This window comes from Ancylobacter aquaticus (assembly GCF_004339465.1).
Classification (GTDB): Bacteria; Pseudomonadota; Alphaproteobacteria; order Rhizobiales; family Xanthobacteraceae; genus Ancylobacter; species Ancylobacter aquaticus.
The window spans coordinates 461,374-517,270 of the sequence record NZ_SMFY01000003.1 but is presented as its reverse complement, the minus strand read 5'-3'; the positions used below and the strand labels follow the sequence as shown (position 1 = coordinate 517,270).

The following is a 55,897-nucleotide window of genomic DNA, read 5'->3' as shown; positions in this document are numbered from 1 at the left end:
GGAAATGGTCGAGCCGGGCCAGCGCGAGGTCGGCGGAATCGGCCGGCAGCTCGCGCTGCTTGTCGCCAGGGGTCAGGATGTCGGCGCAGCGCAGCGCCGCCGCGCGGCCGAACACCACAAGGTCGGTCAGCGAGTTGGAGCCGAGCCGGTTGGCGCCGTGGATGGACACGCAGGCGCACTCGCCCACCGCCATCAGCCCGGGCACCACATGGTCGGGGTTGCCGTCCTTCTTGGTCACCACCTCACCGTGGAAGTTCGTCGGGATGCCGCCCATGTTATAATGCACCGTCGGCAGCACCGGGATCGGCTCCTTGGTCACGTCGACGCCGGCGAAGATCTTGGCGCTCTCGGAAATGCCCGGCAGGCGCTCATGCAGGATCGCCGGGTCGAGATGGTCGAGATGCAGGTAGATGTGGTCCTTGTTTTTGCCCACGCCCCGTCCCTCGCGGATCTCCATGGTCATGGAGCGGGAGACGACGTCGCGCGAGGCGAGGTCCTTGGCGGAAGGGGCGTAGCGCTCCATGAAGCGCTCGCCTTCGGCATTGGTGAGATAGCCGCCCTCGCCGCGCGCGCCCTCGGTGATCAGGCAGCCCGAGCCATAGATGCCGGTGGGGTGGAACTGCACGAACTCCATGTCCTGCAGCGGCAGGCCGGCACGCAGCACCATGGCGTTGCCATCGCCCGTGCAGGTATGGGCGCTGGTGGCGGAGAAATAGGCGCGGCCATAGCCGCCGGTGGCAAGGATCACGGTCTGCGCGCGAAAACGGTGCAGCGTGCCGTCATCCATCTTCAGCGCGACGAGGCCGCAGCAGCGGCCTTCCTCGTCCATGATCAGGTCGAGGGCGAAATACTCGATGAAAAATTCGGCCGAATGCTTCAGCGCCGCGCCGTAGAGCGTGTGCAGGATGGCGTGGCCGGTGCGGTCGGCGGCGGCGCAGGTGCGCTGCGCCGGGGTCTTGCCATAGTCCACCGTCATGCCGCCGAAGGGGCGCTGGTAGATGCGGCCCTCCTCGGTGCGCGAGAACGGCACGCCCCAGTGCTCCAGCTCGTAGACGGCGGCGGGCGCGTGGCGCACCAGATATTCAATGGCGTCCTGGTCGCCCAGCCAGTCCGACCCCTTCACGGTGTCGTACATGTGAAAGCGCCAGTCGTCGGCGCCCATATTTCCCAGCGAGGCGGCGATGCCGCCCTGCGCCGCCACGGTGTGCGAGCGGGTCGGGAACACCTTGGTCACGCAGGCGGTGCGCAGCCCGGCTTCCGAACAGCCGACCACCGCGCGAAGGCCCGCGCCGCCGGCGCCCACCACCACCACGTCATAGGTGTGGTCGGTGATCGGGTAGGCGGATGTGAACGACGCACCATTGGCGGCGCCAGTGGCGGAAGTGGTTCCGGCCATGGGGTCAGCCTCCGAAACTGATCTTGAGGACGGCGAAGGCACCGGCGCTGCCGACCGCAATGGTGAAGAACGTATTGGCGATCAGCGCGAGCACCTTCATTCCTTCCGCAGGCAGATAATCCTCGATCACCACCTGCATGCCGATCCGCATGTGGAAGCAGACCGAGAAGATCAGCAGCAGCAGCACGATGGCCACCAGTGGATGGCCGAGAATGGCGAGGGTCTGCGCCTGCCCCTGTCCCGCCGCCCATATTACGATCGGCAGGGCGATCAGGATCAGCAAAAGATTGGCGAGCGCGGTCACGCGCTGCAGCCAGAAATGGCCGGTGCCGGAGCGCGCGGAGCCGAGGCCGGCGACGCGCCGGCGCGGGGTGCGCATGGAAGAACCCGGGGACACGCTCATGGGTCAGCCCTTCACCAGCCAGATGACGATCCACAGCACAGCGGTCAGCGCGATCGACCCGCCGATGGTCAGCTTGGCGAACAGTTCGCGCGGCCCAGGGCCAAAGCCCGCGCCGGTGTCCCAGACGAAATGGCGTATGCCGCCGATGGCGTGGTGGATCAGCGCCCAGCTGTAGCCGACCAGCACCAGAAGGCCGAACCAGCTGCCGTAAATCCCGTTCACCAGGGAAAAGGCCCGCTCGGAACTGGCGGCGGCGAGCAGCCAGACCACCAGCAGCGGCGTGCCGAAATACAGCGCCATGCCGGTGATGCGATGGACGATGGACATCATCATCGTCAGCATCGGACGGTAGATTTGCAGATGTGGGGAAAGGGGCCGCTCGGCCGCTCCTGCCATGTCGGTGTCCCAGATCACTCAGGAATGTGGTGTGTGCGTAACCGAAACGATTGCAGTTCGCAATCATTCCAAAGGTGGCGTCTATCGTTCCTCCCGCCGCGCTCCGCTTTCGGGTTGCGCTGCAGCAAGGGCACCCTAGCGCATCGCACCGGCCCAGCGCACCCCCCTTTTCGGACCCGGCAGCGGGCCGGCAAGCCCCGCGAAAGCCGGCGCTGACGGGCTGTTAACCATCTTTGCCTTTTAATTGACTGAAATCCGCCGTCAGTAGGGGCGCGCGGAACCCGCGCATTCGAGGTCGCGTTGTCCATGCTTTTTGCGAAACCCAGCTGCCTGCTTGGCGCAATACTGACGCTGCTCGTCGCCCTCACGGGCCCGGCCGCCTCCCCGGCAGCTGCGCAGTCGCGGGATTCGCTCCGCACCCTCGTCTCCGGCGGCCTCACCCGCGAATACATCCTGCACCTGCCGAAGAATGCCCCGCCCGGCCCGCGGCCGGTGGTGATCGCCCTGCACGGCGCGCTTCAGCCGGCCGGCATGATGCAGCGCTATCTCGATCTCGACGCGGTGGCCGACCGCGAGGGCTTCGTCGTCGCCTATCCCAAGGGGCTCAACCTTTTGTGGAACGACGGCCGCAGCTCCATCGCCGGCTTCATCCCGCTGCTGCACAAGCGCGACGATGGCCGCTTCGTCCTCGATGTGCTGGAGGCGCTGGAAGCCGAGGGCATCGCCGATTCCTCCCGCGCCTATCTCATGGGCTTCTCCAATGGCGGCTTCCTCACCGCCTTCATCGCCTGCCGCTACGCCGAGCGCTTCCAGGCCTATGCGACACTGATGATGACGGTGCCGAAGGACTATGCGGAAAGCTGCCGGCCCTCAAAGCCGGTGCCGATCCTGCTGATGAACGGCACCTATGATCCCATCGTGCCAATGTTCGGCCGCCCCACCCCCGGCGCCCGGCTGATGTCCGCCAATGATTCCGCCGCGCTGTTCGCCCGGCTCGACGGCTGTGCCGCGCCCGAGCGCACCAGCGCCCCGCATGCCCGCATCACCCGCTGGAACGACTGCGCCCCCGGCGGCGCGGTCGCCTATTACGAGGTCGCCGGCGGCCACCAGCCGCCCTCGCAGTCGACCGATGCGGTGGACGCGCTCGCCTCCGTGCTGCTCGGGCCGCGCCGCAGCGGGCTCGATGCGCCGGAGGAGATATGGACGTTCTTCAAGCGGTTCGGCGGCGCCCCTGCGGTCGAAATCGCCGGCCGGGCACCCGCCGCCCCCGCGTCCAGCACCGGCGCCTCCGCCTCGACCGCGCTCTCGCTGACGCCTGTCCCGGATCCCCGCGCGATCCGGCGCGAGCCGGCCACGCTGGCCAATGCCTGGGAGGGCATCGTGCCGGAGATCAACGGCACGGACGCCAGCGCCCCCGCGCCCACCGCCTTTGCCGCCCAGGACCCCGCCCCCTCGCTCACCCGGCCGATCGCGCCCGGCGCGCCGCTGCCGTTGCAGGCCGGCTTCGTGCGCGCGGGCTTCGTGCAGCCGGGTATGGTGCAGGGGATGGGGACCGCTCCGCCGACCCTGCTGGCGCAGGTGCCGTTGCCCCCGCCCTCCCCGCTGCGCGCACGCGCCGCCAGCGCCCAATAGGGCAGTACCGCGCGCCCGCTCGGCGGGCGTCCGGTGTCCCTTCCCAAGCGCCCTCCCGAGCCTGCTCCCACTTGGCCATCGCCATCCTTTCGCCGTGAGCCGGCTCTACATCGGCCCCCGCCCGTCGGCGGTCCTGTCGATTCGCCGGCGCGGCGGGTTGACGGGCGCGGTTGACGGCGGCATCGTCGCCTCCCATCCGCGCTGGGGGTATTTTAAAACCTCCGACGCCATCGCGTCCGGCGGACGCCACAGGAAACAGACGTGCCGGAGCCGGTCGCCGACCGCGCGGCGAGCATGTCGGGAAAAGGCGGGGAAAGCCTGTTGGAGACGAGGCGCGGACTGGCAAGCGTGAGGCGCTCCCACCTCGCGGCGTTCGATCTCGGCGACGAGCCCCCGCTCGGCGTCGACGGTGACGCCGAGGAGCCGATCAACCGCCGCCGCATCTCCATTCGCTGGCTCATGGCCACGCTGCTCACCGGCATTTGCGGCGCCGCCCTCATGGGTGGGGCGGTCTATGCCGCGCTCGATGGCGAATACCGCTTCGCCCAGTCGCCGGAAACCGTGCGTTCCGCCCTGCGCGGCGCGCTGGCCGCCGGCGAGCGCCCGTCCAATGTCGCCCGCAAGGGCGACCGCATGTCGATCCTCTCCGAAAGTTTCAGCGCCAAGCAGACGCTGCGCCTCTCCACCACCGTCAAGGATGGCGACCGCGAGGTCATCCGGGTCCGCGCCGTCACCAAGGTGGCGACCAATCTTGCCCAGGGCGTCACCTCCGCCTCGGTCGACGTGCCGCGGTTCAACCCGGCCAAGCTGATCGCCGAATCGACCAGCGATGAGACCGAAGCGGTGCAGGCCGAGCCCACCGGCGACCTCACCATCGTCCTGCGCGACATCGGCGCCCTCGCCCCGAGCACGAAGTTCGCCGCCGAGCTGCCGATGGAAGACGTGCTGATGAAGGTGCGCGAGACCGCCGAGTTCAGTTTTCCCACCGCCGACGCCCGCGCCCCGGCCTTGCCGGGCCTGGGGATGATGGCCTATGCGCCCTCCGGTTCCGCCGATCCGCTGAACGCGCTGCAGCAGCCCGACAACATGTCGGCGGTCGACAAATCGGCCGACGACGCCTCCGGCGGCAATGACTGGTCCGAGCGCACCGTGGTGGCCAAGGCCGGCGACACTGTCGCCTCCGTGCTTATCGATCTCGGCGTGCCGGAAGTTGCCGCCAACGGCGCCGCCCGCGCCTTCGGCACGCGCGAGCTGGCCGGCAAGCTCGCCCCCGGCCTGCGGCTCAAGGTGCTGCTCGACAACGCCACCGAGGGCGCGATGCCGCTGCGCGTGGCGGTGTTCGGCGAGAGCGGCCATCAGGGCACGGTGGCACTTTCCGACAGCGGCACCTTCCTGCCGGTGCAGGAGGCCAGCGACACCCAGGTCGCCGATCTCGCGCCCGAGGATGGCGACGAGGAAGCCGGCGGCGGGCGGATCACCCTCTATGACAGCATCTGGGAGACCGCGCTGCGCCACGAGGTGCCCCGCCCGGTCATCGAGAGCATGATCCGCGTCTATTCCTTCGACGTCGACTTCCAGCGCCGCGTGCGCGCCGGCGATTCCTTCGAGGTGCTGTTCGAGCCGGACGAGGCGGGCGGCGCCGGCGGCGTGCTCTATGCCGGCCTCACCGTCGGCGGCGAGGAGCGGCGCTACTACCGCTACCAGACGCCCGACGACAGCCTCGTCGACTTCTATGACGATGGCGGCAAGAGCGCGAAGAAGTTCCTGGTGCGCAAGCCGCTCTCCGGCGGCCAGCTGCGCTCCGGCTTCGGCATGCGCCGCCACCCGATCCTCGGCTACAGCCGCCTGCATTCCGGCGTCGACTGGTCCGACCGCACCGGCACCCCGATCTATGCCGCCGGCAATGGCGTGATCAAGAAAGCCGCCTGGACCTCCGGCTATGGCCGCCGCATCGAGATCCAGCACTCCAATGGCTACGTCACCACCTATTCCCACCAGTCCAGCTTCGCCAAGGGCATCCGCGAGGGGGTGCGCGTACGCCAAGGCCAGCTCATCGGCTATATCGGCTCCACCGGCCTCTCCACCGGCGCGCATCTGCATTACGAGGTGCTGGTGAACGGGCGCTTTGTCGACCCGATGCGTATCCGCCTGCCGCGCGGGCGGGCGCTGGACGGGCGCATTCTGGCCAGCTTCGAGAAGGAGCGCGCCAATATCGACGCACTTCTCAACCACAGCAACGCCCCGCGCGTGGCCGCCAGCGCTGCCAGCGCTGCCGAGACCAACTGATGCTCGACGGTCCGCGCCTCGCCCCGCAGGCCGGCGGCCCCGCCACCGCGCTGGTCGTGCTGCTGCACGGCTATGGCGCCGACGGTCGCGACCTGATCGACCTCGGCGAGTACTGGGCGCCGCTGCTCCCGCACGCCACCTTCGTCTCGCCCCATGCCCCCGAGCCGCTCGCCGTCGCCCCGGTCGGCCGGCAATGGTTCGGCTATACCGAGCGGGACGACCGCGAACGCTGGGCCGGGGTCCAGCGCGCGCAAGCCGCGCTTGACGCTTTCCTCGACGCCGAACTCGCCCGGCTGAACCTGCCGGGTTCGCGCCTCGCTCTGGTCGGCTTCAGCCAGGGCACGATGATGGCGCTGCACACCGGCCTGCGCCGTACGGTCGCGCCCGCCGGCATCGTCGGCTTCTCCGGCATCCATGTCCTGCCGCCCGAGCGGGGCATGGCGGAATTCGACGCCGAGATCGTCGCCCGCCCGCCCGTGCTGCTGATCCATGGCGACCTCGACCAGGTGATCCCGCCCATGGCGCTGCCGCGCGCGGTGGAAAGCCTGCAGCGGCAGGGCATCGCAGTGCGCGCGCACCTGTCCAACGGGCTCGCCCATGGCATCGACGCCACCGGCCTCGCGCTTGCCGGCAGCTTCCTGACAGAGGTGCTGGCCTGAAGCCTGCCGCACTGCGGCGAATTGCCGGCCGGCGCTTCACAAGACTGACACGCTCCCTATAGAGTATCGCCGTGCGTCACGCGGCGCCGACTCAAGCGGCCGTGCTGACGCTCCTGACAGGGAGCGAGCGTTGACGGCGACTTTGTCTCCGGGTGCCTGGCCTGCCCTCGTGCTCAACGCCGATTACCGGCCGCTGAGCTATTACCCCTTGTCGGTCTGGGCGTGGCAGGACGCGATCAAGGCGGTGTTCCTCGACCGGGTGAATATCGTCGAATATTATGAGCGGCAGGTCTCCAGCGCGACCTTCCAGATGCGGCTGCCGAGCGTCGTCTCGCTGAAGACCTTCATCCGCCCCTCGCGCCAGCCCGCCTTCACCCGCTTCAACGTTTTCCTGCGCGACCGCTTCACCTGCCAATACTGCGATTCGCGCGAGGACCTGACCTTCGATCACGTCATCCCGCGCTCGCGCGGCGGCCAGACGACGTGGGAGAACGTCGTCGCCGCCTGCTCGCCCTGCAATCTGCGCAAGGGCAGCCAGATGCCTGAAGCCGCGCACATGCTGCCGCGACAGAAGCCCTACCAGCCCAACGTGTTCGACCTGCACCAGAACGGCCGCCACTTCCCGCCGAACTACCTGCACGACAGCTGGATGGACTATCTCTACTGGGACACCGAGCTGGACCCGTGAGCGGAAAAATCGTCATCCCGGAAGGACCGCAGGCCCTGTCCGGGATCGCGTGCAGGAACGCTCACGCCTTTGCCGTCGCGCCCCACATCGCCACCACCACCAGCGCGCTGGCGATGAAAGCGTTATAGCCGGCGAGCGACAGGCCGAGCAGGCGCCACGGCGCCTCGTCGCAGCGCACCACCCGCGCGCCCTGGAGCTGGCCCAGCAGGTCGCCCCCGCCAAGCGCCGGCCCGGCGCCGGAACAGGTGTCCGGCCCGGCCCAAAAGCCCCATTCCACGCCGGCATGATAGACCGCGAGGAAGGCGCCCAGCGCCATCAGCATGCCGCAGAGCCCCAGCGCGACCCGCGCCGGCCCTTCCTTGCCGAGGAGCGCGAACACGCCGCCAATCAGTGCCACCGGCACGGCGATGTAATAGGGAATGCGCTGTTCGAGGCAGAGCGGGCATGGCGCCAGCCCCACCACCAGTTGGAAATACCACGCCCCGGCCAGCGCCCCGGCGCTGGCGAAGGCCACCACCAGCGCCGCCGTCACCTGGCGATTGCGCACCGCCCGGCGAGCGGCGGGCGAGGGGGCGGCGGCGTGTGGGGCGACAGGCGTGGACATCATTGGCGGGCACCGATCTCGAAACAATCGCGCCAGTACTAGCCGCTTGGCCCGCCGGCGCAAATGGGGCCGAACATCACGTCTGCCCGAGGCCGGCGCACGGCAGCCAACGCCTCACCCTGCCCGTCATGCCAAGGCGCGAACCTCCCGCCAGTCCCGAAGCATGTCCCGCGCCTCACGCCAGCGCGAAGCGCAACGCCCGCGCCATCGCGGAGGGCAGGATCGAGGCATGGTCCTCCCCCGCCATAAGCTCGGGCATGTCCCGCGCCTCACGCCAGCGCGAAGCGCAACGCCCGCGCCATCGCGGAGGGCAGGATCGAGGCATGGTCCTCCCCCGCCATAAGCTCGAAGCGCACCTCCGCCGCCGGGCCGAACGCCGCCGCGGCCCGGTCGGCAAAGCCCCGCGCCCGGTCGACCATCGCCCGCCGCGCCCGCCGCGCCGCCATCTCGCCCGCCTCCGGCCGCAAGGCCTGCCAGGGGGCGAGCGCCTGCTCCCACTCGCCGACGAGCATGGACAGGCGCGGCGGCCGTTTCCGCGCCAGCGCGAGGCCCTCGACAAGCCGCGCCTCGTCCCACCAGATCGAAGGGCTTACCGCGACATAGGAGCGGAAGGCGGCGCTGTTGCGCGTCATCACATCGAGCGTGAACCAGCCGGCCAGCGAATGGCCGAACAGCGTCTGCCGCGCCGGGTCGAGCGGAAACCGCGCCGCGAGATGCGGCTTCAGCACCTGCTCTATGAAGGCAAGGAAGGCGTCGCGCCCGCCGGTCGGCCGGGCACTGTCCTCCGCCCCTGGCCCGGCCGTGTAGTCGACATGCCGCCGCACCCTCGCATCGTCGCCCTCAGGATACCCGATACCGACCAGCATCATCGGCGCGATGCCGGTCGCCTGCGGGCGCACCGCGCCGCGCCGCAGCACCTCGGCAAAGGTGGCAAAGCCGGCATTGGCGTCGAGCATGAACAGGGCGGGAAAGCCGGCGGCCGGCGCCTCGCCCTGCGGCCGGGCAAGAAAGATCCGCCACGGCACCCCGCCGCCGGGCGGGGCGAGGTCGAACCATTCGGCGTCGGGCAGTGTGACGGGGTTCATCGAAAACGCCGCAGGAGAAGGGAGGACAAGGGGGCGCCGGGAAACCCCGACCCTCCCCTCTTGCCCCAACAGGCCCCCGGCGCCAAGCCCGCCGGCATCCCCGAGCGGGAAGACAAGGATGCCCGGACCAGACCAGGGCATGACGGCGAGGGAGGCGAAGAGGCGGGAGGCGCAGGATGGGGAGGCAAAGGACGGCTCCCCTTCCCCCTCTCCCCGTCGGGGACGGGGCCGCCAGCGGCGGGAGCCTGGGTCCTTCGAGGCTCGGCTGTTCCGAGCATCTTAGGATGACGGGGAAGAAGAAGGACGCTGCCGGCGCCTCGCTACCCGCGCTGCGCGCTGCTCTTCACCTCTCCTCGACGGGGAGGTGAGGAGCAGCGCCCGGAGAGTCCTCGATAGGCTGTCCGGAAGGACAATACGGCAGGGCGCTGCTCGCTTTAGCGAAGTACCGACCAGTGATATGGCTTGTGTATGGACGTCTTCGATTGGTTGACCGGCTGGTATCAGGCCCAATGCGATGGCGATTGGGAGCACAGCTACGGTGTGCGTATCGACACCCTCGACAACCCAGGCTGGACGTTGACCGTCGACCTTTCCGGAACCGACTGCGACGGCCAGACACTCAATCGAATCCAGCATAATTACCATCACCCGACTGACTGGTGGACCTGCTGGACAGAAGACAACCTGTTTCGGGGGGCCGGCGGCCCGCTGCATCTTCGTTCGCTGGTGGAAGCGTTCCGCGCCTTTGCGATTGATAGCCCTCCGAAGGACCGCCCCACACTGGAACCGTTCCAGAAATTTCTGTGACCTGGCAGGAACTTGACCCGCCTTTGCGGCTCATGCAGAACCCAGTGCTGCCCCATGCCGGTCGGAGATCGTATGCGCCCGCCCTCTGCCCCAGCCGGTCCCCAAGCCGAGGTCCGCCACGCCTCCCATGCCGGCGAGCGCGCGGCTTATGCCCGGCTGGTGCGCCGTCGCATCCTCCTCGTTGCCGGGCTCGGCGCGCTGATGCTGGTGGCGCTGCTGTTCGACATCGCGACGGGCCCCTCCAACCTTCCCCTTGCCGATGTCGTGTCCGGCCTGCTGAACCCCTCCGGCCTCGACGCCCCCTCCCGCGTCATCATCTGGGAAGTGCGCCTGCCTTATGCGCTGATGGCGGTGCTGGTGGGGACGGCGCTGGCGCTGGCCGGGGCAGAGATGCAGACCATTCTCAACAACCCGCTGGCCAGCCCGTTCACCCTCGGCGTGTCTTCCGCCGCCTCCTTCGGCGCGGCGCTGGCGCTGGTGCTGGGGGTGAGCCTGCCGCTGATCCCGGCCGACTGGAACCTGCCGGCCTTCGCCTTCATCTTCGCCCTTGGCTCGGTGCTGATGCTGCAGGCCATGGCCAATCTGCGCGGCACCGGGGTGGAAACGCTGGTGCTGTTCGGCATCGCGCTGGTCTTCACCTTCAACGCGCTGGTGGCGCTGGTGCAGTATGTCGCGAGCCAGGAGGCGCTGCAGCAGCTGGTGTTCTGGAGCATGGGCAGCCTCTCGCGCGCCAGCTGGGACAAGCTCGGCGTGCTGGCGCTCGTCATCCTTGCCGTCGTGCCGTTTTCGCTCAAAGCCTCCTGGCGAATGACGGCGCTGCGCCTTGGCGAGGACCGGGCGCGCTCCTTCGGCATCTCGGTCAGGCAACTGCGCTTTTTTTCGCTGCTGCGGGTGAGCCTGCTGGCCGCCACCTCGGTCGCCTTTGTCGGCACCATCGGCTTCATCGGGCTGGTGGCCCCGCACATTGCCCGCCTCCTGGTCGGCGAGGACCACCGCTTCTTCCTGCCGGCCTCGATGCTGGCGGGTGCCGTCATCATGTCGCTCGCCTCGGTCGGGTCGAAGCTCATTGTGCCCGGCGCCCTCCTGCCGGTCGGCATCGTCACCGCGCTGGTCGGCGTGCCCTTCTTCATGGTGCTGATCTTCGCCCGGCGGGAGCGGCTGTGATGGCGCCGCTTCTCACCCTCGACGGCCTGTCCGTGTTCTATGGACGGCGGCCGATCATCGAGAATCTGAGCCTGACGCCGATTACCGGCGGCGGCGTCACGGCGCTTATCGGCCCGAACGCGGCCGGCAAGACCACGCTGCTGCGCGCGCTCGCCGGGCTGGTGCCGGCGAAAGGATCGATCCGGCTGGTTGGCATGGCAAGCCCTGCCCACCCCCTCGAACTCACCGGCCTGCCCGTTTCGCAGCATGCGCGGCACGTCACCTACATGCCGCAGGCGCTGCCCCAGCGCGTGGCGCTCACCGTGTTCGAGGCGACGCTCTCGGCGCTGATGTCGGCCCGCAGCGACGTCGTGCTTTCCACATCCGAGGCGCAGGCGCGCGCGCTGGAAACGCTCGAACGGCTTGGAATCCTCGATCTTTCCCGGCGCGGGCTCGATGAGCTCTCCGGCGGCCAGCGCCAGCTCGCCAGCCTCGCCCAGTCGCTGGTGCGCGAGCCCACCGTACTTTTGCTGGACGAGCCGACCAGCGCGCTCGACATCCACCACCAGATGCGGGTGATGCAGCTGGTGGCGGAACTGGCCCGCGAGCGCTCCATCATCGTGGTGATCGTGCTGCACGACATCGCCCAGGCCGCCCGCTATTGCCAGCGAATCGTCGTTCTGGAACATGGCGTCGTTGCCGCCGATGGCCTGCCGGAACAGGCCATCACCCCGCAGATGCTGGCGCGTGTCTACAAGGTCGAGGCCCGTGTCGAGCCCTGCTCGCAGGGCTTCCTGCAGGTCATCGTCGATCGGGCGGCCTAGAGCATTTTGGAGCGAAGTGGGTCCCGGTCCGCGTGAAGGAAATGCCTTAAAACAGAAACCTGGAGCACGTCCGGTGAACCGACTTTCACCGGACGTGCTCCAGTCACCCCCGCAGCGTGGCGCCGCCATCGACATAGAGATCGGCCATGGTGACATGGCCGGCGCGGTCGGAGAGCAAAAACAGCACGGCGTCGGCGACATCGTCCGGGTTCGCCAGTTTTCCCAAGGGGATCCCGGCCTTGAAGGTTTCCGGCGTGCCGGCGATCACCCGGGCCGCGCCGTGCTCGTCCGCCCACATGCCGGTCTGCATCGGGGTTAGTGTCGAGCCGGGGGCGACGATGTTGCAGCGTATGCCGTGCGGCGCCAGTTCCAGCCCGAGGCAGCGGGTGAACATGGTCGCCGCCGCCTTGGAGGCGGCATAGGCCGCCATGGCGTGGCGCGGAATGCCGGCGGCATTGGACGACACCACCACCATCGCCCCGCGCTGTCGCGGCTGCATCACCCGCGCCACCGCCCGTGCCACCCGGAACACGCCGGTCGCGTTGATATCCAGCACCCGCTCCCACTCGGCGTCGGAAAGGCTCACCACCGGCTCATAGGACAGCACCCCCGCCACATGGGCGAGCAGGTCGATGGGGCCGATCTCCCGCTCGATCCACGCCACCAGCGCGTCCACCGCCTCGGTGGAGCGCACGTCGAGCGAGGCCGGAACGACGGCGGCGCCCAGCTCTTCCGCCAGCGCCTCCGGCCCCACCGCCTCGCGGTCGGTGGCGACGACGCGCACGCCCTCCGCCGCGAGCTGGCGCACAAGCGCCATGCCGATGCCGCCGGCCGCGCCCGTCACCAGCGCGACCTTGCCGTTCAACCCGCTGTCGCGCATGTCGCTGCCTCCCTTTTCTCCGCCGCCACCAACGCCTTCCCCAGCACGGGGGCGATCGCCTGCACCGCCTCCGGCCCGGTGAGATGGGCATGCAGGCTCGGCACCTCGATCACCTCGACCGCCGCCGCATAGGGCGCCCACATGGCGGGCGAGAGGTCACGCCCCGCATGGTCCAGCGCGGCACGGAAATGCAGGACCGGCCCTTCATAGCGGCGGTGGAAATGCCCGCGCACCAGCCGGTTGTTGCCCGCCACCACCCGCACGACGCCGTCCAGCGCCGCGTCCGGCAGCTGCCCGAGCGGGCTGTCGGAGGCGCGCAGGAAGGCGAGCACACTGGCGCGGTTCAGCGCCAGCGCCGGCAGCCGGTCGGGGTCATGGCCGGCGATTGCGAGCAGCGCCTTCAGCGCACCCGCTTCGCCCGGGTCCGGCTCGCCGCGCCAGACATCGCAGGGGTAGGAATCGAGCATCGCCACGATCCCCACCTTCTGGCCGGTATCGGCGAGCCGCACCGCCATCGCCTGGGCGAGGATGCCGCCGACCGACCAGCCGAGCAGATGATAGGGCCCCTCGGGACGGACAGCGCGCAGCCGCGCGACATAGTCCGCCGCCAGCGCCTCCAGACTTTCCGGCGGCGGCACGCCCGGCGCCAGTGCCGGTGCCTGCACGCCATAGACCGTGCGGCGCGGGGCGAGCGCCCGCGCCAGCCGCCCATAGCACCAGGAAATACCGCCGGCGGGATGGATGACGAACAGCGGCGGCAGGTCAGGCGCGCCCTCAACCAGAGCGATGAGCGGCGCGAGGCCGAGATCCTCCGCCGGCGCTTCGGCTTCCAGCAGGCGAGCGAAGCCTTCCACGGTCGGCCGGGCGAACAGCGCGCCGAGGCCGGGATCGCGCCCGAAAGCCTCGCGCACGCGCAGCAGCAGCGCGACGGCACTGAGCGAATCCCCGCCCAGCGCGAAAAAATCATCCTCCGCCATCGCCGGTGCGTCGAGCTGCAGCTGCGCGGCGAACAGCTCTGCCACCTTCCGCTCGGCCGGCGTGACCGGCGCACGGTTGCCGGAACCGGCAAAATCCGGCGCCGGCAGCGCATTGCGGTCGAGCTTGCCATTGGCGTTCACCGGCAGCTCGTCCAGCGCGAGGATCGCCGCCGGCACCATGTGGTCCGGCACGCGGGCGGCAATCCCGGCCTTCAGCGTGGAAAGGTCGGCGCCCGGTTCGGCCACGACATAGGCAATGAGGCGGGTCGCGCCCCGGTCCTCGCGCGCGAGGACGGCGCACTGGCGCACGAGGCCGCTGTCCATCGCCGCCGCCTCGATCTCGCCAAGCTCGATCCGCAGCCCGCGTATCTTCACCTGATGGTCGGAGCGGCCGAGAAACACCACCGCCCCGTCCGGCCGCCACAGAGCGAGATCGCCTGTGGCATAGATCCGCTCGCCCGGCCGGAACGGGTCGGGAAGAAAGCGCTCCGTGGTGAGGTCGTCGCGGCCGAGATAGCCGCGCGCCAGCTGCACGCCGCCGAGGAACAGGTGCCCCGGCACGTCGGGGGGCTGCGGCCGGCCCCGCGCGTCGAGCACATAGAGCCGCGTGTTCCACACCGGGAAGCCGATCGGCACAGGGCGCGAGGTATCATCCGCGCCGGCCGGCCAATAGCTCACATCCACCGCCGCCTCGGTCGGCCCATAGAGATTGTGCAGTTCGGCGCGGAGCGTGCGGTGGAATCGGTCGCGCAGGTCCGCCGGCAATTCCTCGCCGGAGCAGAACACGCGGGCCAGCGCGAGCCCCTGCGCCGCCGGCTCGGCGAGAAAGGCCGCCAGCATCGAGGGCACGAAATGCGCGGTCGTTATCGCCTCCTCGGCAATGATCCGCGCCAGCGCCAGCGGGTCACGGTGGGCGTCGGGCGGGGCGATGACAAGGCAGGCGCCTGATATCAGCGGCAGGAAGAACTCCCACACCGAGACGTCGAAGGTCGCCGGCGTCTTCTGCAAAATGCGGTCGGTGGGGGTGAAGCCGTACTGCGCCCGCATCCAAACCAGCCGGTTGACGATGGCGCGATGCTCGATCACCACGCCCTTCGGCTCGCCGGTGGAACCGGAGGTGTAGATCACATAGGCCGCATCCTCCGGTGCCGGGCCGGCGAGCGGCGTGCCGGCGGGCGCGTCGGGCCAGCTATCGGGCGCCGCCACCTCCGCCTTGCCGGCGAAACGGGGACTGTCCCCGGCCAACGCCAGCACAAGGCGCGGCTGCGCCGAGGCCAGAATTCGGGCGAGCCGCGCATCCGGCTGCGCAAGATCCAGCGGGAGATAGGCGAGCCCCGCCCGCAGCACCGCGACCAGCGCCACCACCAGATCGAAGGAACGCGGCAGCGCCACCGCGACGATGCCGCCCTCGCCCGCCGCCACAAGGCGTTCCGCCAGCGCCCGGCTACGGGCGTCGAGCGTCGCATAGTCCATCGTCTGGCCGGCGAAGCGCAGCGCTGGCGCCTGCGGCGTCGCCCGCATCTGCGCCTCGATCAGCGCCGCCAGCGTCGTGTCCGGCACGGCGTGGTCGGTGGCGTTGAGCGTGAGCAGGTGCCGGTGCGCCTCCTCCGGCGTTGCCGTCGCCACATCGGCAAGGCTCCCGGCCGCGCTTGCCGCCGCGATGAAATGCGCGAGCCGGGCCGTGTGCGCCTCGACGGTTTCAACGGCGTAGAGGTCCGGGTTGGCGTCCACCTCCAGCCGCAGCCCGTCGGTGCCGTGCAGGCGGAAGGTGAAGGTGATGTCCTCCACCGGCCCGGTCGACAGCACCTCCAGCCGGTTGGTCAGCCCGTCAAAGCGCGGCGTCTCGTCGAAGGGCAGCAGATTGATCAGCGGCCCGTGCAGCCGCCTCTGGCCGCCGACCCGCCTGAGATCGCGGCGCAGCTGCTCGGAGCGGTAGCGCCCGTGCCGGCGGGCGCGGGTGAGGCTCTTCGCCACCGCGCCGAGATAGGTGTCGAGATCGCCGTCCCCCGCCACGTCGACGCGCAGCGGCAGCACGTTCATCAGCATCGCCGGCACCCGCGCCGCGGCGCTACCCAGCCGCGCCATGAACGGCACGCCGACGATCACCTCGGGCGTGCCGGTGTGCCGCCCGACATAGGCGGCGGCCAGCGCCGTCACCACGTCCGGCCACGGGATCGCCGTGCGCTCGGCTGTTTCCCGCAGGCGCGCGAAGGCGGCGGCGTCGATTTCCACCGCGCGGCGGTGAAAAGTCGCCGCGCTCGCCGGAATTCCGGGCGCAAGGCTCGCCACGTCGGGGGCGTCGGCGAACAGCGCGCGCCAATAGGCGCCGTCCGTCGCGCGCTTGTCAGAGGCGCGATAGGTCGCGTCTTCGGCGAAGGCGACGCTGATTCCGGGTAATGCCGGCCCCGGCGCGGTGCCGCGCCGGCGGGCATTGTAAAGCTCCGCCACGCGCTGGGTGAGCAGGATCATCCCGTAGCCGTCTATGGCGAGATGGTGGATGCGCTGCTGCCAGATGTGCCGCTCCTGCCCCAGCACGAACAGCCGCTCGGCGGCGAGGGGGTCGCGCGCCGGGTCGATCGGGGTCGCCATGTCGCGGGCGATCGCGGCCTGCGCGGCCGCCAGCGGGTCCGTCTTCCGCGAGAGGTCGATCACCTCCAGCACCGGGCGATGCGCCGGGTCGATCACCTGCATCGGCCCGCCGGGCGTGTCGATCAGGCGCAGCGCCAGCGCGTCGGCCTCCCCCACCGCCTGCGCCAGCGCGACCGCGAAAGCCTCGCGGTCGAGCGGCCCGGTCATGTCGATGGACTGGCCGGTATTGAACAGCGGATTCGAGGGGTCGAGCCGTTGCGCGTACCACAGGCCCGATTGCGCCTCGGTGAGCGGATGCGCCGCGTCCATCGGATCAGCCACGCATGCTTTGGCGCGCCTCGACCAGCGCCCACCAGCTGTCCAGCGTCGGGCTCTCGGCGAATTCGGCGAAGTCGAGCGCCAACCCGCCTTCGCTCCATTTCAGCACCAGATTCATCGCCCGCATGGAATCGAGGCCGAGGTCGATGAGGCTGTCGCCGCCGCCGATCTCCTCGGGGTCCTCATGCAGCATTTTCGCGATGTCGGCCCGCATCGTCGCGCGCGTCACCGGCGCGGCTTGGGTGACGATACGGCGGATGTCTCCGGGCTCGATCGCCATCACAGCGCCTCCAGAATGCGCGCGGTCATCACAGGCACGCCGCATGTGTCGGCGACATAGGAAAGGGCGAGGTCGTGCTTCACGCGGGAGAAATCCGCCAGCGCGTCGGCTACCATGAACGGCTCGATGTCGCGCATGAAGGCATCGGCCGCCGTCAGTGTGCAGCCGATATGGGCGTAGACACCCGTGATGATGAGCTGGTCTCGCCCGCGCGCGCGAAGCAGCGTCTCAAGATTCGAGCGCTGGAAGGCGCTGTAGCGGTGCTTCACCAGCACCTTGTCGCCCGGCTGCGGCGCCAGCGCGGCAAGGATCGGCTGATGCTCGGCCGCGCCGCTCATGCCGGGGCCCCACAAATCTGCCTGCAGCCCCCGGTCGCGCCGGTCCTGGTCGCCCTCCTGCGCGGTGTAGAACACCGGCACGCCCGCCTTGCGCGCGGCCTGCGCCAGCGCGGCGATATTGGCGACGACAGGGGCGAGCGGGGAGGCATCGGGCGCGAAGGGGCGCAGGAAATAGTTCTGCATGTCGTGGACCAGCAGCGCCGCGCGGTCGCGCTCCAGTTTCCACGGCGCGCGAGGCGCCGGGAGATCATTCGCGCCCGGCAGCGCATAGGGGGCAATCGTCGGCAGCCCTTTCGCGCTCATTCAGCCCTCCATTTGCGCGAGAAAACGCCGGCGCAGACTGGCGCGCAGCTCCTTGCGCGACACCTTGCCGACCGCCGTGGTCTCGAAGGCATCGACGAACACGATCTGGTCCGGCACCTTGAAGTCGGCCAGTCCGCGACTGCGCATCCACGCTTTCAGTGCCGCCGCCTTGGGCCTCTCGCCCTGCGCGATGATGAAGGCGCAGGAACGCTCCCCGAGGAAATCGTCGGGCAGCGAGACCACGGCGGCGTCGAACACGCTGGCGTGGCCGAGCAGATGATCCTCGATCTCCTCGGCGGAAATCTTCTCGCCCGCGCGGTTGATATGGTCGCCCGCCCGCCCCTGCACCACGAGGTAGCCCTCGGCCGTGCGCTTCACCACGTCGCCGGTGCGGTAGAAGCCGTCGGGCGTGAAGGCGCGGGCATTGGCGCCGTCATTGGCGTGATAGGCGCGGATCGTGTAGGGCCCGCGCGTCAGCAAATTGCCCGCCTCGCCCTCCGGCACCGGCACGCCCTCATCGTCGAGGATCAGCACCTCGTCATCCGGGCTGATCGGCCGCCCCTGCGTGGTGACGATGACCTCCTCGGGGTCGTCGAGCCTCGTGTAGTTCACCAGCCCCTCGGCCATGCCGAACACCTGCTGCAGCGTACAGCCCAGCACGGGGCGCACCCGGCGGGCGGATTCGGGCAGGAACTTCGCCCCTCCCACCTGCAGCACCTGCAGCGAGGAGAGGTCGTGCGGCGTCGTCGGCGCCGCCTGCAGCCACAGCAGCGCCAACGGCGGCACCAGCCCGGTCATCGTCACGCCCTCGCGGGCGATCAGCGGAAAGGCCGCTTCTGGGCTCGGCGAAGGCGCGAGCACCACGCGCGAACCCGCATAAAGCGCACCGAAAACGCCGGGCGAACTCATGGGAAAATTATGCGCCACCGGCAACGCCGCGAGATAGACGCTCGAAGCGTCGAGCCCGCAGATCTCGGCACTGGCGCGGAACGAATAGATGTAGTCGTCATGGGTGCGCGGGATCAGCTTTGAGAGACCCGTCGAGCCCCCGGAGATCTGCAGGAAGGCCACCTCGGAGGGGTCGGCATCCCCCGGAAGCGTGGCCGCATCGCCGTCGGGCAGCGCGTCGAGCGCGACGAACGGCCCCGCCTCGCCCACCACCACGACATGGGCAAGCTCCGGCACCTCGCCGCGCACCTCTTCCGCCAGCGCGCGGTAGTCGAAGCCGTCATGCCGGTCCGCGACGATGTAGCCGCGCGCCTGCGCCGTGCGGGCGAAGTGGACGATCTCGACGCTGCGATGCGCCGGCAGCGCATAGACCGGGATCAGCCGGGCGCGGAACAGGCCGAACACCACGGAGAGGAATTCGGGAATGTTGGGCAACTGCACCACCACCCGGTCACCCGGGCGCAACCCCAGCGCCAGCAGCCCGCGCGCGAGGCGTTCGGCGCGCGCCTCCAGCTCGGCAAAGCTCCAGCGCCTCTCGCCGCCGACCACGGCGAGGCGGTCCGGCATCGCGGCGGCGCGCGCGCGCAGGAAAGAGGTGAAGGTCTCTCCCCGCCAATAGCCCTCTTCGCGGTAGCGCGCGGCGAATTCGGCCGGCCAGATCTGTTCGAGCGGTCTCACGCCGTCTCCTCCTCCAACGCCCGGCCCTGTTCGTCGATGCCGAGCGCGGTGAGCAGGGCGGCGAACTTGGCCGAGGTCTCCTCGCCCTCCGCCGCCGGGTCGGAACCGGCGACGATGCCGGCGCCGGCATAGAGCCGTGCCTCGCGCCCGGCAAGCTCGGCGCAGCGGATCGCCACGTGCCAGTCGCCATCGCCGGAAGCGTCGCACCAGCCGACGGCGCCGGCATAGAAGCCGCGCTCATAACCCTCCAGTTCGGCGATGGCGCGGGCGGCCGGCAGGCGGGGGGTGCCGCAGACGGCTGGGGTGGGGTGCAGCAGCAGCGCGAGGTCGAGCGCGGAAAGCGAATCGTCGCGCAGCCGCCCGGCAATCGGCGTGCCGAGGTGCCACATGCTGGCGGTCGACGTCAGTTCCGGCTCGCTGGGCGCGGCGAGTTCCGCGCAGTGCGGCGCCAGCTGGTCGAGAATGGCCTCCACCACCTCGCGATGCTCGCGCCGGTCTTTTTCGGAACCGAGCAGCGCCTGCGCCGCCGCGCGGTCGGCCCCGGCGTCGCGGGCCCGGCGCGACGAACCCGCCAGCGGGTGCGAGGTGACGGCCATTCCGCGCTTCGACACCAGCCGTTCCGGCGTCGCCCCCACCAGCGCACGCGGCGCCCCAGGAGACGGCAGAGGCACGCAGAAGGCAACAACGCTCTCATCCCGCGCCAGTGCGCGCAGAAGCGCCGTCGCGTCGAGCGGGCGGTCGGCGGTGATCTTCAGGCTGCGCGAGAGAACGATCTTGCGCAGTCCCTCCCCGCCTTGCGCCATCCGCGCCAGCGCCCCGGCGACAGCGGCCTCGTAGGCGGCCAGCGTCGGCTCCGGCGCCACCTGCCAGCGCGGCGAGCGGAGGGTTCCGGCCCGGCCCGGCGAGGGCGAGGCGGCGGCAAGGTCGACAAGGCCGGGACGACGCGAAAGTGCGGCCGGACGATAGAGATGAGGTGGCGCGTCCGCGCGGAACGGCAGCGCCCCGACCACGAGGTCCGGCCCCTCCCCTTCCGCCAGCAGAAGCCGCACCCGCTCGCCGAGCGATCCGGGCCCCTCGGCAATGCACCCGAGCACGCCCCGCGCCACCAGCGTCTCGTCGGCGCCGGCGAGCACGAAAGCCATGTCGGCCGCCGGCGCGAACGAGGGCGACGCGCCGGCAGCGAACCCGGCGGCCCTCGCCGCCTCGTCCGCCACCGCCATCGCCGCGCCCGCACGCCGACGCATCGCTCCGTGGGAAGCCGTCATGACGGCGGGGCTCCGGCGCTGCGGCTCAGGGCTTGATCAGGGTGACGGTGTCACCATAGGGGTCGACCATCGGCACCGGGCGCGCGCGGGGCGCCTCCGCAGCGGGACCACCCGTCGGCTGGGCGCCCGGGGCAGCGGCGGCACCCGCGGGCGGCGTCGCGGGACGCGGCGGGCGGCCGGCAGACTTCAGCTTGTTCGAGACATAGGCATTGCCCGTCGCGACATCCACCGCCACGGTCTGCGGCATCGAGCCGGTGACGACATTGGCAACCGGCTCCAGGGTCTTGGTGTCGACCAGCGAGGTGAAGCCGGCCTGGCGGTTGGTGACATAGAGCAGGCTGCGCTGTGGGTCGATCGCGAGGCTGAGCGCGCCGGCGCCGGTGGGGATTTCCTTGATGATCTTGCCATCCTTGGCGTCAAGCACCGTGACCTCGCCGGAACCCTGGTTGGCCACGAACACCTGGTCGCCGGAGGCGTCATAGGCGAGGTTGATCGCCCCTTCGCCGCCCGAGGGGAAGCTCGTCACCTTCTTGCTGGCGAGGTCGACAACATGAACCTCGTTGCTCTCCATGGCGGAGAGGAAGAGGCGCTTGCCCTTGGCGTCCAGCGAGATGCCGGTCACGGAGCCCGGCAGATTGTCGATCGTGTCGACGATTTCCTTCTTGGCACCGTCGACAATCCACACCGAGGAGGGCGTGTCGCGCCGGCCGGTCACGGTGACATAGGCGCGGTTGGCCGCCTCATCGACCACGACCTCGCGCACATGCGCCTTCTCGCCCTTGGCGATCTTGGCGACCACCTTGCCGGTGGCGAGGTCGATCACCGCCAGCGAGCCGTCGCGGGTCTGGGTGCCGTAGAGCGTCTTCGTGGTGTTGTTGACGCCGAGGCCGAACACCGGGTCGTCGCCGAGCGCGATGGTCTCCTTGGTCTCCAGCGTTGCCGGGTCAAGCGCGTAGATGAAGGTCTCGGTCGCCCCGCGGCCGCCGGCGGCGGCGACATAGACGCGGTTCATCGGCGCGCTGAAAACCAGTTCGTACAGTCCCGCGCCGGGCTTCACCGATGTCACGAATTCCGGGTCGGCCAGCGCCGCCCCGGCGAGGCCGACCAGCGCGACAGAAGCTAAAGTGACGCGGGCAAGGGCGGCCCGGGCGAGGGCGCGGGATCGCAGGCTGGGCCGGGCAAAGGTCGCGTCGATCGGCATGACGTGTCTCCGTTGAGTGATGTCGGGATATCCGGGACGGTGGTCGCCCCCGGCGGGCGCCCCGTCAGTCGAGGCTGATCCAGTTGGGCCCCTCGACCGGCACGGCGAGGAAGCGCTCATTGACCTGCGCCACCGTGCCCTCGACATCGAGCGCGCCGAAGCGGCGGGGGTGGATCCACTTGGCCAGGATCTCGACGGTGATCAGGTCGAGAGGCGAGTTGAGAAGCTGGTGCGAGAGCCCGTGGACGCGGCGGTCGCGCACCGCCGCGAAGCCGGAGAAGCCCGGCCGCTCCAGCAGCCGCGCCAGCCTCTCGCGCGCCGTCGCGGCGCTGTATTCCGGTCCGATCAGCAGGCCGGCGGTGCCCTCCATGTGGCTGCCGCCGGTAGCGATGTAGACCTGCGGGTCCTGCGCGACCACATATTCGAGGTTGAGCTTGCCGAAGGCGCGCGGGATCACCGCCGCGCCGATATTGGTGCCGCCCACCGCCTCGATGATGTCGCCGACATTGCCGCGACCGGGCGAATTGCAGCAATCCGCCGTCATCGCCGCATGCGGCTCCAGAAACACGCGCGGCCGCTCGGCCTCGGTCAGCCCGGCAAGCTTTTCGCGCACGGCGTCGAGATGGGCGCGGCGGAAGGCAAGAAACTCCTGCGCCTTCGCCGAGCCCCCGGTGGCTGCGCCGAGCAGGGTGAGGCTCGGTTCCAGATTGACCAGCGGATGGGTGAAGAAGTCGATCACCACCACCGGAATGCCGGCCGCCTCGATGCGGGCGCGCTCCTCTGGCGAAGGCTGGGCGCCGAGCGAGAACACGGCGAGATCGGGCTGCGCCGCCACCACCTGCTCCACCGATACGGCACCGGCGGAACTCGCCACCTTGGCGAGAGCGTCGATGGCGGGGAACCTCGCCCGGTAGGCGTCATAGGTGCGCGTGCCGATCCGGTTGATGTCGCGCGGCCACGCGGCCAGCACGCTGACCGGATCGCGATGAATGAGCGCCAGCGCGATGAGGAACCGCCCGTCGTCGATCAGCAGCCGTTTCGCCGGCGCCGCCAGCGTCACCTCGCGCCCGGTGACGTCCTGCAGCACGATCTGCGCCTGCGCCGCCACCGGAACCGCGAGGGCGAAAAAGACAAGCGCCCATGCCGCCAGCCATCCCGCCCGGAGGCGGCACGTGGCGGCAGTGTTGGCGCGGGTGGGGGAAAACATGAGCGGAAAATACCGGCGGGGGACGCTATTGATGAAGCCTAATCCCTCCGGGACACCCGGCATGTCAACTAAACAATTTGTAATTGCTTGTTTTTAATTAGTCTAATTTATATCATCTTTCGTCATCCGGACTGTTTTACTTATCGTAAAGCCTCTTGTCTTGACGCGGCGTCATCACAACGCCGTTGCCAGCAGCCCGTGCTCCTGTGTCGTTGAGGTGACGCAGAAGGCTGGCACTGTTCCTTCCCTTTGGAACCACGAGCCGCGACGGTCCTCGAAAAAGGGGACGTCATTGGCTAAAGGGGTAGTAGGCTCCTGACGGGCGGCAGGAGCCTCGCCGCCAACCGGATTGAGAGCACCCATGCGCGTCGCGATGATCGGTACAGGTTATGTCGGCCTGGTTTCCGGCACCTGCTTTTCCGACTTCGGCCACGACGTCACCTGCGTCGACAAGGACATCTCCAAGATCGAGCGGCTCAGGGCGGGCGTCATGCCGATCTTCGAGCCCGGCCTCGACGATCTGGTCGCGCGCAATGTGGCCGACGGCAGGCTGCGCTTCACCACCGACCTCGCGGCGGCGGTCGCCGACGCGGAGGTGGTGTTCATCGCCGTAGGTACGCCCTCGCGGCGCGGCGATGGCCATGCCGACCTGTCCTATGTCCACGCCGCCGCCCGCGAGATCGCCCGCGCCGCCGAGGGCTTCACTGTCGTCGTCACCAAGTCGACCGTGCCTGTTGGCACCGGCGCCGGCCTTGAACAGATCATGCGGGAGGAAGTGCCGACGGCGGATATCTCCGTCGTCTCCAATCCCGAATTCCTGCGCGAGGGCGCGGCGATCGAGGACTTCAAGCGCCCGGACCGCATCGTGGTCGGCACCGCCGATCCGCGCGCCCGCGAGGTGATGGCGGCGCTCTATCGCCCGCTCTCGCTCAATGCGGCGCCCGTGCTGTTCACCGATCGGGCCAATGCCGAGCTGATCAAATACGCCAGCAACGCCTTTCTCGCGGTCAAGATCACCTTCATCAACGAAATGGCGGATCTCTGCGAGAAGGTCGGCGGCGACGTGCAGGAAGTGGCGCGCGGCATCGGCCTCGACCGCCGCATCGGGCCGAAATTCCTGCATGCCGGCCCCGGCTATGGCGGCTCCTGCTTTCCCAAGGATACCCTCGCTCTGATCCGCACCGCGCAGGAGGCCGGCACGCCACTGCGCCTGGTGGAGACCGTGACGACGCTGAACGAGACCCGCAAGGCCGCGATGGGCCGCCGGGTGCTGGAGGCCATGACGGTGTCCCCACGCGGGGCCACCGTCGCCGTGCTCGGCCTCACCTTCAAGCCCAATACCGACGACATGCGCGACAGCCCCGCCATCAACATCATCCAGTCGCTGGTCGACCGGGGGGTGAAGATCCGCGCCTATGATCCGGTCGGCATGGAGGAGGCGCGCAAGGTTCTCCCCGAGGGTGTCCATTACGCGACCGGCGCCTATGAATGCGCCGAGGGCGCGGATTGCCTGGTCATCGTCACCGAATGGGACGCCTTCCGCGCCCTCGATCTCGACCGGCTGAAGACGCAGCTGCGCAGCCCCATCGTGGTCGATCTGCGCAACATCTATCCGCCGGAAGACCTGGTGCGCCGGGGCTTCGCCTATGTCGGCATCGGCCGGGGCGATCTCTCCATCGGCTGAGGCCCGCCGGCGGAACAGGGCCCCCTCCCCCGCGTTCACCTCTCGATCGGCAACCCGGTAGGGCGACCAACGGCCGCGCTCATTTCCCGCGAGCAACAGCGTCGCGATGGGCATTGGCGTGGGCGTGGGCGTGGGCGTCGGGATGGCAATGAGGGGAGAGACGGGCATGGGCACGGGCGACAGACGGGCGATATGGGGCGCGGCGCTGACCGGCGCGGTGATCGGCGCCTATGCCGGCGCGGCCCTCCGCCCGAGGCGCCAAGGCCCGACCCCTAACGGCCCGACCCCTAACGGCCCGACCCCTCACGACCCGGCCCCTGACGGCGCGCATGCCAGCGCTGCCGCCGCGCGGCTGGAGAGGGCACGCGGGCGCACCGCCACCAATCCAGCGCAGATTCCCCGTCGCGGCTGGCGCGACATCCTCCTGCGCACGGCCAAGAACTTCTTTGCCGATCGGGTGCTCGGGCTCGCCGCCGGCGTCACCTTCTACACGCTCCTCGCCACCTTCCCCGCTCTGGCGGCCATCATCTCGCTCTACGGGCTGTTCCTGGATCCCTCGACCATCCAGGGCCAGCTGGAAGCGGCCTCCTGGGTCCTGCCGTCGGGCGCCATCGAGGTGATGCGCGACCAGATCGCGCGGCTCACGGCGACCGGGACGTCCGGCCTCGGATGGCGGTTCGTGTTCAGCCTGGGGGTGGCGCTCTGGAGCGCCAACGCGGCCACCAAAGCGATGATAGAGGCCCTCAACATCGCCTACCAGGAGGACGAGCGGCGGTCCTTCTTCCACTTTACCCTGGTCACGCTGGGCTTCACCCTCTGCGCGGTGCTGTTCGCGGTCCTCGCGCTGGCGAGCGTGGTGGTGCTGCCGCTGGTGCTGAACGTGCTCGACATTCCCGGCGGCACCGAGCGGATGATCTCGCTTCTGCGATGGCCGGCGCTGGCCGTGGTCGTGGCCTTCCTGATCACCGTCGTCTACCGCTTCGGCCCCTCGCGCGAGCGTCCGAAATGGCGGTGGGTGAGCATGGGCAGCGCCCTTGCCGCGCTGCTGTGGCTGGCGACCTCGGCCGGATTCTCCTGGTATGTGAGCCACTTCGCGTCCTATGAGCAAACCTATGGTTCGCTCGGCGCGGTCATCGGCTTCATGGTGTGGATCTGGCTGTCCATGACGGTGCTTCTGCTCGGCGCGGAGCTGAACGCGGAGATCGAGCACCAGACCGCGCGCGACACCACCACCGGGGCACCGTTGCCGATGGGCCTGCGGGGCGCGCGGGTGGCCGACACGATCGGCGCGGCGCAACCCTGATCGACGGGTCCGCGCGGCTCACAGGACGATCAGGCGATCCGGCAGTTCATTGGCGTCGCCGGGGGTGGGCGGCACATGCCGGGCGAGAATGTGCCCGGCTGCCGCCACGCCCTGCACCAGCCCGTCGCCCAGCCGCCCCTCGCGCGCCTCGGACAGCACGGCGGCGCACACGCCCTCCCAAGCCTCAGGTCCCACCTTGGCGTGGATCGCCTCGTCGGCGACCACTTCCACCAGATGCTCGGCCGGCGCCACCAGGATCAGCACCCCGGTGCGGTCGCTGGTGCGATGCACGCCGAGCGCGAGGAACTGGTCGACAGCGGCGGCCCGGCCGGCTTCCTCGCGGGCAAAGCGGGGCACGGTGCGCGCGCCGAGCGGGGTGAAGATCAGCACCGCGCCGGCCACCATGAAAGCGCAGGCCTGAATCGACAGCAGCATCGGCGTGTCCAGCGCGGTCAGCAAAGCGAGCGGCCAGGGCAGCACCAGCGCCAGCAGCGCCGCCCACATCAGCCCGTAAAAGCCATGGTTCACCAGCGGCCGCGTCAGCACCACGACACGGATCTCGCCTCCCGTCGCCGCTTCCGCCTGCGCGATGGCGGCGGCAACGGCCGCATGCTCCTGTTCGTTCAAGCTCTCGCCCATCACCAGCTTCCCGATGCCCCGCCGCCGCCGGACGAGCCGCCGCCGCCGGAGAATCCGCCGCCACCGCTACCGCCGGACCATCTGCCGCCACCCCGGCGCGACCAGTCCCAGCCGGCCGCGCCGCCCGTGAGCGCACCGGCGCCGCGCCGCCCGCGCATGCGCAGATGGCCGGAACGCGCCTGCCGATAGAACACGAAGCCCCAGAAAGCGATCATCAGCACGATGAAGACGATGTGCCCCCAGTCGTCGCCGCTCATTTCCGGCTCGGCCGCGAGGCGGGCGCGTTCCTTCGCCTCCTCGGGGTCGAGATTGAGCACCTCGATCACCGCCTCGGCGCCCTTCTCGATTCCGCCGGCGAAATCGCCGCCGCGGAAATCCGGGAGAACAGCGGTCTGGATGATGGTGCTCGCCACCGCATCGGGCAGCACGCCTTCCAGCCCGTAGCCGGTCTCGATCCGCACCCGCCGCTCATTGGGCGCGACCAGCAGCAGCACGCCATTGTCCTTGTCGCCCTGCCCCAGCTTCCAGAAGCGGAACAGCCGGTTGGCATAGTCCTCCACCGAGGTGCCCTCCAGCGAAGGCACGGTGGCGACGACGAACTGGTCGGTGGTGCGGGCCTCCTGCGCGGCGAGCCTGGCCTCCAGCGCCGCGCGGGCCTCGGGGGTCAGCACCTGCGCGCCGTCCACCACCCGTCCCGTGAGCGCGGGAAAAGTCATCTCCGCCCGCGCCGGTGCGAGCCCGAAAACAGCAAGGGCGATCAGCCCCGCCAGCATCGCGAGCGCGACAGCGCGGGCACCGCGTCCGGGGAGAATCAACGCCCGCACGGTCAGTTGAACTTCACCTGAGGCGCCTTCATCTGCTCCTCGGCGATGGTGAAGGTCTCCATCGGTTTCATGCTGCGGTAGAGCGTGTTGGCCCAGAGCACGCCGGGGAAGGTACGCAGCTCGGTGTTATAGACGCGCACCGCCTCGATATAATCGCGCCGCGCCACGGCGATGCGGTTCTCCGTGCCTTCGATCTGCGCCTGCAGCGCCAGAAAATTCTGGTTCGCCTTCAGGTCCGGATAGGCCTCGGAAATGGCGATCAGCCGGCCCAGCGCGCCTGAAAGCTGCTGCTGCGCCTGCTGGAACTGCCGGAACTGCTCGGGATCGGTGATGGTGGAGGCATCGACCTTGATCGAGGTCGCCTGCGCCCGCGCTTCCGTCACCTGCGTCAGCACCTCGCTCTCGTGCTGGGCGTAGCCCTTCACGGTCTCGACGAGGTTGGGGATCAGCTCGGCGCGGCGCTGATACTGATTCAGCACGTCGCTCCAGGCGGCCTTCGCCTTTTCCTCATTGGTGGGAATGTTGTTGACCCCGCAGCCGGCGAGGCCGGTGGCGAGGACCACCAGCAGCAGCGGCGCGAGAAGGCGGCGGGAGAGCCCCGACAGGCGGGAGAGGTTCGGCATGACGGGCCCTTTCAGCAGCACGGCCGCACAGGCGGCACGCTGATTATAGAGCGGAGCGGTGCAGAGTTCACCCACTCCCGCAAGGCCGTCGGCCGAGAACCTGCGCGCTCACGTCTTGCCGCTGTCCCGCTCGCCCAGCACGTTGAAGGCGAACATCATGGAAACGGCAAAGCCCAGCAAGAGAAGCGCGGAGACGAGGGGAATGGGAAGAAAGCCGAGAGCGCTCATGGCGGCACGTCCAGTCAGAGAGGCGCTTGATATAGGCGCGCCAGCCCGCTTTGGGATGAGGCTCATCCATGCGGGCAAGCCATTGATGAATTGCAAAAATGACGGCGCCGCGGCGCTTTTTTCGCCGATTTGCGACGCCCCCCAAAAATTGGCGCGTGGGCCGACCGCACCGTTGGGATCCCGCATGTCGCGACCCGGCCGGCCCGCCCAGCATTGAGCGGGCGGAGCCACGCTCAGGGCGTCGCCAGCTTGAGCTCGCGCAGTTCCTCCGCCGTGAAATAGAACATCTCTTGCGGCGGGGTCTCCATGGCGCTGATCCAGACCCGGGGGTCGACCCCCATGCTGACCAGATGGCGCTGGGCCTCGGCGGAAACGCGCTGGGCCTGCGCCATGCCTTCGGCGCCGTCGAGGCGCGCCATTCCCGGCTGATGCGCGGCGAATACCTGATGCACGCCGATGGCCGCTCCCGGCTGTGCCGTCCGCTTGACGCCGGCCGCGAAAATGAGCGGGCAGGAGGAGGCGCAGAGCGCCTTTGCCTCGACGCGGGTGTCGAGCTTTCGCTCGCGGATCAGCCGCCCCATGGACAACGCATCGGCAACCGAGCCGCCGGGCGAACTCAGCACCACCGCCTTCACATAGCTGCCGCGCTTCTCAAGTTCGGCCTTGAAGCGCTCGGCCGTGCCGGGGGTGATGGTGCCCTTGGCCTCCAGCCGGCCATCGGCCAGCAGGTCGATCGTCATTGCCTGCCGCAGTTCGGAATCGGGCGGACGGTCGGGGCGGTCCTCGCCCGGCGGCGCTATGTCGGGGCGCGCGGAAGGCAGATAGGGCACGGCCGGGGCTTGGGCAGGCGCGGCGGGGTCGGCATTCGGCAGGGAGGCCGGCGCCGGCTCGCGCTCCTGGAAGTCCCACACCACCACCAGCACCGTCAGCACCACGAGGGCGCGGAAAACCAGCGTCAGCAGCGTCTCGTCCGGCCGGTCCCCGAGAGCCCGGCGCCACAGGGGGCGCCTCGGCGCGGGGGAGGATGGGCCCGTGGCGGCGTCCAAAGGCTCAGTCCTTCTTGATCCGGTTGGCGGGCAGGGTCGTGACTGTCGCGGCGGGCGTCACATCCGCCGCCGTCTGCCCCGCCCCGGCCCCGGCCAGCGTCGCCTCGAATGCCTCCACTTCCTCGGCGGTCCGCCGCTCCTCGCCCACCTGCCGGGCCAGCCGCAGCGCGGTGATCAGCTGGGCGGCCGACATCGTCTCCGCCTCCGCAGGCTGCTCCTCGCGCCGGATCGCGGCGTGCACCACGCACAGGATCAGCACCAGCACGGCCGGCAGCAGGTCGATGGAGATGGCGCCGGCCCAGCTCGGCAGAAAATCACCGGCATAGCGCACCACCGCCTCGGCAGTGGAGAGCGGCTGGAAGCGGGCGGGCTCGACGGTGCCGGTGCCGATGATCTTGTCGGCCGCCAGCGAGAGCGCGCTGGCCTGCGCCTGCACCGCCTTCTCGACGCTGCCGACAACGGTGGTCTGGCGCCCCGCGAGGTCCGCCGTGCGGCCATCGGCGGCGGGGGCGATGAAGCCGGTGACGAGATCGTCGGCCGCCCGCCGCACCGCCGGCGCCATGGAAGTTTGCTCCAGCGAGGCGATGGTGCCGATCAGCGCCAGTGCCTCGGCACCGAATGCGTCCGAACGGGCCTTGATGTTGCCCTGTCCGGAGACGAATTCGCGCATGCGGGCGATCTGCGCGCTGCCTTCGGCATAGAACGCCCGCGCGCGCTCCCCGCTGGCCGCGACTTCCCGGGCGAGGTCGTCAAGCTGGCTCGACATCTGGCTCAGCAGTTGAACCACCGTGCCCGAACCGCCGGTGCCGGTGAGGGCGCCCCCGCGTTCCGCATCGGCCAGGCGCGCGAAGCGGGTGGAGGCCAGCTGGATGTCGGGCAGAAGGCTCTGCGCGCCCAGCGCCCGGTTGTGCGCCGTGTCGAGGTCGCGGGTGTAGTTCTGCACCGTCACGGCAAGGTGCTGCTCGATCGCCGCCGACCCCGCCAGCGCGGCAGCGTTCAGCCAGGACGACATGGCGATGATCATCAGCGAGCCGAGCAGCATGGCGGCGGCGAGCCAGACGCGGCTCACGACGTCCCGCACATGAGGCAGGAAGCGCAGCAGGAACGACCAGAAGGCGTAGATCGCGATCGAGACCGCGGTCGAATAGATGATCGCGGCAAACACCGTCGTGACGGGCGAGCCGTCAAGCAGTTCGCGGACGCCGAGATAGGTATAGACACCCGACGCCAGCGCCAGCACGGCAAGCGTGAGGCGCATGGTAACGTCGAGCCCGGACACGCCGTCGCGCAGAGCCGAAGCCATTCAGGGAAACCTTCGTGGAAAACCGTCTTGATGTTGCCGCGCTTTACGCCGGCAATGTGACGCAAGGCGAAGCAGGGTCCCGCCCTGTATCACAGGTCCGTTATGCCTGCCGGCAACACGCCCCCTTTCCACCCCACCCGGGCGGGTGGGAAGCGGAAGGCGGCCCAATCGAACCAAGCCATGCCTATGAACGTTCCAGTTGCGTCACCCGGCATCTCTGGCCGTAGCTATGGCTGCGGGCGACGGTCGGAAAAGCGGCGGGCTGCCGGGAAGGCATAAGTCGGTATGGATGTGACATTTTTCGACGACAAGGAGGAGTTTCCGGGCCTCTGCCCGGTGTGCAAGCAGCACGGCGCCACCGCGCGTCTCCGCGTCGAAGGCGTCCGCTACCTTGGCGCGCCCCTGGAGATGGCCGAGTGCCTCCACTGCCGCACGCTCTACGCCTCCTCGCAAAGCCCTGTCGTCGGCTACGATTTCCCGGGTTTCGAGGAAAATTACTGGCTGAACCATGTCCAGTCCGGCGCCGGCATATCGGCGATGCTGGAGCCCCTGCTGGCTGTCGCGGGCGGGAAAGGCGGCCGGCTTCTGGATATCGGCTGCGGCTTCGGGTTCGTCGGGCATTTCTGGGAAACGTCCGGCTATGGAAGCGCGGTCGGTCTGGAGACGAGCCTTTACGGCAAGATCGGCCGCGAGAAGCTCGGCACCACCATTTACCCTTCCTACTACGCGGCGACGCCGCAGATTGCCGGCGAAAAATTCGACTTCGTCTACTCCAGCGAGGTGATCGAGCACGTTCCCGATCCCGCCGCTTTCATCGCCGAGATTTCACAGGCACTGAGCGACGAGGGCATCCTGATCCTGACGACGCCCTGCGCGGACGCCGTGGTCCCGGGCGCGTCCCCTCCGGAAGTGATCGCCATCCTGTCCCCCGGGTTGCACTATTTCGTCACCCGCGAAGAGGCCTTGCGCGCCCTGCTGCACGATCAAGGCTTCGCCCATGTTCATATCGCGAACAGCGGCACGCGCCTTTTTGCGTGGGCATCCCATGTTCCCCTGCCCGAGATTTCGTCCGGCTTCACCCATTGGGAAGCCTATTACGATTATCTCGACAAACTCAGCCGCAACGCCGACCCCCATGTCGCGGGCGGCGCGCTGTATCGCCTGGTCAAGGACGCCGTGAACCGGGGTCAGCTTGACCGCGCCTCGGCCGCGCTGGACCGATGGGTGCCGCTCGCGCGCTCCACCTATGGCATCGACTTTCTCGCGCCCCGGGCCATCGAGCAGCGTTTCCTGGCCGCAACCGGGCCTGCCAACGACGCATTTCCGTCCTGGCTGGGATGCGGCCTGTTGTTCTACGCGCACACAGCCTCGCAACTGGGTGGACATCCGCGCCTGCTTGCCGATGTCGTGCGTTCCGCCATCGTGATCATGCAAAGCGAGATCGCGAAATTCGCGCAGTTCGCCCGGGAGCCGACGCATTTCCTTCCCCTCGCCAAGCAGCTTCTGGACGAGCTCGACCACGCGGAACTCCCGCGTCCGGCATCGGATGTGAGGCCGCAATTCGTGCGGGCCCCAACCGCCAGCCTGCGCGGCCGGACCGTCGCCCTGCTCTGCGGCTACGCACCCGATGGCCTGCCCAGTCCGGCACTGCTGGCGCTCTGCAAGGCGATCGCGCGCAAGGGTGTCGAGACGCATGTCTGTCTGGCGGTGCAGGCGCCGGTCGCTCAGCTCGCCGTCGCCGGGCTGGAGGACGCACGGACGATCGCGTTCCGCATGAACGACAGCTATGATTTCGGGATATGGGCGGCGCAACTTGGCGTGCTTCCGGACGTATGGAACGCCGAGCGGATCATTTTTGCCAATGACAGCGTGATTCTGGTCAATGATGCCGCCTTTGACGACCTCATGGACGCGATGAGCCGCGATCCTTCCGAGTTTATTGCCCTGACCGACAGCATAACGCCCGTTCCTCATGCCCAGAGCTACTTTTTCCAGCTGCGTGGAGAAGCGCTGAACGATTGGCGAACCCGCAGTTTCTGGGCAGGCCTTCCCTCCGCCCTGGACAAGCAGGAAGTGATCGACACCTGTGAGCTTGTGCTCACAGACCTGATCGGCAAGAACGTCAATCTTCGTCGGAATGTTATTTTCAGTCTGGAGAAAACATTCCCGAATTCCGCGAATGACGATTTGCCAACGGGCAATATCCCCCATTTTTTCTGGGAACGACTTCTGCTGAAAGGCATGCCCTTCATCAAGGCGGAACTGCTCCATAGCAACCCGATGAATGTGCGGATCGACCATTGGCGACACGTCGTGCGGGGTGTCGGCGGCAACGTCAAACTCGCGACCAGGCACCTGAAGGAACTGGACCGGACACGCGGTGTCCCCTCTCTCCCGGCGCCGCCGCGGCGCCGACCCGTGAAGGACATGCGCAACTTCCTGCTGGGCCTTCTTCTGGGAACAGCGCGGCTGGAGCGAATGCGCGAGTGGAATCGAGGCCGGCGGGCGCGACGCCGGCAACGACGCCTGGCCGAAAAGGATTAAAGCCGCTTGAGGCTGGAGACGGCCTTCGCCCGCGCGGCCGGTATCGCGCGTCCGTTTCCGGCACATGCGACATGCCGCCTCTCACGTCACGCCCCATCTTCACCCCGAACCGTCAGCCCGATAACATCCGCCGCCATGCGCGCCCTGCTCGATCTCCTCGATTTTCACCTTCAGCCCAGCATGATTTTCGCCCTTATCGGCGTCATCATCCTGATAACGGTGGCCATCATCGCCTTCTGGGGCTTTGACGAATGAGCACGTTCTGCTCGGCCCAGGCCGAGCGACACGGCAAAACCATCGGGAAACGCCCATCGGCGGGACGCGACAGGATGAAAGACGCTTACCTCGACCGTCGATAAGGCCCGGGGATGATGCCGCCCGGCGTGTCGGGCGAGTGGAAGGAGATAGCTCTGCGGTACATCGATTTCAGTTCGTGGCACGGCCTGCTCGTGACGCTGCTCGGCCTGGCTCTTTTCGCCCTGGTCGGCGTCGGCATTCGTCTTCTGGTGATGCTCACCTTCCAGCAGCGGCGCGAGCGGATGAACCGCCAGATCAACGAGCGGCTTCGCACGCTGATTGCCGCCTACAAGGTCCTGGGCGGGTCTTTCACCGGCGACCTCACGGTCGATCCCCGGCATCTGCGGGATGTTCGCAAACAGCCCGCGCCCGAGGGTAGTGAGGGCACCGACGACGTGCCGGCGACCGCCGTCGACGAAGGGTCGGCAATCGCCTCCGGCGAAGGGTCTGATCGCCGGCGGCGCATCCGCGATGCCGTCGAAGCGGCCCTTTCCGACATCATCCTGCTCGGCACCGAGGAACATGTCCGGCTGGCAGAGCGGGCGGCGCGCGAGTTGATAGCGGGTCGACCCGTCCACCTTCACGATCTGGTCGTCGCGCTGCGCAATTTCATCCGCGAGGCGCTGGACCTTGCCCCCATCCCTGCGGACCTCGCCATTCCCAACCAGGGGCCCACACGCCCCGGATCGCCCGGCGGGCGCGGCAACGCCGAGCGGGGGGCGAATACGCGGGGCGGTGGCGGTGGCGGGGCCGGCATGGCAATGGGTGGCGGCGCGGGGATGGGGCTGGGCGTCGGCGGCGCGTCATCCGACGACGCATCGCCTCGAAGCACCGAGACCAGGTGATCGACGGCCGGGCATGATGCTGCCACTTGGCCCTGCGCCTTGGGCCCCGACCCGCCGCAGCCGGCACGGGAGTACGCTTCGACGCGATACGGCCAGCGGCGGAATATGTGCGCCGAATGCCTGCGGCCGAATGCTTGTGGAAACGCTGCGCGACGGCGTGTACTCGTGAAGAGTGTGCTCGCCGAAGGCCGACCGCACCACACCTGATGGGAGCCGGCCTGCATGCCGTTCAGCGACGAAAACCATCCCTTGTGGGAAGTGAAGAGCCTGAAGCGCGCCCTTCACGCGGCGGGCGTCGCCTTGTGGGCGTGGACGCTTGAAACCGATGCCTTTGCGATGGACGAGCAGGCTTTCATCCTGTGGGGCCTGCCGCCGACAGACAAGGTGACATTCGAGGACCTGTCCTCGCGCATTCACCCGGCGGACCGGGACAGGGTCCGCGCGGCCTTCACGGCGACCCGCGCTTTGGTCGGCGCCTACGAGATCGACTTCCGCATCCTGCTCGATCAGGAGATCCGATGGATTTCCGCGCGTGGCCTCGGCAATGATGAGGGGGTGCATCGCGGCCAGATGTCGGGCGTGTTCCTTGATGTGACGGGGCGCAAGCAGGCGGAAGAGGGCCACGAGCTGCTCGCCGGCGAGATGAGCCACCGGGTGAAGAACCTTCTGGCCATCGCCGCCGGTCTCACCAGCCTCACTTCCCGCTCGGCCACCTCGGTCGAGGAGATGGCACGCGAACTCATCCAGCGCCTGACGGCGCTCGGCCGGGCGCACGACCTTGTCCGGCCTCTGGACGCGAGCCAGGGAAAGGCCGCCCTTCTGGGCGACCTGATCGCCGTCCTGCTGGCGCCCTATGATGATTCAGGAGCGTTCAGCGGGCGTGTCCGTGTTGCCGTGCCGCGCATGGGCATCGGCGAACAGTCCGCCACAACCCTTGCCCTCGCCATACACGAACTGGCGACCAACTCGCTCAAATACGGCGCCCTGTCGGTGGCATCGGGGATGCTGGATATCTCGGGCAGTTCCACCGACGACGAGGTCTGCATGGTGTGGACCGAACGCGGCGGGCCTGCCGTGGAGTCCAAGGGAAGGGAAGGCTACGGGACACGGCTGCTGAAGCGCAGCGTGGCCGGCCAGCTCGGCGGTTCCATCGAGACCGACTGGTCGGACGACGGAATCATCGTGACCCTGAAGATGAACGCCCACAATCTGGCGACCTGACGGGCCGGGCGCACGGCGGGCGGCATCGCACGCTGGTCAGCGAGCCCGCTAGCCGCGCTGGTCCGCGTTCCGCTCGTCGGCGAACATGACCATGAACCCGCCGATGATGCCGACGACAAAGGCGGCGGCGCCGATTCCGGTAAACGCCGGGTGCAGGCCGTGCTCCAGCCACGTCACGGCCAGCAGGCCCGCAACCGAGACGGTGACGCCGATACCGCTGAATATCGTTCGGGGCTTCATCCATTCCTCCGGGCCAGCACGGTGCGCGCGCTACCTTGGCCGCCCGCCCGCTTCCCCGCAACCCTTCCCCGGCCACGCGGCGCCCAGTCGTGGGCAGATCGCGGGGTGAGCGCCGAAGCGCTCAAAACTTGATCAACAAATTCAACGAATAAGTGAGAGGCCTGGTGGAGCCGAGCGGGATCGAACCGCTGACCTCTGCAGTGCGATTGCAGCGCTCTCCCATCTGAGCTACGGCCCCAAGCCTCAGGCTGCGCCTTGTACGTTCGCCGCCCCCGCGCTGTCAAGGCGGCTCGTCACGGTTGCCGCACAGTGCTGTGAATCAGGGTTGCCGCAATGCAGCGGCAGCATTAAGCATCGTGGCGGACGGCGCTTTGGCGACCGATCCGGTCCGGTCGAAAAACCGGATCGGCGGGCGGTCTCCAACGCGACGAGAGAGTCCGCGCCGCGCTCCCGCCCCTGCTTCGAGGCTGCCGATGTATTCGCTTCTCTGGCTGTTCGACACGCTGATCACGCTCTATGTCTGGATTCTCATCGCCTCGGCCATCCTGTCCTGGCTGGTGGTGTTCAACGTGGTCAACGCGCAAAATCCCATCGTGCGCAGTGTCGGCGAATTCCTCTGGCGCGTGACGGAGCCGGTGCTGGCGCCGCTGCGGCGCGTGCTGCCCAATCTCGGCGGCATCGACATCTCGCCGGTGATCCTGATCGTCTTGCTCTATTTCATCCGCAATCTGGTGTTCGAGCTCGTCGCCGGCGCGTGAGCGACGCGCCGGGCAGCGCCCTGCCCTGGACGCTCGCCGCCGATGGCGTTGTCGTGACGGTGCGCGCCACCCCGCGTGGCGGGCGCGACGCCATTGACGGCATCGTCGCGCTCGGCGACGGGCGCTCCGCCCTGAAGGCCCGCGTCAGCGTCGCCGCCGAGGATGGCAAGGCCAATGCGGCGTTGGCGAAGCTGCTGGCCAAAGCCGCCGGCATCGCCCCCTCGCGTGTGGAACTGCTGTCGGGCGCCACGGGCCGCACCAAGAGCTTCCGCCTCAGCGGCGACCCGCAGGACATTGCCGCCCGGCTGGCGGGTTTCGAGGACAGTGACGCACACGGCTAAGAGCGCCAGAAGCGGGGTGCCGGCAGGTGCCCGCCCTGGCGTCAGGCATCCGCCCGTCAGGCGTTCCAGCCGAAGGCCAGCTTTTCCAGCGCGCGGCCACCGAAGGTTTCGGTGGAACGGGCGACGCCGAGCCCGCCCATGGCGCGGTAGAAACCCAGAGCCGGCTCATTGGCGGCCAGCGCCCACACCGCCAGCCCGTCAAAGCCAGCACTCGCCAGTTCCTTGCGGGCATCGCCGAACAGGCGGCGGCCGAAGCCCAGCCCCTGATATTCCGGCCGGAGGTAAAGCTCGTAGATTTCGCCCTCGAAGGGCAGGCCGCGTGCGCGGTTTCGCCCGACATTGGCATAGCCGGCCACCGCGTCGCCGAAGGTCAACACGATGACGCGCGAGCCGCGCTTGAGCGCGGTCTGCCACCACAGGGGGCCGCGCCGCAGGATCATTTTTTCCAGCTCGGCGCCGGGAATAAGGCCGCGATAGGCAAACCGCCATGCCGAATCATGGATATCGGCAATGTCGCCTGCATCGGCCGGCCGAGCCCGGCGTGTCTCGACGAGAAGCGTGCTCATGGCCCGATGGGAGCAAATGCGCTCGGCGGGATCAAGGGCTTTCCGCACCGATGCCAGCATCGTTCCACCGGGGCGTGGCGCCGACGCCACGTTCGCACCCGCGCAACCCGGCGCTCGCGCGGGCCGTCGCCGACCTGCGCGCGTCACATCGCCGCCGCGCCGAAAGGCGCGTGCGGCGGCATTATCGAAAGGGAGACGGCCACCGCGCAGGCGCGGTGGCGGCAGAACTCCGGGACGTCAGACGCCCTCGGACTCCTTGCGGCGCTCTTCGCGCTTGCGCTCGTTCGGGTCGAGCCAGCGCTTGCGGATGCGGATCGACTTCGGCGTCACCTCGACCAGCTCGTCGTCCTGAATCCAGGCCAGCGAACGCTCCAGCGTCATGCGGATCGGCGGGGTGAGGCGCACCGCCTCGTCCTTCGAGGTGGTGCGGATGTTGGTGAGCTTCTTGCCCTTGAGAACGTTCACTTCGAGGTCGTTCTCGCGGTTGTGCTCGCCCACGATCATGCCCTGATAGACCTTCCAGCCGGGCTCGATCATCATCGGGCCGCGATCTTCGAGGTTCCACAGCGCATAGGCCACCGCCTCGCCGGCCTCGTTGGAGATCAGCACGCCGTTGCGGCGGCCGGGAATCTCGCCGCGATGCGGCTGATAGGCGTGGAACAGCCGGTTCATGATGGCGGTGCCGCGCGTGTCGGTCATCAGCTCGCCCTGATAGCCGATAAGGCCACGGGTCGGTGCATAGAACACGAGGCGCTGGCGGCTGCCGCCCGAGGGCTTCATCTCCACCATTTCGGCCCGGCGCTCGGACATCTTCTGCACGACGACGCCGGAATATTCCTCGTCGACGTCGATCAGCACTTCCTCGACCGGCTCAAGGATCTCGCCGGTCGTCTCGTCCTTGGAGAACACCACGCGCGGACGCGACACGGCGATCTCGAAGCCCTCGCGGCGCATGGTCTCGATCAGCACGGAAAGCTGGAGTTCGCCGCGGCCGGAAACGAAGAACGAATCCTTGTCGGAGGATTCCTCGATCTTCAGCGCCACATTGCCTTCCGCCTCGCGCAGCAGGCGGTCGCGGATGACGCGGCTGGTCACCTTGTCGCCCTCGGTGCCGGCGAGCGGCGAATCGTTGACGATGAAGGACATGGTAACGGTCGGCGGGTCGATCGGCTGCGCCTTCAGCGGCTCGGTCACTTCGAGCGCGCAGAAGGTGTCGGCCACCGTTCCCTTGGAAAGGCCGGCAATGGCGATGATGTCGCCCTGCACGCCCTCTTCGATCGGCTGGCGCTCGATGCCGCGGAAGGCAAGAATCTTGGAGACGCGACCCTGCTCGACCAGCGAGCCGTCCTGCGCCAGAACCTTGATCGACTGGTTCGGCTTGATCGAGCCGGAGGTGATGCGCCCGGTGATCATGCGACCGAGGAAGGGGTTGGCTTCCAGCAGCGTGCCGATCATGCTGAACGGGCCATCATCGACGGTCGGCTCGGGCACATGCTTGAGCACGAGGTCGAACAGCGGCGCCATGCCCTGGTCCTGCGGGCCTTCGGCGCTCGCGGCCATCCAGCCATTGCGGCCGGAACCGTAGAGGATGGGGAAGTCGAGCTGGTCGTCATTGGCGTCCAGCGCCGCGAACAGGTCGAAAACCTCGTTGATGACTTCCTGCGAGCGCGCGTCCTGGCGGTCGACCTTGTTGATCGCCACGATGGGGCGCAGGCCTACCTTGAGCGCTTTGCCGACCACGAACTTGGTCTGCGGCATCGGGCCTTCGGCGGCGTCGACCAGCACGATGGCGCCGTCGACCATGTTGAGGATGCGCTCGACCTCGCCGCCGAAATCGGCATGGCCGGGGGTGTCGACGATGTTGATCCGGGTATCCTTCCAGACCACCGAGGTGGCCTTGGCGAGGATGGTGATGCCGCGCTCCTTTTCGAGATCGTTCGAATCCATCACACGCTCGGCGACGCGCTGGTTCTCACGATAGGAGCCGGACTGCTTCAGCAGTTCGTCCACCAGCGTGGTCTTGCCGTGGTCGACGTGGGCGATGATGGCGATGTTGCGCAGCTTCATATGAAAACACCAAAAAGCGGGCCCGAACGGTTCCGGACCCGCATGAATTTTGCGGCGCACTATACTCAGAACGCCCGCGAGATCAACGCCGGAAGGCACGAACAGCCCGCGAAGGCGCGAAAAAGCGCCGCCAAAACGCCCCGGCGGACGCTCCGCGAGAGCGCCTAGTGGTCCCGGCGCAGTTCCCACAGGCGGCGGATCTGCGCCGGTTTGAGGATCGCTCCCTCCGAGGTGCGCAGCCACGCTACCTCGCGATTGGCCGGCGACTGGGTCATGGCAAAGGCGACGGCATCGTCCACCGAGCCGAACTCATAGGCCTGCGGCCACGGGTCGGGGGCGTCGACCGCGTGGGAAGGCGGCCAGTATTGCAGCCGGACGGGCTCGTGATCGGGGGTCATGAACCTTCTCCTCGGCGCGCCAGGGATCGACAGGACGCCGCGCCCGCGCGCGCTGAAAGACAAGTCGCGACGTTTTTGGCAACGCGCTGGCGAATGGCAGGTTCCCTTGCGCCTGCGCCCGTCACCGCCCTCGGCGACGACTCCCCTTACCGGATGAAACGGCGCGAGGCCGCGCCCGCCCTTGAAGCGCCCCGCCGCATCGCCCACTTTGTAAGGGTCGCGACGCCTGGAGGGGTCGCGATGCGAGGAGTGGGTGATGGATCAGACTGACGGCAAGCAACGCAATCCCGAATATACCGAGAGCGAAATCGACGAAAGCGTCGAGGAAAGCTTCCCCGCCAGCGACCCACCGGCCTTCAGCGGCATCACCGGCGACGAGGTGAAGCCCTCCGACGCCGCCCCGGAGCCCACCGAGAAAGACGTCGACGAGGCGCTGGAAGAAACCTTCCCCGCCAGCGACCCGCCGGCCTTCGGCGGCATCACCGGCGACGTCGAACCCTCCGATGGCGGCGTGCCGGGCGGAACCAAGGTCATCCCGCCCGCCTAGCCCCGGCGCCTCGCCTGCCCTCACCGGGCAGGACTCTCCGGCCTCACACCGGCCGCGAGGGCGCGCTGCGCTTGGCCCATGGCCCGAAGCGTGCGTCCGGCTGGGCGGCGCGCAGCATCATCATCTCGCCGACATTCTCCGGCGAGAGCAGGCCGACCAGCCGCCCGGCCCCATCCACCACTCCCACGACAGGCGCGCCCTTCTGGGTAAGCAGCGCGAGCGCGCGGTCGAGCGGGGTGCGGGTGCCCACGGTGGGCACGTCCGCCTGCATCGCCTCCAGCACCGAGCCGCCCGGCCCCTGCGCCTGCAGCGCGCGGATCATCGCGTCGCGGGTGAGCACGCCGCGCAGGTGCTCGGCGCCGTCGACGATGGGGAATTCCTTCTGCGTGGTGCGGATCAGCGCTTCCGCCGCGTCGCCCACGCTCGCGGTCGGGCCCAGCGTCTCGAACTGGGTGATCATCGCGTCCTCCACCAGCAGCCCCTGCGCCACCTGCTTCATCTGCACCTGCCCCGCCTCGCCGGAGGCGGCGAGGAAGACGAAGACGGCGATGATGATGAGCATCGGGTTGCCGAAAATGCCGAGCACGCCGAGGCCGATGGCAAGGCCCTGGCCGATGGAGGCCGCCATCTGCGTCGCCTGCGCGTGGCTCATCTTCATCGCCAGCAGCGCCCGCAGCACCCGCCCGCCATCCATGGGAAAGGCGGGAATGAGGTTGAACACCACGAGGAAGATGTTCGCCGCCGCGAGCTTCGCCAGCAGGCTCACCTGCGGGTTCTCGATGGCCTCGATATGCTCCATCCCGACATTACCGCCGAGAAACACCAGCAGCACCGCCGCGATCGCCACATTCACCGCCGGCCCGGCCAGCGCCACCACCAGCTCCTCCGACGGCTTTTCCGGGATGCGCTCCAGCCGGGCGATGCCGCCGAACGGCCACAGCGTGACCTCCGGCGTCTTCACCCCGTAGCGCCGCGCCGCGAAGATGTGACCGAACTCGTGCAGCAGCACGCACAGGAACAGCAGCGCCACGAACGCCACCCCTTCCCACGCCGCCCCCGCACCGCCGCGCTGGTAATAGGCGACCCAGATCCAGACGAGGAACAACAGGAAAGTGACGTGGATACGCACCGCGGTGCCGTAGACATATCCGACGGTAAGCGACCAGGGCATGGGGTTCTCCTTGAGGTGCGTTCGCTACCATAGCGCCACCGCCGCCGCATGACAGCGCAAGAGCACGCCGGGCGGGGAATCGTCGGCACCTCCGGCAAGGAACCACCGCCGTGCCTCCGGGTTCTCCCCTCGAACCCGAGGAGACATTTCACATGGACGACAACACCACGGCCCAGGCCGTCGACCGCGTGTGGGACATGATGGCGGACATGCGGATCTGCATGCTCGTCACCCGCGAGGGCGAAACCCTGCGCGCCCGCCCGATGGACGCCCACCCCTCCCGCGAGGAAGGCTGCATCTGGTTTCTTTCCGACCGTCGTGGCCACAAGGACGACGAGCTTCAGCGCGACCCGCAGGCCGCTCTCACCTTCGCCAAGCCCGGCGACAATAATTACCTCTCCGTGTCCGGCCAGGCGGAGGTCTCGAACGATCGCGCCAAGATCGACGAACTGTGGAGCGATATGAACAAGGCGTTCTGGCCGGAAGGCAAGACCGATCCGAACATCTGCGTCCTGCGCTTCATGCCCGAACAGGCGGAATACTGGGACGGCCCGTCGTCCTCCATCGGCGTGCTGTTCAAGATGATGACCGCCCGCCTTTCCGGCACGCCGACCGATCTCGGCGACAACCGCAAGGTCCCGCTGGACTGAGCGGCTCTCCGGGCTCAGGCCGCCCGCGCCTGCTCCCGCGCCGCTTTCATGTCGCGTACCGGGCTGGCACCGAACAGCCTTCCATATTCGCGGGTGAACTGCGGCACGCTCTCATAGCCGACGGCAAAGGCGGCGCTGCTGGCGGAAGCGCCCTGCGCCGACATCAGACGCCGCGCCTCTATCAGCCGCAGCTGCTTCTGGAACTGCAGCGGCGAGAGCGACGTCACGCTGCGAAAATGCTGGTGGAAGGTGGAGGGGCTCATGCCCGCCGCCGCCGCCAACCGGCTCACCGGCAGCGGCTTGGCGAAATTGTCGCGCAGCAAGGCCACCGCCCGGGCGATGCGCTGGGCGTGGCCGTCCGGCCAGCCGAGCCGGCGAATGGCCGCGCCATGCTGCCCCGCCAGCAGCCAGTAATGCATCTCGCGGATCAGCGGGGCCTGCAGCACTGGCAGCGCGGCCGGACGATCGAGCAATTCGAGCAGCCGCAACGCCGCCGCCGCCACCTCGCCGTCGGTGCGGTCGACGCGCACCGGCGCGGCATCGCCCGCCAGCGCCGGCCCCATTTCCAGCACCAGTTCGGCAATGACCGCGAGATCCAGCTCGAGCACCAGCGAGACATAGGGCGCGACGTGGCTGGCTTTGGTGATCTGGCTCACGATCGGCACATCCGCCGTGATGAGCAGCGACTCTCCGGCGTGAAGCTGAAAATCCCGTGCGCCCATCGTCACCTGCTTGGCCCCCTGCACCACCAGGCAGACCAGCGGCCGCGCAATGGCGTGGGTGATGCCCGAGGGCGCCGGCACCCGAAAGAACATGACGCCGGGGATCGGCGTTGCCGCGATCCCGTTGGCATCGGCGTGCAGCCGGCCATGCCGGTCCATGATGTCGAGCAGCGTTGTCATGCCGCCATCCTACCCCAACGCCGGGCAAGCGGAAGCGCCTTCGGAGATTCAGGCAAGAACTCGCGGCTATCCGGCAACCCCGGGCGGGCGGGCCGCGCCATATTTGGCTCACCCCAATGACAGGAGACGGACCCATGACCATCACCCTCATCACCGGCGGCAGCCGTGGCCTTGGCCGCAACACCGCGCTCAGCGTTGCCCGTCGCGGCGGCGATGTCGTGCTGACCTATAACAGCCGAGCCGAGGACGCGCAGGCCGTCGTCGCCGAAATCGAGGCGCTGGGCCGCAAGGCCGTGGCGCTCCAGCTCGACACCGGCAAGGTCTCGGGCTTCCCCGCCTTCACGGAAAAACTGCGCGCGACGCTTTCCGACGTGTGGGGCCGCGACACGGTCGATCATCTCGTCAACAATGCCGGCCATGGCGATTATGCCTCGATTGCCGAGACCACCGAGGCGCAGTTCGACCGGCTGGTCGACGTGCATCTGAAGGGCGTGTTCTTCCTCACCCAGGCGCTACTGCCGTTGATCGCCGATGGCGGGCGCATCGTCAATTTCTCCTCGGGCCTCACCCGCTTCGCCTATCCCGGATATGCCGCCTATTCCGCGATGAAGGGCGCGGTGGAAGTGCTCACCCGCTACTTGGCGAAGGAACTCGGCCCGCGCGGCATCGCCGTCAACACGGTGGCGCCCGGCGCCATCGAGACCGATTTCGGCGGCGGCGCGGTGCGCGACAATCCCGAGATCAACAAGCACATCGCCGGCATCACCGCGCTCGGCCGCGTCGGCGTGGCGGACGATATCGGCCCGATGGTGGCCAGCCTGCTCTCGCCCGATAATCGCTGGGTCACGGCCCAACGCATCGAGGTGTCGGGCGGCCAGGCGATCTGAGGGCAGAGACTACGGCTCAGCGGACATGAGGGGCAGTATCGAACAGGCGCCTAAGCTGCTCCGCGCCATCCCACGCGTCGGGCCGTTCGGTCTCCCTTCCGCGCCAGAGCCGTTCGCGGCACCATGAAGCTCGATAGCTCCTCAGGGATCCCAGTATCGTTTCTTCAGCATCCGCTGACGCCAGCGGTTCGTCGTCGTAACCGGGCTCCCAGAGGCAGCAGGGGCAAATGGCCATGCCTGCTAGACCATGACTCTCATCGTAAGCGGGCCCGTATGAATACCCCGGGTAGCCGCACGCCGGGCATACCCAGCGCCCCAGCGCATCGCTGATGTTGAACTGGAGAGCAGAGATCATTACCCGGAATCCAGAACAGCGCTCATCCTAAGATCATGCCCGGATGACCTCCGGGCATGACAACGTTCGATGAACTCAGCCCCCGACCTTGCGGTCGCGGCTGCCCAGCGTGCGCAGGCGCAGGGCGTTCAGCTTGATGAAGCCGGCGGCGTCGCGGTGGTCATAGGCCACCGCGCCCTCCTCGAAGGTGACGAGGTCCTGGTTGTAGAGCGAATAGGGCGAGGTGCGCCCGACCACGTCGACATTGCCCTTGTAGAGCTTGATCCGCACCTCGCCGGTAACGAATTCCTGGCTCTTGTCGATCAGCGCCTGCAGCATCTCGCGCTCGGGCGAGAACCAGAAGCCGTTATAGATCAGCTCCGCATAGCGGGGCATGATGTCGTCCTTCAGATGCGCCGCGCCACGGTCGAGCGTAATGCTCTCGATGCCGCGATGCGCCTGCAGGAGGATGGTGCCGCCGGGGGTCTCGTAGACGCCGCGCGATTTCATGCCAACGAAGCGGTTCTCGACAAGGTCGAGCCGGCCGATGCCGTTCTCCTTGCCGAGCGCGTTGAGGCGCGTCAGCAGGCTGGCCGGCGACAGCGTCTCGCCGTCGATGGAGACCGCGTCGCCCTGCTCGAACCCCACCGTGATGTAGGTCGCCTTATCAGGCGCATCTTCCGGGGAAATGGTGCGCTGATAGACGAATTCCGGCGCTTCGACCGAGGGGTCTTCCAGCACCTTGCCCTCGGAGGACGAGTGCAGCAGGTTGGCGTCGACGGAGAACGGCGCCTCGCCGCGCTTGTCCTTGGAAATCTGGATCTGGTGGGATTCGGCGAAGGCGATGAGCTGCTCGCGCGAGCGCAGGTCCCATTCGCGCCAGGGCGCGATGATCTTGATCTCGGGTTCGAGCGCGTAATAGCTCAGCTCGAAGCGGACCTGGTCATTGCCCTTGCCGGTGGCGCCATGGGACACCGCATCGGCACCCACCTTGCGGGCAATCTCGATCTGCTTCTTGGCGATCAGCGGGCGGGCGATCGACGTGCCGAGCAGGTAGAGCCCCTCATAGAGCGCATTCGCCCGGAACATCGGGAACACGTACTGCGAAACGAATTCCTCGCGCACGTCCTCGATGAAGATGTGCTCGGGCTTGATGCCGAGCAGTTCCGCCTTCTTGCGCGCCGGCTCCAGCTCCTCGCCCTGGCCGAGATCGGCGGTGAAGGTCACCACCTCGCAGCCATAGGTGGTCTGCAGCCATTTGAGGATCACCGAGGTGTCGAGACCGCCCGAATAGGCGAGCACCACCTTCTTCACATCGTTCGCCATGTCACGTTCCGGAGTGTCACAAACCGCAGGAAAAGCCGCCGCCAAGGGCGCGCGGACTATAGGCATGGCGCGCGCGGGTGCAAGTTTTCGTGTGCACGAAAAAGCGCCGGCCGGTTCAGACCGCCGGGGTAGAGGGCGGCGGCACCCGCTGGGCGGGCGGCAGCGCCGCCGGCACCCGCTCGGCCCGAAGCGGCTTCCAGAAACCGGCATTCCACCCGGCGACCAGCCAGTAGGCGAGCCCGCCGGCAAACCCGGCGGCCACCACGTAGAGGTCCCCGTCGAAGGGCACCGGCACCTGCGCATAAGGAGCGAACACCGACGCGGCGAGCCAGGCCGATACCGCGCCGTTGCCCACATGGAACATCCAGGAGCGCACCGCGAAGGCTTCGGCGAACAGGATGCCGATGAGCGCCACCGCCCACATCGCCAGCACCACCATCATCAGCAGATAGCTCGCCGCCGCCAGCGCGTCGTAGAGCGCGATGGCCTCGACATCGACATTGCCGGCGAGCAGCTCGCCGATCCGCCAATAGCCGAACAGGATCACCAGGAAAGAGGCGATGAAGCCACAGATCATGCCCACCGGAACCAGGATGAACCGCAGCAGCAGGCGCAGCAGATTGTCCATGCGCCCCGCCTAGTCCGCCGCCGCCATGGCGCGCAACGCCAGCCGCTCGCGGGCGGAGAGCTTTTCCGTCTCGCTCTTCAGCTGGCCGCAGGCGGCGAGAATGTCGCGCCCGCGCGGCGTGCGCACCGGGCTGGAATAGCCGGCGCGAAAAACGATGTCGGAGAACTGCTCGATCGTCTCCCAGTCCGAGCACTCGTATTTGGTGCCCGGCCACGGGTTGAAGGGAATCAGGTTGATCTTGGCCGGAATGCCCGCCAGCAGCTTCACCAGCGCTTTGGCGTCGGCGGGGGAATCGTTCACGCCCTTCAGCATCACGTACTCGAAGGTGATGCGCTTGGCGTTGGAGGCCGGGGGGTAGGTGCGGCACGCCTCCAGCAGCGCCTTCAGCGGGTATTTCTTGTTGATCGGCACCAGCTCGTCGCGCAATTCGTCGCGCACCGCGTGCAGCGAGATGGCGAGCATCGGCCCGACCTCGCGCCCGAGCTTCTCGATCTCCGGCACCACGCCTGACGTGGAGACGGTGATGCGCCGCTTGCCGATGCCGAGTCCCTCGCCATCGGCCAGCACCTCGATGGATTTCGCCACCGAGTCATAAGCGTAGAGCGGCTCGCCCATGCCCATGAACACGATGTTGGTCACCAGCCGGTCGCCCTCGGTGGGCAGGCCCGGGCCGACGGCACGGTCGCGGCCGGGATAATCGCCAAGGCGATCGCGCGCCACCATCACCTGCAGCACGATCTCGGCCGCCGTGAGGTTGCGCACCAGCCGCTGGGTGCCGGTGTGGCAGAACGAGCAGTTGAGCGTGCAGCCGACCTGTGAGGAGACGCACAGCGTGCCGCGGTCGCTCTCGGGGATGTAGACCATCTCGACATCGTGCGGCTTGTCGCCCGCGATGTCGGGCGGCAGGCGCAGCAGCCATTTGCGGGTGCCGTCATTGGACACCTGCTCGACCACCACCTCGGGACGGTCCAGCGTGAAGGCGGCACCGAGCTTCTCGCGCAGCCCCTTGCCGACATTGGTCATCTCGTCGAAGGAGAGCGCACCGCGCAGGTAGATCCAGTGCCAGAGCTGGGCGACCCGCATGCGCTGCTCGCGCTCGGAGACGCCGATCTGGGCGAGCGCGTCGGCAAGCCCGGCACGGTCCAGCCCCGCCAGCGAGCGACGCGTCTGCGTGCGCGGCGTCTCGGCGCGGGCGATCTCTACGGGAGCACGCGCCCCGGCGGCGGCGGCCGCAGTGGTGTCGATCAGGTTCATGTTGCTATCGATGATGTCCGTTTGCGCGCCTCATAGCACAGAGCGGCGGGCGAGGCGAATTGTGGGGCCCGACCCTCATTCACGGGAACGTGAACGTGACGAGATCCATTCGATCTGATCATTGGACGCCTCCCGTTCGATGGAGGTTTCCCATGCCGCCCTATTTGATCCTGTCTTTCGCCATCGCGGCCGAAGTTGTTGCTACGAGCGCAATGAAAGCCTCGCAGGGTTTTACCAGGCTCGGGCCGTCGGTGCTTGTCGTATTTGGCTACGGCTGCGCGTTCTACTTCCTGTCCCTGGTGCTGGACCGCATCCCTGTCGGCATCGCCTACGCAGTGTGGGCCGGCGGTGGGATCGTGCTGATCACTCTCGTGGCATGGGTGGTTTACGGTCAGCGGCCTGACCTCGCGGGCTTTGCCGGGATGGGCCTGATCGTGTCGGGCGTCCTTGTGCTCAACCTGCTGTCAAAAACGAGCGCTCACTAAGCGCGGCGTCACCCCTTCACTTCAGCGGCACCCAGATGTCGATGACGAGGTCGTCCTGCGGCGTGGTGCGCGGGTCGGCGCGGTATTCCTCGACATAAACGTCCTGCGCCTCAAGGTCCTTGGCGTCGAGCAAATTGGCGATCTGCTCATAGGTCGGGTCCATCGCGTCATAGGGGCCGCGATGGGTGAAGCGCAGCGCCCTGCCGGCCGGCGAGGCGGAAAACGCCATGCCGCCCTGCGGCTTCTCGGCTGTCGCCCCCTCGAACGGCACCGCCGCCTCGAAATCAAAGCCCATGTCGTCGGTCGAGGTGTAGATGATGAAGGAGGCGCCGTTGGGCTTCAGCTTCAGCCGCGCCATCTCGGCGTCGATCTCCTTCAGCGTCGCGACGATGGTTGTGAAGGCGTCGTCCCACGTCGCGCGCGCCTTCTTCATCAGCACCGGCACCGGCTGCATCACCGCCGGGTCGCCAAAGCCGTCCGGCCGGGTCAGGGGATCGGGCGCGGGGGCGACGTTCTGCGTTTCCACCGCGCGCGGGTCCACCATGGGCGGGGCGATCATGTCGTCCTCGTCGAGCGGCGCGGCCTCGGGCGCCGTCACGCCGGGGGCGATCTCGGGCTCGGCAGCGGGAGGCGCGGCCGCTGGCGGGGTCTGCGCGGCCACGGGAGCGGCCAACAGAGCGGCGACGCTCACCATCAGGGCGAGCAGCAGCGCGGTCCGCCGCAGCAGGGCGCGTTCGGGAGCAAGGCGTAGAGTCATGAAATCACCGGAAAGCCGCGCGGGCGTTGCGGGCGTTATAGCATCGCGCCGCGCCAGGTGCAGGCGCCCATCGGGGCAGATCGCGTGATCGTGGCCGGACGCGACCTTGTTTGCCGCGCTAGGCCGGGAAGACCCGTTCGAACCGCTCGCAGGCGATTTCAAGGTCGCCGTCGACCACGTGGCCGCTGCCGGCCAGCACGCGCCGATAATAGGCGAGGTGCGCCTCCCGCCACCAGGCAAGCGTGCCGTCGCCCTCCCCCTCCAGGCGCGCAAATTCCTCGTCCACCTCGGAAAACCGCCGTATCTCCACAGAAATGGTGCGGATGACGGCCCTCGCCTCGCCGGCCCAGTCGGTGACAAGGAAAAACTCCCCCGGCTGCGGAAGGGCGGCGCGAGCCAGTCGAACCTCGGCAAGCGACGTGGCGGTGGCGCGCTTGACGCCGGCGAGCACCAGCGCGAGGCAGAGATTGGCGTCTTCCGCATTGTCGCAGAAATGGAAAGCAGCGGGCGCCTCCATGGGCGCATCCGCATTCACCGCGCGATAACGCGCCCAGAGCTGTCCCAGGGAAGGTTGCATGCGGGCAGGGTAGCGAAGGCTTTTCCCGCGTTCAACGAACCACCGGCCAATCAGGCTGGTCATCGCGAAGCGCTTCGCCATATAAGGACGGCACCCATTTTGAAGCTTTGGGCCCATGGCTGCACTGGAAAATCGACCTTTCGTGAAGATGAACGGCCTCGGCAACGAGATCGTCGTGCTGGATTTGCGTGACGCGCCGCTCGCCGTGCCGCCGGAAGAGGCGCGCGCCCTCGCCCGCCCGGACGTGCTGCCCTTCGACCAGATCATGGCGCTGTACCCCCCGCAAAGCGAAGGCACGCGCGCCTTTGTCCGCATCATCAACAATGACGGCTCGGAATCCGGCGCCTGCGGCAACGGCACGCGCTGCATCGCGCTTTACGAGGCCGGCCGCACCGGCACCGACCACATGGTGTTCGAAAGCGTCGCCGGCCCGCTTGCCTGCTCCATCGCGCCCGAAGGCATCACCGTGGACATGGGCGTGCCGCGCTTCGGCTGGCACGACATTCCCCTCGCCGGCCCTGTCATGGACACACGCGCCATCGAATTGCAGGCCGGCCCGGCGGAATCCCCCGTGCTGCGCGCGCCGGCCGTGGTCAATGTCGGCAACCCGCACGCCATCTTCTGGGTCGAGGATGTGGAGGCCATCGACCTCGCCCGCCTCGGTCCGGAGCTGGAACACCACCCGATTTTCCCGGAGCGGGCCAACATCTCGCTCGCGCGGGTCGTCTCCCCGGAGCACATCGTGCTGAAGGTTTGGGAACGCGGCGTCGGCCTCACCCGCGCCTGCGGCTCGGCCGCCTGCGCCACGGCGGTCGCGGCCGCGCGCCTCGGCCTCACCGGGCGGCGCGTCACCGTCACCCTGCCGGGCGGCGATCTCGTCATCGACTGGCGCGAGAGCGACGATCACATATTGATGACCGGCCCGGCGGAGTTCGAGTTCGACGGCCGGCTCACCGCCACCATGCTCGGCGGAGCCGAGCTCCCGGCGACGAGACCCGGCGGAGCCGAGCTCCCGGGGACTAGACCCGGCGGAGCCGAGCTCCCGGCGACGAGACCCGGCGGAGCCGAACTCCCCTCCGGCGCCGCGTGACCATGGCGCTCGCCTCCCCTGCCCTCGCCGCCCGCGAGGGCGCTTCCCCCGTCGAGGTCGTCACCTTCGGCTGCCGGCTGAACGCGCTCGATTCCGCCACGGCGAAGGCCATGGCCGGCGCGGCCGGGCTTGAGAACGTGGTGATCGTCAACACCTGCGCCGTCACCGCCGAGGCGGTGAAGCAGGCCCGCCAGACCATTCGCCGGCTCAAGCGCGAATCCCCCTCGCGCCGCATCCTCGTCACCGGCTGCGCGGCGCAGACCGACCCCGCCCGCTTCGCCGGCATGGAAGAGGTCGACCGCGTGCTCGGCAATGCCGAGAAGACCGCGCCCGAAAGCTGGCAGGCGGCCCGCGCCGCGCTCGATTTCGGTGTCGGTGACGCAGCGAAGATCGTGGTTGGCGACATCATGGCGGTGCGCGAGACCGCGCCGCATCTGCTGGACGGCCCGGCCGACACCATCGAGGGGCACACCCGCGCCTTCGTGCAGGTGCAGGAGGGCTGCGACCACCGCTGCACCTTCTGCGTCATCCCCTTCGGACGGGGAAATTCCCGCTCGGTGCCGATGGGCCCCGTCGTGGCCCGGGTGCGGGCGCTGGTGGAGGACGGCGCGCGCGAAATCGTGCTGACGGGCGTCGACCTCACCTCCTATGGCGCCGATCTTCCCGGCACGCCGCGCCTCGGCACGCTGGTTCGCACCCTGCTGCGCCATGTGCCGGAACTGCCCCGGTTGCGACTTTCCTCCATCGACTCGGTGGAAGTAGACGCCGAACTGATGCGCGCGCTGGCGGAGGAGGAGCGGCTGATGCCGCATCTGCACCTCTCGCTGCAGGCCGGCGACGATCTCATCCTCAAGCGCATGAAGCGCCGTCATCTGCGCGCCGACGCCATCCGCTTCTGCCGCGACATCCGGCGGGCGCGGCCGGATATGGTGTTCGGCGCCGATCTCATCGCTGGCTTTCCCACCGAGACCGAAGGCCAGTTCCGCGCCTCGCTCGACCTTGTTGACGCCTGCGGGCTCACGCATCTGCACGTCTTCCCGTTCTCTCCCCGGCCTGGCACCCCGGCCGCCCGCATGCCGCAGGTGCCGCCCGCACTGGCCCGCGAGCGGGCGCGGCGCCTGCGCGAAAAGGGCACGCACGCCCTGCTGTGCCACCTCGCCGGCGAGGTTGGCGCGCGGCGCGAGGTTCTGACGGAGCGTGGCGGCATGGCCCGCACGAGGAGTTTCACCCCGGTGCGCCTTTCCACCCCGCTGGCGCCCGGCACGCTCACCCAACTCCGCATCGCCGGCCATGACGGCGTTCGGCTGATCGCGGCATGAACGACATGAACGACGACACCACCGCCCGCCCCGGCTTCTGGAAACGCCTGACGCAGGGACTCACGCGCACCGCCACCGGCCTGTCCACCGGCATCACCGACCTGTTCACCAAGCGCAAGCTCGACGCCGACACGCTGGAAGACCTGGAAGACGTACTGATCCGCGCCGACCTCGGCGTGGACACGGCGGCCCGCATCGCGCTCGCGGTCGGCAAGGGACGGTACGAAAAGACCATCGAGCCGGACGAGGTGCGCGCGCTGGTCGCCGCCGAGATCGAGGCCGTGCTGAAGCCCGTCGCTATGCCGCTGGAATTCGCCAGCGACACCAAGCCGTTCATCCTGCTGATGGTCGGCGTCAACGGCTCCGGCAAGACCACCACCATCGGCAAGCTCGCCGCCACGCTGAAGGCGCAGGGCAAGAAGGTCGTGCTCGCCGCCGGCGACACGTTCCGCGCGGCGGCGATCGAGCAGCTCAAGGTGTGGGCAGACCGAACCGGCGCCACCGTCGTCTCCCGTGCCCCGGGAGCCGACGCCGCCGGCGTCGCCTTCGACGGACTGCAACAGGCGCGGGTAGAGGGCGCCGACGTGCTCATCATCGACACCGCCGGGCGGCTGCAGAACCGGGTCGAGCTGATGGCGGAACTGGAAAAGATCGTTCGCGTCATCAAGAAACAGGACGCCACCGCCCCACACGCCGTCGTGCTCACACTCGACGCCACCGTCGGGCAGAACGCGCTCCAGCAGGTGGAGGCGTTCAAGCGGGTGGCGGGCGTCACCGGCCTCGTCATGACCAAGCTGGACGGCACGGCGCGCGGCGGCATCCTGGTCGCCCTCGCCGCCAGGCACGGCCTTCCCATCCATCTCATCGGCGTCGGCGAGGGTATCGACGACCTGCAACCCTTCGCGGCGCGCGATTTCGCCCGCGCCATCGTCGGACTGGAGGACTGACCATGACCAATTCACCGTCCGAAGTGCCCGCCGCCACGCCTCTGCGCACCATGCACCCGCTGCTGAAATTCGCGCTGGAGCTGGGGCCGTTGGTGGTGTTTTTCATCGCCAACGGGCGTGGCGGCATCTATCTCGCCACCGGCGCCTTCATGGTCGCCACCTTCGCCGCGCTGGCGGTGATGTGGATCATCGCGCGAAAGATCGCGGTGATGCCGCTCGTATCGGCCGGCGTCGTGCTGGTGTTCGGCACGCTGACGCTGGTGCTGCAGGACGACCATTTCATCAAGATGAAGCCGACGCTGGTCAATGCGCTGTTCGGCATGGCGCTGCTCGGCGGCCTATGGCTGCGCAAGCCTTTGCTGCCCTATGTGCTGGGCGATGTGTTCATGCTGACGGACAAGGGCTGGCGCGAGCTCACCGTTCGCTGGGGCGTGTTCTTCCTCGTCATGGCGGTGCTGAACGAAATCGTCTGGCGCAATGTCTCGACCGACACCTGGGTGGCGTTCAAGACCTTCGGCTACCTCCCGCTGACGCTGGTCTTCGCCATGGCGCAGGTGCCGCTGATGACCCGCCACGCGCCGCCCGAGACCAAGAGCGAGACGAAGCCCTGAAGCGGGCGGCGGGCGAAAGGGGCGGCGGGTCCTCGACCCGCCGTCCGGCGCCTTCTCAGGGGCAGGGATTGCCGCGCAGCTGATGCACGGCGTCGATGCGCGCCAGCACCTCCGGCGACAGCGTCAAATCCACCGCGCCGATGTCCGTCGCGAGTTGTTCCATCGTCGTCGCACCGATGATGACCGACGCCATGAACTCGCGCGTGAGGCAGAAGGCGATGGCCATCTGCGAAGGATCGAGCCCGGCGTCGCGGGCGATCGCGAGATAGTCCTCGATCGCCTCTTCCGCCCCCGGGACCTGGTAGCGGAACGCCCGCTGGAACAGCGCGGTGCGCGAGCCCTCGGGCAGTGCGCCGTTCTGGTATTTGCCGGTGAGGTAGCCCTGGCCGAGCGGCGAATAGGCCAGCAGCCCCACATCCTCGCGCAGGCTCACCTCGGCCAGCGCCGTCTCATAGGTGCGGTTCAGCAGGTTATAGCTGTTTTGCACCGAGGCGACGCGCGGCCCTCCCGTGCGTTCCGCCTCGCTGAGAAACTTCATCGTGCCCCAGGCGCTCTCATTGGAGAGGCCGACATGGCGGATCTTGCCTTCCTTCACCAGCTCGCCAAACGCATCCAGCGTCTCGGCGATTGGGGTTTCCTCGCCCGCCGCGCTTTTCCAGCGGGTGGGGTTCGCGCCGAACAAGTCCACCGGGCGGCCCGGCCAGTGCAGCTGGTAGAGGTCGATATAGTCGGTCTCAAGCCGCTTCAGGCTCTTCTCCACCGCCTCGCGAATCTGCCCGCGCGTCGGGCGTGCCGGGGCGCCGTCGTCGCGGAACCACGTCATCTGCGAAAGGCCGCATACCTTGGTGGCGAGGATCACCTTGTCGCGGTTGCCGCGCGCCTTGAACCAGCTGCCGATGATGCGCTCGGTCGAGCCCTGCGTCTCGGGCTTGGGCGGAATGGAATAGAGTTCGGCGGTGTCGAAGAAGTTGATGCCGTGGTCCAGCGCAAAGTCCATCTGCGCGTGGCCCTCGGCCTCGGTATTCTGCTCGCCATAGGTCATGGTGCCGAGACAGATCGAGGAGACCTCGAGGCCGGTGCGGCCGAGCGGGCGATACTGCATATGAGGTCGCTTTTCGGAAGAAACGTAGGGAAGGGGTCGCAGGAAGATAGGAAGCCCTCAGCCGAGCGGCAAGCTGCCGCAACGTCCCGGCGGGCTGGCAAGCGCCGCCATGCCCCCGGCTCGCCGGCAGGCGCGCCCTTCTCGCGCCCCCGCGTCCGCCCTCAGGGCGGGGCGGCCCCCGCCGGCGGGCCGGCCTTCAATGCCGCCGCGATCTCCTCGAACGCCGCCGTCATCGCCGGTTCCACCAGCGCCGCGCCATGGGCGGAAAGGTGGTCGCCGTCGATATAATAGGTGCCGTCGCGGTCGCCCCAGACATAGCGCCCGTCGCGCGCGAACAGCTCGTCGAAGGACAGCACCCACACCTTCTCGCCCCGCAGCTTGTCCAGCTCCGCCTCTGTGAAGGCCTGGCGCTTTTCATCCTCCTCGACGGTGACGGAAGTTTCCCGGACCGCCTGCTCGAACTGCGCCTCGCCCTGCCCTTGCTCCAAATCGAGCAGGATCGCCTGTTCGATCACCTTTCGCGGCAGCACCTTGTTCTCGGGCACCTGGTCGATCAGCACCACGGCGACGCCGAGATCGCGATAGTCCTTCACCGTCGCTGCGACATGGCTGGAGAAGGTCTCGCGCGAGGTCGCGAGGGACGGAAAATACGGGTCGCCTTCCGGGCCCAGCGCGAAGACGCGGCGCCCCTCGCGGCCGGCATAGACCGACCAACGGGCGGCCAGCACCACCACGTCGAACTTGCCCTCGCGCACCGCCTGCACCTGGTCGCGTGTGGCCTGCTCGCACACCCCGACATCGAAGATCGCCCGGTGCAACGAGGTGCGGTTGATCGGCGGGCAGCTGGCGAGCGCCATCTGGTACACCGCATTCTCGCGCCCGACACCGGCAAAGGCCCGCAGGAGCGAGCCGGCATGGCTGTCGCCGATGATCAGTATGCGCAGCTTCGGGTTCTCCGGGGCAAAGACCGTGCACAAAGCCGGTCGGTTTTCGCCCGGCGGCACCGGCGTGCAATCGCCGCGGAGCCCTGCCCCGCGCGTCGACGCGAGCAGCCTTGCGGCATAGCTGCCGGGCTCCACCCCGGCGAGCCGGCTCGGAATGCCGGCGGAGACATTGCCATAGAGGCCGAAAGCCACGAAGCCGGCACCGGCCACGCCGCTGGCCATGAACACGGCGCGACGCGACGGCAGCAGCGGAATCGGCCGCCGGCGGAAGGGCTGCTCGACAAAGCGCCAGCTGACATAGGCCAGCCCCATCGACAGCAGCGCCAGCGCCATCATCAGCTCCGGCGCCGGCTCCACCAGCGAGCGGATACGGGCGAAGGCGAAAAGCGGCTGGTGCCAGAGATAGGCGCTGTAGCTGATGAGGCCGATGCCCACCAGCGCCCGCGCCGAGAGCAGGCGGGCGACCCAGGTGCCCTTATGGGCGAACAGCACCACCAGCGCCGCCCCCCCCACCGGCACCAGCGCATAGAGG

At 68.5% G+C, this 55,897-nt stretch carries 53 protein-coding genes and 1 tRNA gene (2 of these 54 running past the window's edge); 22 read left to right on the top strand and 32 right to left on the bottom strand.

What is annotated here, in order from left to right:
* The 3 genes in view from sdhA to sdhC are tightly spaced (at most 4 nt apart) and all read right to left on the bottom strand, a layout consistent with a single transcriptional unit that may run on beyond the window.
* On the bottom strand, positions 1–1,396 hold the 5' portion of the coding sequence (gene sdhA / locus EV667_RS18370; protein ID WP_131836774.1) for a succinate dehydrogenase flavoprotein subunit. Its footprint begins 443 nt before the window's first position; 1,396 of the gene's 1,839 nt are visible here — the first part of the coding sequence; its start codon is at positions 1,394–1,396; the stop codon falls past the left edge of the window.
* Between the two features lie 4 nt (positions 1,397–1,400).
* Positions 1,401–1,799, bottom strand: coding sequence for a succinate dehydrogenase, hydrophobic membrane anchor protein (gene sdhD, locus EV667_RS18365; protein ID WP_131836773.1), 399 nt, complete (start codon positions 1,797–1,799; stop codon positions 1,401–1,403).
* Positions 1,800–1,802: 3 nt separating this feature from the next.
* Positions 1,803–2,195: a succinate dehydrogenase, cytochrome b556 subunit gene (gene sdhC, locus EV667_RS18360; protein WP_131836772.1), complete on the bottom strand. Its 393-nt coding sequence runs from the start codon at positions 2,193–2,195 to the stop codon at positions 1,803–1,805.
* A 306-nt stretch (positions 2,196–2,501) separates the two neighbouring features.
* Between sdhC and EV667_RS18355 the strand changes: the two genes are divergently transcribed.
* From EV667_RS18355 to EV667_RS18340, 4 genes are all read left to right on the top strand, one after another.
* Positions 2,502–3,827 carry a CE1 family esterase gene (locus tag EV667_RS18355; RefSeq protein ID WP_131836854.1) on the top strand — a complete coding sequence of 442 codons (1,326 nt, stop codon included), beginning with the start codon at positions 2,502–2,504 and terminating at the stop codon, positions 3,825–3,827.
* 261 nt (positions 3,828–4,088) lie between these two features.
* A complete protein-coding gene (locus EV667_RS18350; protein WP_245516249.1) occupies positions 4,089–6,113 on the top strand; it encodes a M23 family metallopeptidase in 2,025 nt (674 codons plus the stop codon).
* Positions 6,113–6,772 (top strand): alpha/beta hydrolase, encoded by a 660-nt coding sequence (locus EV667_RS18345; protein ID WP_131836771.1) that lies wholly within the window; start codon positions 6,113–6,115, stop codon positions 6,770–6,772. The genes EV667_RS18350 and EV667_RS18345 overlap by 1 nt, the downstream gene beginning before the upstream one ends.
* 130 nt (positions 6,773–6,902) lie before the next feature.
* Positions 6,903–7,460, top strand: coding sequence for an HNH endonuclease (locus tag EV667_RS18340; RefSeq protein WP_131836770.1), 558 nt, complete (start codon positions 6,903–6,905; stop codon positions 7,458–7,460).
* A gap of 61 nt (positions 7,461–7,521) precedes the next feature.
* Here the strand turns inward: EV667_RS18340 and EV667_RS18335 are convergent, their stop codons facing one another.
* Together EV667_RS18335 and EV667_RS18330 are read right to left on the bottom strand one after the other, a co-directional pair.
* Positions 7,522–8,067, bottom strand: a complete 546-nt coding sequence (locus tag EV667_RS18335) for a disulfide bond formation protein B (RefSeq protein WP_245516248.1) — start codon at positions 8,065–8,067, stop codon at positions 7,522–7,524.
* Positions 8,068–8,333: 266 nt separating this feature from the next.
* Positions 8,334–9,149, bottom strand: a complete 816-nt coding sequence (locus EV667_RS18330; protein ID WP_131836769.1) for an alpha/beta hydrolase — start codon at positions 9,147–9,149, stop codon at positions 8,334–8,336.
* Positions 9,150–9,617: 468 nt separating this feature from the next.
* Here EV667_RS18330 and EV667_RS18325 point away from each other — a divergent pair, with 468 nt between their 5' ends.
* The 3 genes from EV667_RS18325 to EV667_RS18315 all read left to right on the top strand — a co-directional run bounded on the left by EV667_RS18325 (position 9,618) and on the right by EV667_RS18315 (position 11,923).
* On the top strand, positions 9,618–9,956 hold the full coding sequence (locus EV667_RS18325; RefSeq protein WP_131836768.1) for an immunity 53 family protein: 339 nt from the start codon (positions 9,618–9,620) through the stop codon (positions 9,954–9,956).
* Between the two features lie 72 nt (positions 9,957–10,028).
* On the top strand, positions 10,029–11,120 hold the full coding sequence (locus EV667_RS18320) for a FecCD family ABC transporter permease (RefSeq protein ID WP_131836767.1): 1,092 nt from the start codon (positions 10,029–10,031) through the stop codon (positions 11,118–11,120).
* On the top strand, positions 11,120–11,923 hold the full coding sequence (locus EV667_RS18315) for an ABC transporter ATP-binding protein (RefSeq protein ID WP_131836766.1): 804 nt from the start codon (positions 11,120–11,122) through the stop codon (positions 11,921–11,923). Before EV667_RS18320 ends, EV667_RS18315 begins: the two co-directional genes overlap by 1 nt.
* A 103-nt stretch (positions 11,924–12,026) precedes the next feature.
* Here the strand turns inward: EV667_RS18315 and EV667_RS18310 are convergent, their stop codons facing one another.
* The 8 genes from EV667_RS18310 to EV667_RS18275 form a co-directional block, all read right to left on the bottom strand.
* Positions 12,027–12,803 (bottom strand): 2,3-dihydro-2,3-dihydroxybenzoate dehydrogenase, encoded by a 777-nt coding sequence (locus EV667_RS18310; protein ID WP_131836765.1) that lies wholly within the window; start codon positions 12,801–12,803, stop codon positions 12,027–12,029.
* A complete protein-coding gene (locus EV667_RS18305) occupies positions 12,785–16,690 on the bottom strand; it encodes an amino acid adenylation domain-containing protein (protein ID WP_245516247.1) in 3,906 nt (1,301 codons plus the stop codon). The genes EV667_RS18310 and EV667_RS18305 overlap by 19 nt, the downstream gene beginning before the upstream one ends.
* The gene (locus EV667_RS22955; RefSeq protein ID WP_131836764.1) at positions 16,683–16,967 is read right to left on the bottom strand and encodes a phosphopantetheine-binding protein; all 285 of its coding nucleotides are present in this window, start codon (positions 16,965–16,967) and stop codon (positions 16,683–16,685) included. Before EV667_RS22955 ends, EV667_RS18305 begins: the two co-directional genes overlap by 8 nt.
* Positions 16,967–17,608, bottom strand: a complete 642-nt coding sequence (locus EV667_RS18295) for an isochorismatase family protein (protein WP_131836763.1) — start codon at positions 17,606–17,608, stop codon at positions 16,967–16,969. Before EV667_RS18295 ends, EV667_RS22955 begins: the two co-directional genes overlap by 1 nt.
* Positions 17,609–19,234: a (2,3-dihydroxybenzoyl)adenylate synthase gene (locus EV667_RS18290; protein ID WP_131836762.1), complete on the bottom strand. Its 1,626-nt coding sequence runs from the start codon at positions 19,232–19,234 to the stop codon at positions 17,609–17,611.
* Positions 19,231–20,499 carry an isochorismate synthase gene (locus tag EV667_RS18285; protein WP_245516246.1) on the bottom strand — a complete coding sequence of 423 codons (1,269 nt, stop codon included), beginning with the start codon at positions 20,497–20,499 and terminating at the stop codon, positions 19,231–19,233. Before EV667_RS18285 ends, EV667_RS18290 begins: the two co-directional genes overlap by 4 nt.
* Before the next feature lie 25 nt (positions 20,500–20,524).
* Positions 20,525–21,700 (bottom strand): YncE family protein, encoded by a 1,176-nt coding sequence (locus EV667_RS18280; RefSeq protein ID WP_131836761.1) that lies wholly within the window; start codon positions 21,698–21,700, stop codon positions 20,525–20,527.
* Positions 21,701–21,764: 64 nt separating this feature from the next.
* On the bottom strand, positions 21,765–22,907 hold the full coding sequence (locus tag EV667_RS18275) for an ABC transporter substrate-binding protein (RefSeq protein ID WP_131836760.1): 1,143 nt from the start codon (positions 22,905–22,907) through the stop codon (positions 21,765–21,767).
* A 361-nt stretch (positions 22,908–23,268) separates the two neighbouring features.
* Here EV667_RS18275 and EV667_RS18270 point away from each other — a divergent pair, with 361 nt between their 5' ends.
* Positions 23,269–24,591, top strand: coding sequence for a UDP-glucose dehydrogenase family protein (locus tag EV667_RS18270; protein ID WP_131836759.1), 1,323 nt, complete (start codon positions 23,269–23,271; stop codon positions 24,589–24,591).
* A 166-nt stretch (positions 24,592–24,757) separates the two neighbouring features.
* Positions 24,758–25,894: a YihY/virulence factor BrkB family protein gene (locus tag EV667_RS18265; protein WP_131836758.1), complete on the top strand. Its 1,137-nt coding sequence runs from the start codon at positions 24,758–24,760 to the stop codon at positions 25,892–25,894.
* 18 nt (positions 25,895–25,912) lie between these two features.
* On the opposite strand, the gene EV667_RS18260 is transcribed toward EV667_RS18265, so the two are convergent.
* The 5 genes from EV667_RS18260 to EV667_RS18240 form a co-directional block, all read right to left on the bottom strand.
* A complete protein-coding gene (locus EV667_RS18260; RefSeq protein WP_131836757.1) occupies positions 25,913–26,533 on the bottom strand; it encodes a TPM domain-containing protein in 621 nt (206 codons plus the stop codon).
* Positions 26,533–27,306 carry a TPM domain-containing protein gene (locus EV667_RS18255; RefSeq protein WP_131836849.1) on the bottom strand — a complete coding sequence of 258 codons (774 nt, stop codon included), beginning with the start codon at positions 27,304–27,306 and terminating at the stop codon, positions 26,533–26,535. Before EV667_RS18255 ends, EV667_RS18260 begins: the two co-directional genes overlap by 1 nt.
* A 53-nt stretch (positions 27,307–27,359) precedes the next feature.
* Positions 27,360–27,980 (bottom strand): LemA family protein, encoded by a 621-nt coding sequence (locus EV667_RS18250; protein ID WP_131836756.1) that lies wholly within the window; start codon positions 27,978–27,980, stop codon positions 27,360–27,362.
* 461 nt (positions 27,981–28,441) lie between these two features.
* A complete protein-coding gene (locus EV667_RS23090; protein WP_131836755.1) occupies positions 28,442–29,254 on the bottom strand; it encodes a COG3904 family protein in 813 nt (270 codons plus the stop codon).
* Positions 29,255–29,258: 4 nt separating this feature from the next.
* Positions 29,259–30,557, bottom strand: coding sequence for a hypothetical protein (locus tag EV667_RS18240; protein ID WP_131836754.1), 1,299 nt, complete (start codon positions 30,555–30,557; stop codon positions 29,259–29,261).
* Positions 30,558–30,842: 285 nt separating this feature from the next.
* Here EV667_RS18240 and EV667_RS18235 point away from each other — a divergent pair, with 285 nt between their 5' ends.
* The 3 genes from EV667_RS18235 to EV667_RS18225 all read left to right on the top strand — a co-directional run bounded on the left by EV667_RS18235 (position 30,843) and on the right by EV667_RS18225 (position 35,464).
* The gene (locus tag EV667_RS18235) at positions 30,843–33,101 is read left to right on the top strand and encodes a methyltransferase domain-containing protein (protein WP_131836753.1); all 2,259 of its coding nucleotides are present in this window, start codon (positions 30,843–30,845) and stop codon (positions 33,099–33,101) included.
* A 368-nt stretch (positions 33,102–33,469) separates the two neighbouring features.
* A complete protein-coding gene (locus EV667_RS18230; protein WP_245516245.1) occupies positions 33,470–34,243 on the top strand; it encodes a hypothetical protein in 774 nt (257 codons plus the stop codon).
* A 222-nt stretch (positions 34,244–34,465) separates the two neighbouring features.
* Entirely contained in the window at positions 34,466–35,464 is a 999-nt protein-coding gene (locus tag EV667_RS18225; protein WP_131836752.1) for a sensor histidine kinase, read from the top strand.
* Between the two features lie 48 nt (positions 35,465–35,512).
* On the opposite strand, the gene EV667_RS18220 is transcribed toward EV667_RS18225, so the two are convergent.
* Both EV667_RS18220 and EV667_RS18215 read right to left on the bottom strand, forming a co-directional pair.
* Positions 35,513–35,704, bottom strand: coding sequence for a hypothetical protein (locus tag EV667_RS18220; protein ID WP_131836751.1), 192 nt, complete (start codon positions 35,702–35,704; stop codon positions 35,513–35,515).
* Positions 35,705–35,866: 162 nt separating this feature from the next.
* Positions 35,867–35,942, bottom strand: a tRNA-Ala gene (locus tag EV667_RS18215).
* Between the two features lie 235 nt (positions 35,943–36,177).
* Here EV667_RS18215 and EV667_RS18210 point away from each other — a divergent pair.
* Together EV667_RS18210 and EV667_RS18205 are read left to right on the top strand one after the other, a co-directional pair.
* Positions 36,178–36,462 (top strand): YggT family protein, encoded by a 285-nt coding sequence (locus EV667_RS18210; RefSeq protein ID WP_131836750.1) that lies wholly within the window; start codon positions 36,178–36,180, stop codon positions 36,460–36,462.
* Positions 36,459–36,803: a DUF167 family protein gene (locus EV667_RS18205; RefSeq protein ID WP_131836749.1), complete on the top strand. Its 345-nt coding sequence runs from the start codon at positions 36,459–36,461 to the stop codon at positions 36,801–36,803. Before EV667_RS18210 ends, EV667_RS18205 begins: the two co-directional genes overlap by 4 nt.
* A 56-nt stretch (positions 36,804–36,859) precedes the next feature.
* Here EV667_RS18205 and EV667_RS18200 read toward each other — a convergent pair whose 3' ends face one another.
* From EV667_RS18200 to EV667_RS18190, 3 genes are all read right to left on the bottom strand, one after another.
* Positions 36,860–37,369 carry a GNAT family N-acetyltransferase gene (locus EV667_RS18200; RefSeq protein ID WP_165901645.1) on the bottom strand — a complete coding sequence of 170 codons (510 nt, stop codon included), beginning with the start codon at positions 37,367–37,369 and terminating at the stop codon, positions 36,860–36,862.
* Between the two features lie 237 nt (positions 37,370–37,606).
* Positions 37,607–39,436, bottom strand: a complete 1,830-nt coding sequence (gene typA / locus EV667_RS18195; protein ID WP_131836747.1) for a translational GTPase TypA — start codon at positions 39,434–39,436, stop codon at positions 37,607–37,609.
* A gap of 164 nt (positions 39,437–39,600) precedes the next feature.
* Positions 39,601–39,834: a hypothetical protein gene (locus EV667_RS18190; RefSeq protein ID WP_131836746.1), complete on the bottom strand. Its 234-nt coding sequence runs from the start codon at positions 39,832–39,834 to the stop codon at positions 39,601–39,603.
* A gap of 256 nt (positions 39,835–40,090) precedes the next feature.
* Here EV667_RS18190 and EV667_RS18185 point away from each other — a divergent pair, with 256 nt between their 5' ends.
* Positions 40,091–40,381, top strand: a complete 291-nt coding sequence (locus EV667_RS18185) for a hypothetical protein (RefSeq protein WP_131836745.1) — start codon at positions 40,091–40,093, stop codon at positions 40,379–40,381.
* Positions 40,382–40,424: 43 nt separating this feature from the next.
* Here the strand turns inward: EV667_RS18185 and EV667_RS18180 are convergent, their stop codons facing one another.
* Positions 40,425–41,552, bottom strand: a complete 1,128-nt coding sequence (locus tag EV667_RS18180) for a site-2 protease family protein (protein ID WP_131836744.1) — start codon at positions 41,550–41,552, stop codon at positions 40,425–40,427.
* 152 nt (positions 41,553–41,704) lie between these two features.
* Between EV667_RS18180 and EV667_RS18175 the strand changes: the two genes are divergently transcribed.
* Positions 41,705–42,202 carry a pyridoxamine 5'-phosphate oxidase family protein gene (locus EV667_RS18175; RefSeq protein WP_131836743.1) on the top strand — a complete coding sequence of 166 codons (498 nt, stop codon included), beginning with the start codon at positions 41,705–41,707 and terminating at the stop codon, positions 42,200–42,202.
* Between the two features lie 14 nt (positions 42,203–42,216).
* On the opposite strand, the gene EV667_RS18170 is transcribed toward EV667_RS18175, so the two are convergent.
* The gene (locus EV667_RS18170) at positions 42,217–43,104 is read right to left on the bottom strand and encodes an AraC family transcriptional regulator (protein ID WP_131836742.1); all 888 of its coding nucleotides are present in this window, start codon (positions 43,102–43,104) and stop codon (positions 42,217–42,219) included.
* Between the two features lie 134 nt (positions 43,105–43,238).
* On the opposite strand from EV667_RS18170, the gene EV667_RS18165 reads away from it, so the two are divergent.
* Positions 43,239–43,991 carry an SDR family NAD(P)-dependent oxidoreductase gene (locus EV667_RS18165; RefSeq protein WP_131836741.1) on the top strand — a complete coding sequence of 251 codons (753 nt, stop codon included), beginning with the start codon at positions 43,239–43,241 and terminating at the stop codon, positions 43,989–43,991.
* A gap of 430 nt (positions 43,992–44,421) precedes the next feature.
* On the opposite strand, the gene EV667_RS18160 is transcribed toward EV667_RS18165, so the two are convergent.
* From EV667_RS18160 to rlmN, 3 genes are all read right to left on the bottom strand, one after another.
* Positions 44,422–45,651 (bottom strand): argininosuccinate synthase, encoded by a 1,230-nt coding sequence (locus EV667_RS18160; protein ID WP_131836740.1) that lies wholly within the window; start codon positions 45,649–45,651, stop codon positions 44,422–44,424.
* Positions 45,652–45,766: 115 nt separating this feature from the next.
* Positions 45,767–46,279 (bottom strand): hypothetical protein, encoded by a 513-nt coding sequence (locus EV667_RS18155; RefSeq protein ID WP_245516244.1) that lies wholly within the window; start codon positions 46,277–46,279, stop codon positions 45,767–45,769.
* 9 nt (positions 46,280–46,288) lie between these two features.
* Entirely contained in the window at positions 46,289–47,533 is a 1,245-nt protein-coding gene (rlmN, locus tag EV667_RS18150; RefSeq protein ID WP_131836739.1) for a dual-specificity RNA methyltransferase RlmN, read from the bottom strand.
* Between the two features lie 152 nt (positions 47,534–47,685).
* Here rlmN and EV667_RS18145 point away from each other — a divergent pair, with 152 nt between their 5' ends.
* On the top strand, positions 47,686–48,018 hold the full coding sequence (locus EV667_RS18145; protein ID WP_131836738.1) for a DMT family transporter: 333 nt from the start codon (positions 47,686–47,688) through the stop codon (positions 48,016–48,018).
* Between the two features lie 16 nt (positions 48,019–48,034).
* Here the strand turns inward: EV667_RS18145 and EV667_RS18140 are convergent, their stop codons facing one another.
* Positions 48,035–48,775, bottom strand: coding sequence for a GyrI-like domain-containing protein (locus EV667_RS18140; RefSeq protein WP_131836737.1), 741 nt, complete (start codon positions 48,773–48,775; stop codon positions 48,035–48,037).
* A 118-nt stretch (positions 48,776–48,893) separates the two neighbouring features.
* Entirely contained in the window at positions 48,894–49,433 is a 540-nt protein-coding gene (locus EV667_RS18135; protein WP_165901644.1) for an ASCH domain-containing protein, read from the bottom strand.
* A gap of 34 nt (positions 49,434–49,467) precedes the next feature.
* Here EV667_RS18135 and dapF point away from each other — a divergent pair, with 34 nt between their 5' ends.
* From dapF to EV667_RS18115, 4 genes are read left to right on the top strand one after another with little or no spacing between them, the layout of a single operon-like run.
* Positions 49,468–50,442, top strand: a complete 975-nt coding sequence (gene dapF / locus EV667_RS18130) for a diaminopimelate epimerase (protein ID WP_245516243.1) — start codon at positions 49,468–49,470, stop codon at positions 50,440–50,442.
* Positions 50,443–50,444: 2 nt separating this feature from the next.
* On the top strand, positions 50,445–51,761 hold the full coding sequence (mtaB, locus tag EV667_RS18125; RefSeq protein WP_131836735.1) for a tRNA (N(6)-L-threonylcarbamoyladenosine(37)-C(2))-methylthiotransferase MtaB: 1,317 nt from the start codon (positions 50,445–50,447) through the stop codon (positions 51,759–51,761).
* A complete protein-coding gene (gene ftsY / locus EV667_RS18120) occupies positions 51,758–52,708 on the top strand; it encodes a signal recognition particle-docking protein FtsY (RefSeq protein ID WP_131836734.1) in 951 nt (316 codons plus the stop codon). Before mtaB ends, ftsY begins: the two co-directional genes overlap by 4 nt.
* A gap of 2 nt (positions 52,709–52,710) precedes the next feature.
* A complete protein-coding gene (locus EV667_RS18115; RefSeq protein WP_131836733.1) occupies positions 52,711–53,319 on the top strand; it encodes a septation protein A in 609 nt (202 codons plus the stop codon).
* Between the two features lie 55 nt (positions 53,320–53,374).
* On the opposite strand, the gene EV667_RS18110 is transcribed toward EV667_RS18115, so the two are convergent.
* Both EV667_RS18110 and EV667_RS18105 read right to left on the bottom strand, forming a co-directional pair.
* Positions 53,375–54,421 (bottom strand): aldo/keto reductase, encoded by a 1,047-nt coding sequence (locus EV667_RS18110; protein WP_131836732.1) that lies wholly within the window; start codon positions 54,419–54,421, stop codon positions 53,375–53,377.
* A gap of 161 nt (positions 54,422–54,582) precedes the next feature.
* Positions 54,583–55,897: the 3' portion of an acyltransferase family protein gene (locus EV667_RS18105; protein WP_131836731.1), read on the bottom strand. It continues 749 nt past the right edge of the window; only the last 1,315 of its 2,064 coding nucleotides appear in the window; its start codon lies beyond the right edge, outside the window; it ends in the stop codon at positions 54,583–54,585.

Bases quoted from the DNA above. Each gene is read 5' to 3' on its own strand.
- sdhD (WP_131836773.1), bottom strand. From the start codon at position 1,799: ATGAGCGTGTCCCCGGGTTCTTCCATGCGCACCCCGCGCCGGCGCGTC.
- sdhC (WP_131836772.1), bottom strand. From the start codon at position 2,195: ATGGCAGGAGCGGCCGAGCGGCCCCTTTCCCCACATCTGCAAATCTAC.
- EV667_RS18355 (WP_131836854.1), top strand. From the start codon at position 2,502: ATGCTTTTTGCGAAACCCAGCTGCCTGCTTGGCGCAATACTGACGCTG.
- EV667_RS18345 (WP_131836771.1), top strand. From the start codon at position 6,113: ATGCTCGACGGTCCGCGCCTCGCCCCGCAGGCCGGCGGCCCCGCCACC.
- EV667_RS18335 (WP_245516248.1), bottom strand. From the start codon at position 8,067: ATGATGTCCACGCCTGTCGCCCCACACGCCGCCGCCCCCTCGCCCGCC.
- EV667_RS18330 (WP_131836769.1), bottom strand. From the start codon at position 9,149: ATGAACCCCGTCACACTGCCCGACGCCGAATGGTTCGACCTCGCCCCG.
- EV667_RS18325 (WP_131836768.1), top strand. From the start codon at position 9,618: ATGGACGTCTTCGATTGGTTGACCGGCTGGTATCAGGCCCAATGCGAT.
- EV667_RS18320 (WP_131836767.1), top strand. From the start codon at position 10,029: ATGCGCCCGCCCTCTGCCCCAGCCGGTCCCCAAGCCGAGGTCCGCCAC.
- EV667_RS18315 (WP_131836766.1), top strand. From the start codon at position 11,120: ATGGCGCCGCTTCTCACCCTCGACGGCCTGTCCGTGTTCTATGGACGG.
- EV667_RS18310 (WP_131836765.1), bottom strand. From the start codon at position 12,803: ATGCGCGACAGCGGGTTGAACGGCAAGGTCGCGCTGGTGACGGGCGCG.
- EV667_RS22955 (WP_131836764.1), bottom strand. From the start codon at position 16,967: ATGGCGATCGAGCCCGGAGACATCCGCCGTATCGTCACCCAAGCCGCG.
- EV667_RS18295 (WP_131836763.1), bottom strand. From the start codon at position 17,608: ATGAGCGCGAAAGGGCTGCCGACGATTGCCCCCTATGCGCTGCCGGGC.
- EV667_RS18285 (WP_245516246.1), bottom strand. From the start codon at position 20,499: ATGACGGCTTCCCACGGAGCGATGCGTCGGCGTGCGGGCGCGGCGATG.
- EV667_RS18280 (WP_131836761.1), bottom strand. From the start codon at position 21,700: ATGCCGATCGACGCGACCTTTGCCCGGCCCAGCCTGCGATCCCGCGCC.
- EV667_RS18275 (WP_131836760.1), bottom strand. From the start codon at position 22,907: ATGTTTTCCCCCACCCGCGCCAACACTGCCGCCACGTGCCGCCTCCGG.
- EV667_RS18270 (WP_131836759.1), top strand. From the start codon at position 23,269: ATGCGCGTCGCGATGATCGGTACAGGTTATGTCGGCCTGGTTTCCGGC.
- EV667_RS18265 (WP_131836758.1), top strand. From the start codon at position 24,758: ATGGGCACGGGCGACAGACGGGCGATATGGGGCGCGGCGCTGACCGGC.
- EV667_RS18260 (WP_131836757.1), bottom strand. From the start codon at position 26,533: ATGGGCGAGAGCTTGAACGAACAGGAGCATGCGGCCGTTGCCGCCGCC.
- EV667_RS18255 (WP_131836849.1), bottom strand. From the start codon at position 27,306: ATGCTGGCGGGGCTGATCGCCCTTGCTGTTTTCGGGCTCGCACCGGCG.
- EV667_RS18250 (WP_131836756.1), bottom strand. From the start codon at position 27,980: ATGCCGAACCTCTCCCGCCTGTCGGGGCTCTCCCGCCGCCTTCTCGCG.
- EV667_RS18240 (WP_131836754.1), bottom strand. From the start codon at position 30,557: ATGGCTTCGGCTCTGCGCGACGGCGTGTCCGGGCTCGACGTTACCATG.
- EV667_RS18235 (WP_131836753.1), top strand. From the start codon at position 30,843: ATGGATGTGACATTTTTCGACGACAAGGAGGAGTTTCCGGGCCTCTGC.
- EV667_RS18230 (WP_245516245.1), top strand. From the start codon at position 33,470: ATGATGCCGCCCGGCGTGTCGGGCGAGTGGAAGGAGATAGCTCTGCGG.
- EV667_RS18225 (WP_131836752.1), top strand. From the start codon at position 34,466: ATGCCGTTCAGCGACGAAAACCATCCCTTGTGGGAAGTGAAGAGCCTG.
- EV667_RS18220 (WP_131836751.1), bottom strand. From the start codon at position 35,704: ATGAAGCCCCGAACGATATTCAGCGGTATCGGCGTCACCGTCTCGGTT.
- EV667_RS18210 (WP_131836750.1), top strand. From the start codon at position 36,178: ATGTATTCGCTTCTCTGGCTGTTCGACACGCTGATCACGCTCTATGTC.
- EV667_RS18200 (WP_165901645.1), bottom strand. From the start codon at position 37,369: ATGAGCACGCTTCTCGTCGAGACACGCCGGGCTCGGCCGGCCGATGCA.
- typA (WP_131836747.1), bottom strand. From the start codon at position 39,436: ATGAAGCTGCGCAACATCGCCATCATCGCCCACGTCGACCACGGCAAG.
- EV667_RS18190 (WP_131836746.1), bottom strand. From the start codon at position 39,834: ATGACCCCCGATCACGAGCCCGTCCGGCTGCAATACTGGCCGCCTTCC.
- EV667_RS18185 (WP_131836745.1), top strand. From the start codon at position 40,091: ATGGATCAGACTGACGGCAAGCAACGCAATCCCGAATATACCGAGAGC.
- EV667_RS18180 (WP_131836744.1), bottom strand. From the start codon at position 41,552: ATGCCCTGGTCGCTTACCGTCGGATATGTCTACGGCACCGCGGTGCGT.
- EV667_RS18175 (WP_131836743.1), top strand. From the start codon at position 41,705: ATGGACGACAACACCACGGCCCAGGCCGTCGACCGCGTGTGGGACATG.
- EV667_RS18170 (WP_131836742.1), bottom strand. From the start codon at position 43,104: ATGACAACGCTGCTCGACATCATGGACCGGCATGGCCGGCTGCACGCC.
- EV667_RS18165 (WP_131836741.1), top strand. From the start codon at position 43,239: ATGACCATCACCCTCATCACCGGCGGCAGCCGTGGCCTTGGCCGCAAC.
- EV667_RS18160 (WP_131836740.1), bottom strand. From the start codon at position 45,651: ATGGCGAACGATGTGAAGAAGGTGGTGCTCGCCTATTCGGGCGGTCTC.
- EV667_RS18155 (WP_245516244.1), bottom strand. From the start codon at position 46,279: ATGGACAATCTGCTGCGCCTGCTGCTGCGGTTCATCCTGGTTCCGGTG.
- rlmN (WP_131836739.1), bottom strand. From the start codon at position 47,533: ATGAACCTGATCGACACCACTGCGGCCGCCGCCGCCGGGGCGCGTGCT.
- EV667_RS18145 (WP_131836738.1), top strand. From the start codon at position 47,686: ATGCCGCCCTATTTGATCCTGTCTTTCGCCATCGCGGCCGAAGTTGTT.
- EV667_RS18140 (WP_131836737.1), bottom strand. From the start codon at position 48,775: ATGACTCTACGCCTTGCTCCCGAACGCGCCCTGCTGCGGCGGACCGCG.
- EV667_RS18135 (WP_165901644.1), bottom strand. From the start codon at position 49,433: ATGGCGAAGCGCTTCGCGATGACCAGCCTGATTGGCCGGTGGTTCGTT.
- dapF (WP_245516243.1), top strand. From the start codon at position 49,468: ATGGCTGCACTGGAAAATCGACCTTTCGTGAAGATGAACGGCCTCGGC.
- mtaB (WP_131836735.1), top strand. From the start codon at position 50,445: ATGGCGCTCGCCTCCCCTGCCCTCGCCGCCCGCGAGGGCGCTTCCCCC.
- ftsY (WP_131836734.1), top strand. From the start codon at position 51,758: ATGAACGACATGAACGACGACACCACCGCCCGCCCCGGCTTCTGGAAA.
- EV667_RS18115 (WP_131836733.1), top strand. From the start codon at position 52,711: ATGACCAATTCACCGTCCGAAGTGCCCGCCGCCACGCCTCTGCGCACC.
- EV667_RS18110 (WP_131836732.1), bottom strand. From the start codon at position 54,421: ATGCAGTATCGCCCGCTCGGCCGCACCGGCCTCGAGGTCTCCTCGATC.